The organism is Micromonospora sp. NPDC002389, from assembly GCF_040296095.1.
In the GTDB taxonomy this organism is placed as follows: Bacteria; Actinomycetota; Actinomycetes; order Mycobacteriales; family Micromonosporaceae; genus Micromonospora.
This window is the reverse complement of the sequence record NZ_JBEOWP010000012.1, coordinates 114,689-170,913: the sequence shown is the minus strand read 5'-3', so window position 1 is coordinate 170,913 and position 56,225 is coordinate 114,689. Positions and strand designations below refer to the sequence as shown.

Genomic DNA, 56,225 nt, shown 5'->3' with positions numbered 1-56,225 from the left:
GGCCTACCTGGTCGGCGCGTCACCTCAGGGCAGCTACCCCATCACCTGCCAGTTCGAGGTCACCCGCATGATCTACCGCCAGCGCATCAACACCAACGGAACGTCCGAACGCCAGATCCTCATCTCGTTCAAGAACCTCGGCGGGACCACCTGCGGTGGGCTCGCCGAACTCCAGACCCTCGCGGCCTGATCCACCCGCACGTCGGCCGTCGGGCGACAACCACCGTTGTCGGCCGACGGCCCGGACGCGGTCACCGCACGGTGGGAACGGATCCGATCGTGACCACACGCGCCCACTCCGGCGGGGAGTCCGGCCGGTAGTCCGGGTCTTCTTCGTCCCACCCGATGGCACGGTCGAATCGCCCGACGACGGTGCGGCAGGGCGGCCGCGAGTCCGGCCAGGGCGTCTGCCCGTCGGTCAGCACCACGATGACGTCCGGGCGTGGACTCTGTCGGATCGCGCGGGCGAAACCCGTGCGCAGATCCGTACCCCCACCACCCACCAGCGGGATGTCCTCGGCCCGGCACAGCGAGCGGACGACCTGGGCAGTCGCGTCGCATGGCAGCACGGTGACCAGGTCGCGGCGCCCGCCCACGGCCCGGACGATGGCGGCGACCTCGAGCAGGGCACTGCCCAGTTCGGCATCGCTGACCGAGCCCGAGGTGTCGACGATGACGCAGACCCGTGGCGGCCGCCGCCGCAGCGCCGGCATGACCACACCCGGCACGCCCCCGGAGCGCCGCGACGGCCGACCGTAGGTGTAGTCCTCGCCCACACCCGCCGCGGAGACCGCCGAGCGGAGAGCGGCCCCCAACAGCTCCCGCCACGGCTGTGGTGGATGGAATGCCTGCTCCGCCCACCTTCGCCAGCCCCGGGGAACGTTTCCCGGTCGACCGGTGATGCCCTCGGCTACCCGGAATCGCACGGCGTCGCGCTCCTGCGGGCTGAGCGCGTGGGCGCCGTCCGGTCCGAGATCCCACTCCCGGTGCCGTCCGTCGGCACCGCTGCCGCAGTCCAGCCAGGCCCAGTCCTGGGTACGCGGCCCGAGCCGGAACTGTCGCAGGTAGTCCTCCATCAACTGCCCGTCGGGCAGCCGCAGAAGGCCCGGCTCGACGGCACCCTCGGGACGAGCCAGCCCGTCACCGAAGACGTCGTCGTTGATCTCGCAGTCCGCGGCGATGTTGATCCGCAGCCGTTCCCCCGGTCCGGTCAACTCGCGCGTGTGAGCCACCCGGTCGCCGCGTCCATGGTGGTCACGGAGCAGGTGCGACACCTCGTGCACCCAGACTCCGGCAAGTTCCTCCACGGGGGTCCGGTCCACGAACGCGGGCGAGACGTAACACCGCCAGTGCGGGTCCACCGCCATCGTCGGTACCCACCGCGATTCGACCACGTGCAGGGCGAACAGTGCCGTCGCCAGGTAGGGCCGGACCCGGACGGCGTGCAGCCGTGCGGTGAACAGCTTGTCCCGGTCCAGTGTGCCGGCGGTCACCGGCCGGCCCCTGCGGCGGCCGCGACTCGGGCCGCCGCCTGGTCGGCCCGCCGGGACAGGGACACCACCCCGACGAGCCGGTCCATCGAGGCGGGTACGTCCCAGTCATCCTGACGCAGCCGGGCGAGGGTGGACGCGGGTACGACCACCAGGTCCGGTGCGCCGGTCTCCATCGCCCGGGCCAGCAACTCCCAGGCCGCATCCCAACGGGTCTGCTCCGGACGCCGCCGCACCGCCTCCACCACGGCGTCCAGGACGGCCTGGCACAGGTCGCCTCGCTGCGGCAGGACGGCGGCGCTCGGATCGGCGAGCAGCGACTCGGGGTCCGGCAGGTCCATCCGGTCCAGGCTGGCCAGTAACTCCAGTCCCGGGCCGTCGCCCACGGCGCCTCGGACCAGCATCGACAGGACGTCCCGGGAGGCGTCGGCCGCCGTCGCGAAGGCGACCAGGCGCAGGGTCATCTCCCAGCTGCGGGGCGACGGCCACGGACCACCACGACCGGCCTCATTCGTGGGTAGCCGGTGCACGAGTGCCGGGCGGGTCGACAGGAGGCCGCACACCGCACGACGGGCGAAGGTGACGGCTTCCGAGAGCCGCTGCGGATCAAGTCGGGGCAGCGTCGCCCGGGGCCAGATCCCACCCAGGCCGCGGACGACGACCTGCTGGTCGTGACTCCATTGCAGGTGCACGAAACGGTTGGCCAGTGGTGCGCTCAGTTCCCAGCCGTCGGCGGCCGAGGACCGTGGATTGGCGGCGGCCACGATGCGGACCTCGGGCGGCAGGTGCAGGCTGCCGATCCGCCGTTCGAGCACGAGACGCAGCAGGGCGGCCTGCACGGCCGGCGGGGCGGTGGACAGTTCGTCCAGGAACAGCAGGCCGCGACCGCTGCGTACCAGACGCACGGCCCAGTCCGGCGGGGCCATCGGGATGCCCTGGGTCGCCGGGTCGTCGCCGACGACCGGTAGGCCTGAGAAGTCGGACGGCTCGTGGACGCTGGCGATCACCGTGGTGAGCGGCAGGTCCAGAGCCGCAGCAAGCTGCGTCAGCGCGGCGGTCTTACCGATTCCCGGTTCGCCCCACAGCAGCACCGGCAGGTCGGCGGCCACGGCCAGGGTCAGCGCCTCCAACTGAGGGTCGCTGCCGGTCTCGGTGGTGGTGTCGCGCAGCAGCGCGATCAGATCGGCGGCAACATCGAGTTGGGCCGCAGGCATGGGTTCCACAGGGGTACGAACGGATGGCATGTGAGATCACCTTGAGGTCGTGAAGGGCCGGCCCGAGGCCGGATGGAGGAGGCGGTCCCGCTGGTCAGCGGGCGATAGCGTGACGTGGGTGGGAGCGCCGGGCACGCTTGGGCTGCCAGTCCCGGGCACAGGTGCCAGGTCCGCGTTCGGTCAGCCCGGCGCGGAACAGGCCGTACGTGATCCGGCGTAGTGCGGCGCTGTCCAGTTCCTGCCGTAGCTTCCCGTCGGGTAGGAGCGCGTCCGGCCCGAGCAGCGCCTCGACGGCAGCCAACGCACCGGCGGTGTCGCCGTGATCCAGACGTGCGCGGATGTCGGGAAGAGACTCCGGTCGACGATGCGCTTCGTCGATCACCTGCAGGCACGGCAGTGGGGTGCCGGTCAGGGCGACCAACAGTTCCTCCCGGCGGACTTCCGCTGGGTCATGGTCGAGCGGTGTGAGCACACCGTTCACCAGGCCGATGCGGTGCCAGGCTCCCCGGCATGCCACGAGACGCGTCGCTGCGGCCGGTTCCGGGGACGCCGCAGCGCCTGCCGAGGGATGATCCGGTGCGAGCGCGGCGGCCACCAGCGGGTGCAGCCGGTCGACCTCGATCAGCCCGAGTTGCAGCAACTCCAGGTCAGGCGTCATCCAGGTCGCCGCATGGGGCAACACCGGCAGCCCGGCGACACGACCGGCCCGCGGCGCTCCGACGATGCGTACCGTGGGTGGTCGCAGGTCCGTCCCTGATGGGGCGACGTCCACCAGCAGGCGGCGTCGCGGGCCGAGGCGCAGCGTCACGGCACCGCTGGTGCCGCCCTCGGACCGCAGCAGCAGGGCCGCTTCGGCAGCCCACCGGTGCACCGCGTAGCCGCCCCGCCGTAGCGCGTCCCATGTCGGGTCGGGGCACGTCGGGCGGGCGATGTCGGAGGTTGTCTGTGGGGCACCCGACCGGATCCGTAGCTCGTCGGCCCTGCGTGCGTCCCACAGGTGACGGTGCAGGTCGAGGCGGAACCGACGGTCCGGGCGCGGATGCGGGTGAGAGCAGTCGCGCCCGGCACGGGACCCGACCCACAGCGCCAGACTGATCCGCTGGCCCGCGTCCGCCCAGGCCGGTGGCGTCCGGGCGACGAGGTGCACCGGCTCGGCATCGTCGTGGTGTGCCGGACCGTACCGTGCCAGCGAGACGGTCAGGCCCGGGCGCAGCAGCCCGTCCGGGGCGATCCTCGGCATGTGCCAGCGCAACAGATCAGGTGCGAGGTGCCGGAGATCGGCTCGTATCCGAGCGGCCAGGTCACGGCCGTGACGGCGCATCACGTCGCGCAGGTCCAGGTCGACGTCGACGCGGGCGGCGGCGCATGCACCGGCCCAGTCGCCGACGTGACGACGAGCGGTGGCGGCTTCGATCATGGAGGGCGGTACGGCGTACTCGCGTACGTGCCGCCAGAGGGAGAGGCGGGATTCCGCATTCGCGGCCGGGGAGTGCATCAGCACTCACCTTGCACGAACGGGACCCCCAATCTGCGAGGAGGATTCATCGCAGCGGAGCATAGCGGCCCACCGTAAGCTTCGCCAAGGCCCTGGGTCGACGCGTCCCGTGCATTGCCCGGTCTGGTCAACGTCCAGCCCCGACGCAAGTGGAGCGCCTAATGGTGAGCCCCGCAATCGTGTTCGGCACGGTGCCGCAGGACTACTACGTCCACAACGTGCAGCGCGGAGAGACCCTGCACCGCTCGGCTCCCGAGTCCGTGCAGCGTGAGGTGATCGCTCTCGACGTCGCTGAAGGTGCGCGCGTACTGGAGATCGGCACCGGCACCGGATACTCCGGGGCGCTGCTGGCCGCACTGGCCGGCGCCTCCGGCAGGGTGACCAGCATCGACGTCAGCGATCACCTGGTCGACTGGGCCGATCGGCTGCACCGCCGACAGGGCCTGACCACCATCACCTGCCATGTTTCGGACGGCATGGCCGGCTACCCGCCGCGCGCCCCCTACCAGCGGATCGTAGCCTGGTGCACGCCGCCACGTCTGCCTCGCGCCTGGGTGGACCAGCTAGCTCCCGACGGCCGGATCGTGACCTGCCTACCGACCGCCGCGCAACCATCCACGACACTGATCACGACCATCACGCTCATCGCGGGACAACCGCGCGTCGACACGGCGATCTTCGGCGGCTACGCCCAGAGCACCACGACGGCAGTGGAAGACGCGCTGACCATTCCCGGACGCTGGGTGGACCACATCCACCGCCGGTCCCCGCCCGCATGGATTTCCATCGGCTGGCGCGGGCGCGACGACCAGCAGCACACCGGCGCCCGCAACGCGCTACAGCTACTCCTGCACCCCGGGTACACCGAGACGTACGCCGGACGGCCGCTGGACTGGCCGTCCTGGACGACCTACACGGTCACTGTCGGCGGCGATCACCGCACCGTCGCGGCCCTGCACGACGGCATCCGCGGCATCGGCCACACCAGCGCCTCCTCGGCCGCCATGATCCGCACCGATTCCACCATCATCGCCGACAGCCCGCACTCCCCTTCCCTGACCGCGGTACGCAGCTGGCTCGACCAGTGGGAACACGCCGGCCGTCCCGCCGCGACCTGGTACGAGCCCACCCTCACACCGAGCACCGACGACGACCTTCCCGGCTGGGATCTCATCGTCCGTCCTCGAAGCTTCACCGCCGGCTGACCGAGCCGACGCCTTGCTTCGTCCGACCGACAGCAGTCGTGCGGATCTCGTGGTCGACCCCACACCAGCCAGGGCTTCCTAGGAAGTCATCCTGATCGCAGTGGACGCTGAGCACATGTCACTGCTGCCCCTCGCCGACGTCTGATGTGGCGCACCAGCGTGACCCGGCCACGAACCGGCGCCTCAGCTTCGAGCGTCCCCGTGTGTCGTCGCGTGGCAGGGTCCGGTCAGCAGCCCAACGGCCGGTCGTCGTGCGGACGCCGAGGTCGCTCCAGTTCGTGGAGCGGATGCGCGCGGCGGCGGCGAATGCGATGAGACCGGCGACACCCGAGAGTGCGGCCAGAATGAGGCCGGACGTGACCGGGCTGAGCCCGTCGGCGGCTCCGGTCCGGTCGAGGGTGATGGGGAGGCCGTAGCCGACCAGCGCCATCACGGCCAGCCCGACGAGGATCTCCGGCCATCCCGGCCGCTTCGTCTCCACCAGCGTGTCCACGGCCAAGGCCGAAACCTCCATTGTGATCCTCACCCTGAGCCGAGGCACATAGTTGCCGCTGTTGTCAGGGCCCAAACCAAACAATTGATGAACTTCTCTTCACCTCCGCCTGCGATTCACCAGTCGGCGACGACAGGTCGGCGCGGCCTCGTTTGATGTGCCAGGATCCTGCTGTGGTGGGGATTGAGATCGTGACGGGTGACATCACCAGAGAGCAGGTGGACGCCATCGTCACGGCCGCGAACGAGTCACTGCTCGGCGGCGGTGGTGTCGACGGCGCGATCCACCGCGCTGCCGGGCCTCGCCTGGCGCAGGCCGGGGGTGCGATCGGCCCCTGCGAGCCGGGAGACGCGATGCCGACTCCGGCGTTCGACCTCGACCCACCGGTACGGCACATCATCCACACCGTCGGGCCGATCTGGGAGGGCGGCGATCACGGTGAAGCAGACGTTCTGGCCTCCTGCTACCGCCGAAGTCTGCAGGTCGCCGACGAGCTCGATGCCCGGACCGTCGCCTTCCCGGCCATCGCCACCGGCGTGTACGGCTTTCCTCCCGACCAGGCTGCCCGGATCGCGGTAGCAACGATCAGGTCCGCTTCGACAGACGTGCAACGGGTACGACTCGTCGCGTTCGACGACGACTCCCGCAAGCATCTGGAAGCCGCAGTGGCTGCCACTGCCTGACCCGTCCGGCAGCCACGGTGCCCCGCCAGACCGGTGCCCCGCGCTGTCCGGGTGCTACCGTGCCCACGGCCCGGCCGTGGTCCACCGGTGGCCCGGCGGGCTCATCCGCCGGACCACGGGGCGGGTCACGGGGTCCAGACCACGTGCGGGTTGACGCGTCCGGTCCAGTCGAAGACGGCCATGTTGTCCCAACCGTTGCCGGTGCCGTTGATGTCCGCCGGGTCCCAGCCGTTGCCCCGGATCGCGTACCAGGTCGGCTCCCAGTAGAAGACGCCCACGCCGCCAGCGTTGCGCACGGTGTTCTGGACCCAGGTGAACTGTTGTGCCTGCCCGGCCCAGGTGGCCGGGATGTTGTCGCACAGCACGGTGCCGGGGATCGCGTTCCCCTGGTGGTCGGCGTCGGCCGTGGTGAACTGGTACGCGGTCTCGGCGAGCACCACCGGCTTGCCGTAGCGGGACTTCACGTCGACGATCACGTTGTACAGGTTCGCCAGGGAACCGTGCCACATGCAGTAGTAGGACAGGGCGGTGACGTCCCAGGTGACGCCCTGTGCCCGGATGCCGTCGTAGAACCAGCGGGCGTTGGCGAAGCTGTCGGCGTTGGCGGTGTGGATCCACACCTGGGTGCCGCTGTTGCACGCCTTGGTGGCGTGGTAACCCTGCTTGAGCAGGCTCGCCAGCGGGGCGAAGTTGTTGTTGACGACCCGCCCGGTCGGCCACAGCATGCCCACGTTGATCTCGTTGCCGATCTGCACCGCGTCCGGGGTGGTGCCCTGTGCCTTCAGGGCGCTGCACACGTCGTGGGTGTAGGTGTAGACGTCGGTCTGCAACTGGCTGAGCGAGTGGTTGGCCCAGGCCGCGGGCGGATACTGCTTGCCGGGGTCGGCCCAGGTGTCCGAGTAGTGGAAGTCGATCAGGAGCTTGAAGCCCTTCGCCTTGATCGTCCTGGCCTGCTGGAGCACCTTCGCCTTGTTGTTGTAGCCGCTGGCCGGGTTGTTCCAGACGCGCAGCCGCAGGTAGTTGACGCCCTTGGCGGCGAGGATGTCGTAGGGGTCGGCCTGGGTGCCGGAGGCGTTGTAGTAGCGCGCGCCGAGGTCCAGGCTGCGTTGCAGCGACGAGACGTCGGCGCCGCGCATGGTGAGGGTGGTGGCCGCCTGCGCGGGGGCGGTCAGGGCCAGCGGGGCGGCGAGGACGACGACCGCCAGGACGGCCCGGAGGGACGGTTTCATGGCGCTCCTTCACATGGAGGATGCGATGCCCGCCCGGGAGCGGGCACGTCCGGCGGAACTACCGGACGGCTCGGGGACCAGGTGAGGTGGTGGTGGGCGCGCCGGCGGACCGTGGTGAGAGGTGGGTCCAGTGTGGCAGCCAACCGGCCATGTGTCGACGCACATCGATACGCTGGCTGGCGGTACGGGTCAGTGCTCGTGCTCCGCGGCGAGATCCGCGTTCGCGGCGGCACCTCGTAGTGTGACGAGGGCCCAGATCGCGGCGAGAACCATGATGGCTGCGCCGATCGCGCCGGTGACGGTGATCGCGTCGGTGAACGCGGTCGTCGCGACGTCGAGGATGGCGGCTCCGGTGCGGCCGTCGACCTCGCCGGCGACCAGCAGCGCCTCGGCCATCGTCGAGGACGCCCGTTCGGCCAGGGACGCCGGCAGGTGCAGCGCCTCGGTGCCGGCGGTGAACGCCCTGGTGTACCAGGCGACGAGCATCCCACCCAGCACGGCCGTGCCCAGCGTCGTGCCGACCTCGTACGCGGTCTCCGAGGTCGCGGCGGCCTGTCCGGCTCGTTCGGGCTTGATGGAACTCATGATGATGTCGTTGCTGAGCGTCAGTCCGACACCCGCGCCGAGTGAGACCAGTGCGAGGGAGGTGGCGACCAGGGCGGGGCTCGATGTCGGTGCCAGGAAGGTGGTCAGCCCGAAACCGGTGGCGGCGATCAGGAGTCCGGCCGCGATGACGTACGCGGGAAGGATGCGCTTGACCAGAGTCGCCGCGACGAATCCGGCGGTGCCGGCGAGGAGCGCCTGGGGTATGAGCCAGACGGACGCCTGGAGTGGATTGAGGCCGAGCACGAGTTGGAGGTGCTGGACGAGCGCGACCAGCGCGCCGACCATCGCGAAGATCGACAGCAGATCTCCGATGACGGCGCCCCGGAAGTGCCGCACCCCGAACAGCCGGACCTCCATGAGCGGCGTCGGCAGGGTGAGCTGCCTGCGCACGAACTGGACGACCGCGATCAGGCCGACGACGAGGGCCGCCACCGCCAGACCGGTGTCCTTGCCGCCGGCCAGGGTCTTGACGGCGTAAACCACGCCGACCATGCCCACCAGGGAGAGTCCGACGCTGGGCAGGTCGATCCTGTGCAGCGCGGGGTTGCGACTCTCGGGCAGCAGGAGCGGACCGACGATCACGAGGAGCAGCATCACGGGGATGTTCATCAGGAACGCGGCCTGCCAACTGAATGCCTCGATGACCCAGCCACCGAGGATCGGCCCGACCGCCGCACCGACTGACGCCATCGCGCCCCACACGGCCATCGCGTAACGACGCTGCTGCCGGTCGAGGAACATGTTGCGTACCAACGACAGCGTCGAGGGCATCATGATCGCACCGCCCACGCCCAGGAGAGCGCGGGCGCCGATCAGCATCCATGGCGCTGTGGCCAGCGCGCCGGCAACGGAGGCGATCGCGAAGACGACCGCGCCGATGAGCAGGTTGCGTCGTCGGCCGAAACGATCACCCACGGTGCTCATCGCCACGAGCAGACCGGCGAGGACGAGTGAGTAGATGTCGATCATCCAGAGCTGCTCGATGCCGGTGGGGCTCAGGTCGGCGGAGATCGCGGGCAGCCCCAGGATCAGGACGGTGCCGTCGATCGTGATCAGAAGCAGGGGCAGGACGAGAACGGCGAGGCCGAGCCAGGTCCTGGTGGTGGCCTTGGGAGGGGCGTCAATCATCACGATTCCTCGTCAGCAGTCGGCGGGGCGGTGATCTCCGCTCAAGTTACCGTCCAGATGGTCGGTTAGACAACACGGATGGCCTGTTGAGCCGGGTGATCGTGCGGTCAGGTTCGACACGTCACCTGTCCGCCAGCCCTCTCGCCACGCAAAGAGGTCCGCTGCGCCAGCCGGCGCAGCGGACCCGAAGGAGTAGACAGAAAGTCAGATGGGTGCGGGGAAGGTGCCGTCGGTGGCGAGGTCGAGCAGGAGCCGGCGCGCAGTCGCGATGCTCGCTTCATCCTCTTCCCCGTGCAGGACCGCGAGCGCGACACCCTCAGCGGCTCGACGCACGAGCTGGATCCGCTCGGCACTCAGCCCGTCGGCGGCGAACTGCTCGCTCCACCACACACCACGCTCGCGCACCACTGCGGCAACCCCGGGGATCGCGTACAGGCCGTTCCAGATCGGCGCCGACGTGACGTCGCGCGCCGCCACCGCGTCGGCGCTCCCGGCGCAGAGTGCGCGGACGTAGGCACGGAGCATCTTGCCGGGGTAGTTCTCCGACAGGTCGAGGTGGCCGAGGACCGCCTCCCCGAAGCGTTCGTACATGTCCTCCACCACGGCGATCACCAACTGCTCCCGACTGCCGAAGTGGTGGATCAGGCCGCTCTTCGACACGCCGGCGGCCGAGGCGACCTGCGCCAGGGTGATGGCGTCGCCTCTCTCCAGGAGCATCGGAGTGGCCGCGTCGAGCACCGCCCGCCGGGTGCGCTCGGCGTTCCGCGTCTGCCGCCCCTCAGTCACCGGCACACCCACCCTCGACCCCGCTACCGACCATTTGGGCGACAGTACAGCACAAGCGGACAGTCAAGCGGTTCGCTGAGGCGCCAGAACGCGATCTTCACACGACGGACTGGCGGCACTGGTGGTGATCGCCGGATCCGACCACCACCCCACCCTCGATCGCCGCCTGCATCAAACCGCTGAGCTGGCGCAACGCCACCTGACTTACCCGGCGAACGCTTGTGTCAGGGCGCTAGCGGTGACGTTGGCGCGGTGGTAGGAATCGGCTCAGTGTGGTGGCTGTCCCAAACCCACTCCTCCGTCCCATAGGCCACCAGGGTGCTGCATCGGTGGCGCAGAAAGTCGACGTCCCTGTTGAAGGGCGGGCCGCCGGGATGCGGAGTACGCGCCTCCAAGGCGGCGTCCACGTTGTAGACGAATGAGTCGGCCAGCCGGTAGTCACGGCGAAACTCCGTGCTCCACTGCGAATTGCTGCCCCACCCCTGGGACAAGTCGACCACCGGCCTATGCCGCCGCCACCACGCCCAGTACAACGGCGAGGTCGTGGCAAGCACGGGGTCAATCCGGTGGGCCCCGGCACGGACGCGCACGCCAGCACGGACGAACAGCATCGATCCGATGAGGCAACCGGGCCACCACTGCGCGACGAGCTCGGGTCCCGCCTGTGGATCGTCGGCCGACTCGACCTCGACGATCTCGTGCAGGAAGGGATGAAACTCCTCCTGCTTTGGAAATGTCCCGCCGATCGCTGCGACGAACTCGCGGTACGCCGAGGCCGGCAGTCGGTCTCCAGGATTGTCAGCGCCGACGGCGGGCGGCTGGCTGGACAGAAGAAGCACTTCGGCAACCCGGCTCAGCGCGTACAACGCGCACAGGTCATTGGAATCCAACGTGACGGCAGCCATTCGCGCCTCGCCGACCTGCCGGAGAGCATCCAGGATCGCGGAGTTGTCAGCCGCCCAGGGATCGAGGACGTCCCACCGCCATGCGCTGCCCTCGTACCACACGGTCGGCTCGAAGAGACCGAACCTGATTACCCTTAGCGCATCCTCCGGGAACACCCTCTCGACTGTCACCTGCAGCAGTCTGCCGACCGGCCAGAAGCGTGTCGAGCGAGATTCATCCGCTGTGCTCATTCGACCTGAAAGCGTCAATCTGAACCTGGCGCAGGAATAGCGAGGTCGGTCTGGTGTGGGGGCGCCGCCCCCACGGGGCGGCCGAGACCACCTCGGTGCTGGCCGGGTTCCCGCGCGTGCTCATGCGGCTCGACCTGCGCTGACATCGACAGCCCCGGACGACTCCACCACGGGTACCGGCTCTGGCCGACCGGGCGCGCGGCCTCCATCAGCGGGTGGTGATGCGGGCCATGGTGCCGTTCTCGAGGGCGCTCCACAGCGCGCCGTCGGGTCCGAGAGTGCTGCCGTGTGGCTCGGAGCGCGGGGAACGGCGCACCCTGGCGAGTTCGGGCGGGTGTCTTGCCGGGGTGCGCCGCCCGGACTTGTCGCGCCACACCTGTGGTGTTAGCTTTACACCCGTAAGGCATCTCTTACATATGGAGGCGGATGATGACAGTGGCCCAGCCGACCGGCGACGAGCTGGTCGAGATGCTGGCCGCACTCGCCAATCCGCTCCGACTGCGGATCATGGCGAAACTCGCCGGTGGTCGTGACTACGTGAGCCACCTGGCGCGCGAGATCGGCGTGAGCCGACCCCTGTTGCACATGCACCTGCAACGGCTGGAAGCCGCCGGCCTGATCACCGGCAGCCTGGAACTGTCCGACGACGGCAAGGCCATGAAGTACTACGAGGTCACCGAGTTCGACCTGCACCTGACCGCGTCGGCGCTCGTCGCCGCCGCACAGACCCTCACCAGCTCCGAACCCACGACGGGTCCGGCACCGAAGGAGCGCTCCCGATGACACAGACCTGGCCCGAGACGGTCCTCGTACTCGGTCTGCTGCTGTTCGCCTTCCTGATCCTCGGCGGCACCGCCGCCACCGTCCTCGAATTCCGCAAGAACCGGATCGACGCCCAGCGCGACGAGGAGCTGCGGCAGCTCGTGGGCCGGTACGAGAAGCTGGCCGAGAACACGTTGGACGCCCAGCAGCGGGTGGCCGCCGACGTCTCCGAGCTGCGGACCCGCACCGCCTCCATCGAGCAGATCCTGCGGACCGTGGAATGAGCGCGGCGGCCACCATGAAGGCCATCACCCAGGAGCGTTACGGCACCCCGGACACTCTGGCCCTGCGCGACGTCGCGCGGCCCGAACCCGGCAAGGACCACGTCCTGGTACGGGTCCGGGCCGCCGGCATCCACCGGGGCGACCGGATCCTGCTCGCCGGACGGCCGTACGCGGTCCGCGTCGTCGGACCCCGCGCGCCGAGACACCGGGTCGCGGGCACCGAGGGCGCCGGTGAGGTGCATGCCGTCGGCAGCGCCGTCACCGAGTTCGCACCGGGTGACGAGGTGCTCGGCTGGGGCACCGGCCTGTACGCCGAGTTCGCCTCGATCCCGGCGAAGAACCTCGTACCGAAGCCGGCAACGCTCACGTTCGCGCAGGCCGCCGCCGTACCGGTCTCCGGCATGACCGCCCTGCAGGCCCTCAACGGCCGGACCCGACCCCGACCCGGGCAGCGGGTCCTCGTCATCGGCGCCGCCGGCGGAGTCGGCACCTTCGCCGTCCAGATCGCCAGGGCGTACGGAGCCGAGGTGACCGGCGTGGGCAGCTCCACCAAGGTCGATCTGATCCGGTCGCTCGGCGCCGACCACGTCATCGACTACACCCGCGAGGACGTCACCCAGAGTCGACAGCGCTTCGACGTCATCGTCGACCTGATCGGTGACCACCCGGTGAACCGGCTCCGCCGACTCCTCACCCCGACCGGAACGCTCGTCCTGGTCGGGGTGGAGAACGGTGGTCCACTGCTGGGCGGGTTCGAACGCAACCTCACCACGATGCTGACCGCGCCCTTCCTGCGGCGGCGTCCGGTACGACCACTCTCGTCGATCGGCCGGAAGGCCGACCTGCTGGCGCTGACGCACCTCGTCGACGCGGGCAGTCTCGCGCCGGTCGTCGACCGTACGTATCCGCTCGGGCAGACCGCCGAGGCATTCCAGTACCTCGCCGACGCGCACGCACGCGGCAAGGTGGTCATCACCCTGTGAGGCGTCGGCCAGTCCGTCCAGAGGCGCAGTCGGCCCCTCGATCCTGACAGCGCCTTCGGACGACTACGACCCGGCCATCGCGTTCTTCACCGACGTGCTGGGCTTCGACCTGGTGGAGGACTCACCGTCGCTGACCAACGACGGACGACCCAAGCGGTGGGTCGTGGTAAGGCCACCCGGCGCGCAGACCGCGATCCTGCTCGCCCGCGCCGACGGGGAGCACCAGCGCGCTGCCGTGGGTGACCAGGCCGCCGGGCCGGTCGGCTTCTTCCTCCGAGTCGACGACTTCGACGCCTCGTACGCCCGGATGGTCGATGCCGGGGTCACCTTCGTCCGCGAGCCGCGGACCGAGCCCTACGGACGCGTCGCGGTCTTCCTGGACATCGCCGGCAACCGCTGGGACTTGCTCGGTTGACGGCCTCCGCCCACGTGGCAGCGACGAGCTACCGGCTCATGGCGCGGGCCGGAGTCGCCCTGCGCTTGAGTCCGAACAGCGGGCGGATCCAGCAGACCCGTCGGATCAGCAGTTCGTGCAGCACCGCGCACCCGAGCAGGGTGCCGAGAAGGATCACCGACGCCTCGATCCACAGAGACACGGTGCTGCCGAGGAACGCGTACCCCAGGACGACGGTGATGCTCTGATGCAGGATGTACCACGGCAACACCGCCTCGGTGGCGTACGTCAGCGCCCGTGACGGCCGTGCCAGGAACCGCTGCGCCAGACCCAGCACCGAGGCGATGACCGCCCAGGCATAGACCTCCTGCGTCACCGTGAACAGTGTCCCCGACCTGCCGGTGTCGACGCCGCTGGACAGCGACAGCGCTGCGCCCAGACCGACTGCGATCAGCAGCGCCGGCACCAGACAGGCCCGGATCGCCGACCAGAACGTCGCACTCTTGGCCGCGAACCACCCGAGCAGCACCATGGTGAGGCTGTGCGCGTGGGTGGCCCAGTCGTTGATCATCATGTGCGTCGGCGGGAAGGCAGGATCGAGAACGATCGCGTAGGTCATGGCGGGTAGCGCCGGCACCACCAGTACCAGCCACGGATTGCGTCTGAGCACCGTTGCCGCCGCCGGGCCCATCCTGGCGCGTACCCGGCTCATCCGCGTGTGGCAGGCCGCCAGCAGCAGGCTGTAGACCAGCACGTAGGCGAGGAACCAGAGATGGTTCCAGGTCGGGGTGACCACGGAGAAGGACTCGAAAGGCGAAAGGTATCGGGGAAAGAACCCGAGCAGTCCGGGCTCGATCTCGCCCTTGGCGCGCAGTTCCACGTAGGCCTGCGGCATGACCACCACGAGCATGCCGAATCCCAGGGGAAGCAGCAGCCGGTCGATCCGGTCCGAGGCCACCGCGCGCGGCCCTCGGGAGTCGAGCAGGAATCGCAGCGCCACCCCGGAGATGAAGAACAGCAACGCCAGCCGCCATGGATTGACCAGGGACATCAGCGGTTCGAGATACGGCGACATGTGGTCGCTCTTCACGTGCCAATCCCACGTGACATAGAACATTCCCACGTGATAGAGGATGAGGGTGGCGAAGGCCAGGACGCGCAACCAGTCCAGGTCATGACGACGGGGGGATCTGGTGGGGGTCATCGCATCGCAACTTTCCAACGGGGGTCGCATTACCTCGGGTCGCACCTCGCACGCTAGGCACACCGACCGAGGGGTCGAAAGCCGGCGGGGACGGGCGGCGGACGGCCGGGACCGGTGGCGGACTCGCACCGCCGGTCAGGGACGAGTGGTGCAGCACGACGATCTTCCCGATGCCGCGCAGTGGCGGCCCCTTCGGTGAGCACGGACCACGAGCTGGAGCGTCGGACCTGGGTACGCGTCGCGCTGATCTGTGTCGTGACGTTCCCGTTGGTGGCGGCGGTCAACGCGATGACACTCGTCACCGATGCTCGGCGTTCCACCGGTGATGTCCAGTGGGCTGAACCGTGGTTGCTGGAAATGACCAGCGTGGTCGGGGCCTTGCTGCTCGTTCCCGCCGTCGCCGCCCTGGAACGCCGCGTCCCCTTGGTGTCGGGAATGACGCTGCGGCACGGCGCAGTGCTGCTCGCGGCGAGCGTGCCGTTCTCATTGGCCCATGTCGGAATCATGGTTGGTTTACGCACGGTCCTGATTCCCCTGGCAACCGGTAAGGCGTACGCATTCTTCGTCGACCCGCTGACCGATCTGCTCTACGAGTACCGCAAGGACCTGTTTCTCTTCGTCGTCATCACCGGGCTCCTGACGCTCTCCCGTCAGATCGAACTCGGGCGCCAGGAGACGGCGGCGGCACGGGCCGACGCACGCGAGAGCGGCCGACTCACCCTGAAATCCCAGGGCCACACGATCCACCTGCGTGCCCGGGACTTCTCCTGGGCACAGGCCAGCGGCAACTACGTCGACGTCATGGCCGCCGGGAAGTCCTACCTGCCGCGGACAACGCTCAACGATCTCGAACAGCAACTGCACAGCGCCAAGGTCGACGTGGTCCGCGTCCACCGCTCACGGCTGGTCAACCGGGAACAGATCACCGAGGTGCGTCCGACACGCAGCGGCGACGTGGAGATCCACCTTGCCGACGGTACGACTGTCAAGGGTTCCCGGCGTTACCGCGACCGGCTGTCCCTGCCCGACAACGCACCCCCGCAGTAGCGTGGCTACGCGTCCGGGAAGTCGGCCAGCTCTTTCACCGCTGTCTCCAACGCCACGTCGATGCCGTGTTCGATCATCTGCTGGTAGGCCGGGTCGCCGGTTGTTGCGGTGTGTCGGACGCCCTGGGCGGAGGCGCTGACGCGGTCGCGGACGACGTCGATGAACTGGCCGACCGAGCCGTCCCATCCGTAGGTGTCCAGGAACAGCCGTACCCGTCGTGGCCGGTCCGCGAAGGCTCGGCCCACCCTGCGGCCAATCGCGGAGTGTCGAGACTGACGGCGTACGTGGCATGGATGGCAGTCGTCTCGTAGGCACGAGGCGGGGCCAGCATGCTCCGGCGCAGGTTCACACCTCGGCCGCAAGATCATGCTCGATCCGGGATCGAGTGGTATCCAAGCGCCGCGATAGCCACTCGATCCCGGATCGAGCGATGCTGTACTCGCAAGAGCGCGCCCGCTTCTCGGAGGCTGGGCCTGCTCGCCACCCTGCCACCGCTGGCCGGCGTCGCCTCGGGTCTGAGCGCGGAGACCGCGACCCGGGTAACGGTGCACCTCCACGGCCATCCTCTGACTTGGGCCGTCCTCGGATGCCTGGTCATGGCGACGGCCGCGAGCGCCGTCGGGACCTGGAGCGTGATGCGTCCGCGCACCGGTTGATCGGTGCTGCTGCCGGAGCCCGGGGCCGGTGCGGGTTCCGCATCCGGCAGACCACCGGCACATGCCCGGCAGGTTGACTCCTGCCGGGCGTCCTGCCTGTCTCGGACCATCGGACGCCGCTTGACTCACTGTCATGACACGCATTCGGAAAGCGATCACCTGTGCGGTGGTCGTCGGGGCACTGGTCGGTGCGACGGCGATCAACGGTCCCGCCTCCGCGTACTCGCAGACCGGCGAGCCGGAGGCCGCCGCCTCCATCCTCGACCTGATCCCGGCCCCGACCCTGGACCGGATGGTCGCCCAGGCGCCGCTGGTCGACGCGGCCAACGTCATCCGCACCGCGGTGGACCGCGCGCCGGCACGCGGCTACGCCGGTATCGGGCTCGTCGACGACCACGTCACCCTGTGGTGGAAGGGTGCGGTGCCCACCGACATCGTCGCCGCCGTCACGTCCGCCCGCCGGATCGCGCCGGTCGAGGTGACCCGCGCCGCCTATTCCCGCGCCGAGCTGCGGACGGCGGCGGCCAGGATCACCCGGGCGGTGGAGGCCGATCCGGCGGACGCGGTCCACGCGGTGCGGGTGCGTACGGACGGCGCCGGCATCGAGGTCGCGGTGGACGGCGCTTCCGGCGTCACGCGGCCGACGTTGCCGGCCACCGGTGTGCGGACCAGCTTCGTGGAGCGTGACCGCATGGTCGAGCGGTCACGGGCCAACGACGCGGCGCCGTTCGACGGCGGCTCGGGCATCGGGTTCACCACCCCCGGGTGCACCGCCGGTTTCGGCGTGCGCAACGCGGACACCAACGCCGGGTACGTCCTCACCGCCGAGCACTGCGGCGCCATCGGTTCGCCGTGGCACGTCGGGTGGAACACGAGCACCAACACCGGGACGCTGGTGGGCTACGCGGTCGACAGCAACGACGACCACGACACGATGATCATCTCGACGTCGTCGCCGGGCGACCACCTCTATGTCGGCGGCCAGCACGACGAGGTACGCGCCCAGGTGGTCGGCTGGACCGAGGTGTACCCCGGCCAGCTGCTGTGCCAGTCCGGGTACACCTCGGCGGGTGAGCTCGGCGGTCCGGTCTGCAACCTGCGGGTCGATTTCCACTACGACGACATCGAGGATCTCGTCGAGGCCACCCAGCTCGACGGCGACGAGGCCGCCCGGGGCGGTGACAGCGGTGGTCCGGTCTATGCCGTGAACGCCAACGGCACCGTGCTCGCTGCCGGCACCACCACCCGGTCGGCCGGCCCGGGCTTCGGGTTCCAGGACTTCGCCACCGCCCGCGACGACTACGGCAACATCGTGCCGGCGACGGCGATCGTCAGCACCTGCCGGGTCTCGTTCGTCGTCACCGATTCGTGGTCCACCGGCTACACCGCCAGCGTCACCGTCTACAACGACGGCCCGGCCGTCAACGGCTGGTCGCTGGGCTGGTCCTTCCCCGGCGGGCAACTCGTCCAGGGACACTGGAACGGCGTCTTCCAGCAGACCGGTGCGGCGGTGACCGTCACCAACGAGAACCACAACGCCGCCATCCCGACCGGCGGCGCCGTCAACATCGGCTTCACCGCGAACGGCACGCCCGCCACCCCGGCGCCGTTCACCCTCAACGGCACCACCTGCAACTGACCCTGTTCACCGGTACCGGGCCCCGCCGTATCGTCGGCGGGGCCCGGTGTATGTCCGGTCAGGCCCGCGCCAGTTCCCGTCGCAGGGTGGCGCGAAGGGTCCGTACCTCGGGGGCGTCCAGTTCGCCGCAGCGGTCCAGGGCCCGCTGGCGCAGCAGGTCGGCCTCGACAGCCCGGGCCGGGGCCGCGTCGGCCAACGCCGCGAGCGCGTACAGGGTCTGCGCCTCCCACCACGGGCAGCACAGCGCGGCGTACAGCGCCAGCGCCGCCTGCAACGCCTCGCCTGCCGCGTCGGCCTCACCCAACGCCTGAAGGGCGAGCCCGTACTGGCGGATGGCGTTGGCCTCGCTGAACGTCGCGCCACACCTGTGGAACACCCGCCGCGCGTCGGCGTACGCGTCAGCGGCTTCCCGCCACCGGCCCATCCCGGCCAGGTCCGCTCCGAGACTCATCATCGCCCCGGCGCCGGCCACCGCCGCGCCGGTACGACTGAGGCCGTTGCCCCGGCCGTAGAACGCCAAGACCTCGCGGTGCAACTCGGCCGCCTCGGCGAACCGGCCGAGCGCGGCCAGCGCCCCGCCCTGCACGCTCGCCGCGCTGTGCTCGCCGAGGGCGTACCCGACCTCGCGGAACAGGCCCACGGCCCGGCGGCAGTGGTCGACAGCCCATCCGGCCCGACCGGTCCGGATGAAGATCACGGCGGTGTAGGTCAGCGCCCACCCCTCCTCTCGGCGGTCCCCGATCCGCCGGGCGAGCTCCAGCGCCCGTCCCAGGGCGGTCAGCCCGTCGGTGTTGCGGTCCCGGCAGAAGTACCGGGCCCAGCCCAGGAAGTTCAGCAGGACCGCCTCGTCGCGAGGGCTGCCGGTGGCCTGGGCGGCGGCCACGCCCAGGGAGAAGATCTCGTCCCAGGGGTGCCGGTGGCTGTTGGCGTCGGAGTACCAGTGCAGTGCCCTGGCGACCGCGACCACGTCGGCGTGCCGACCGCATCGGGCCGCGTCCCGCAGGGCCGCCAGCCAGTTGCCGGACTCCTGGTCCAACCAGGACGCCGCCGCCCGGTCACCGGCGAACGGGGAGTCGGTCCGACAGGCAACCGGTTCGAACATCGCGCCGGCCTGCCGGGTGCGCCGCAGCAGCCAGCGGGTCATCCGATCGTGCGCTGCCGTCCGGCAGGACTGGTCCTCCTCGGCGTCGAGGCGTTCCTGGGCGTAGAGCCGGACCAGGTCGTGGAACTGGTACCGGTCCCCCGTCGCCACGAGGACACCGGCCTCGACCAACTCCTCCAGGGCCGCCGCCGCGGCCTCCTCGTCGACGCCGGCCACGGCGGCGACCAGCCCGGGTGCGAAGTCAGCGCCGGGGATCAGCGAGGCCCGCCGGAACACCTGCGCGGTCCTCGGGTCCATCTGTCGGTAGGACACCTCGAACGCGGAGCGCACGCCCAGGTCGCCGGCGGTCAGCACGGTCAGCCGCCGGCGCTGGTCGCGGAGCAGGTCCACCAACCAACCGACTGACCACTGGGGTCGGCTGGCCAGGCGGTTGCCGGCGATCCGCAGGGCCAGCGGCAGCCGGCCGCAGAGGTGGACGAGCTGGTCGGCGGCGGGCGGTTCGGCGGCGATCCGGTCGGCCCCGACGATCGCCGCGAGCAGGTGTCGACCGGCTGCCGGGTCGAGCAGGTCGAGCGGCTGGCGGAGCGCACCGGCGAGTCCGGTCAACGGACGCCGGCAGGTGACCAGCGCGAGACATCCCGGTCCGGCCGGTAACAGGGGGCGCACCTGGGCCTCGTTCGCGGCGTTGTCCAGGACCACCAGCAGCGGTCGGTCCCGAGTGAGGGTGCGGAACAGGCCGCCCCGTTCGGCCGGTGACACCGGCACCCGAGTGTCCGGCACGCCGAGCGACCGCAGCAGTCCGGCCAGGGCTTCGGCCGGGTCGACCGGCCCGTCCGGCGAGACGCCCTGCAGGTCGACGAAGAGTTGCCCGCCGGCGAAGGCCGGGCTGAGTCGATGTCCGGCTGCGACGGCGAGGCTGGTCTTGCCGATCCCGGGAGGCCCGTACAGCACCACCACCGAGGCGGTGTCCGGCCGTCCGGCGGCCACGTCGTGGGCGACCGTCGAGAGGCGTTCCAGGATCTCCGCCCGGCCGGCCAGGTCCGGAACGGAGGCGGGCAGTTCTCCGGGTACGACCACTGCCGGCTGTCCGGACGGCACCATCGTGCTGTGCTGCGGCGCCGGGCGGTCGGGTGGCCCGGTGGCCGGGTCTGACGGTTGCCGGGCGGCCCGGGCCGAGGCGACGAAGCGGTCCCGGTCCGCCCCGGCCAGTCGCAGGGCATCGGCGAGCAGCTCCACCGTGCGGCGCTGCGGACTGCGTACCCGGCCGCGCTCCATCTCCCGGATGCCGCGGACACTGGACCGGGCCGCCTCGGCGAGCTCTTCCTGGGTCATCCCCCGCTCCAGACGGAGGGCCCTGAGCAGGTCTCCGAACTGGTCACGCTGTACCTGACCTGTGGGCATGTTCCCCCAACCACCCGACGCCCGCACTCACGTACCGGTGTCGATGCTCGCACGTCAGTGACGATCAGCGGATCCCTCGTATACGGGGTGTGAGCATTGCCATGAAGAATCCGGGACGAGCCATCGAAATCAGCTCATCCCGTCCGTGGCGCCTCCGGCTTGTCCGGTGTGGATGGCGGGGTCTACCGTGTTGCATCGTCGGGCAGGGCGGCTCCCCCCGTGGCCGCCCTGCCCGACGCTTCGCCGACCGCATCAGTGTCGGCCTGCCTTCGCCGCCGTGCCCACACGCTGCCGCCGCACCTTTGCGCTTCAGGCTCGGGTGCCGGCGTGAATGCCCGCTGCCGGCGGGCGGCGAGCCCTTGCGAAACGGCTCGATCGCGGGCTTCGGCACCGGCGCGGGTCCACCTGCCGGGGGACGCGGGAGGCCGGCATCACCCGCCTGGTGTACGCGGCAGGTCAGATCGTGGGCCGACGACCAGAGCCCGTTCTCGGCGCAGCATGAACGCATCGATCATCGACGGACGCCCTCGGCCGGACATCCGGCCCCGGGCGCGTGGGAGGAGAACCCGATGCGCAAAAGATCATTGCGGCAGCGACTGGCGACGGCGACCCTGGCGGTCACCCTGGTGGCCACCGGCCTGGGTACGACGGCCGGGGCCGCCCAGGCCGCCCCCGTTTCCGCCGTCAACACGGCGGTGAGCGCCGCGCCGGTCACGCAGGCCGCGGCGGGTGCCTGGCTGCTCCAGGGCGTCTTCCCCGACCCGATCACCTGCCACATCGCCGGAGTCGCCTCCGGCCGGGAGTACGTCTGCGTCTGGTACGTCCTCGCCTGGGCCCTGAACGTCTGGCAGGACTGAGCCCCGCGTCGTCGCTCCCCTCGCTGAACCGTCGAGGAACCAGCACGCATGACAGTGTCGCCCGGTCCGCGATGACGGACCGGGCGACACCTGTCGGTGCTGGTCAGGCGGTGAACTCGCCGACGACGGTGTAGCGGCCGGGAGTGTTGATCGGCTCCGCCCGCGACCGCCGTCATGCCGGCTCGGGTACGCCTCCCGGATCACCGTCGTCGGGCGACGGCTCGACCGGCGCCTCCGGTAGTTCGCCGGGCGTGTCGGGAAGAAGCTCGCCGACGTCGTCCGGCACGGGTTCACGAGGGTCGAGGGGCGGATAGACGTCCGGATCGAGGTCAGGATTTGTCATCGGGCAATTATCCGCCACGACGGGCGTCGCCGCCTCTCGCACCGCAGGCCAGGGGGCGGTCGGTCCGGGTCGGCCGCCCCGCACGGTCAGGCTGCGCTCACCCGGTCCAGGCCCAGTCGCCGGACGTACCTGCCGTAGGCCACGGGTCCCAGGCGGGAGAGCACGAACCAGACCGGGCCCGGGACCACCGCCTTGAGGCTCTCGGTGTGTTCGGGCCGGGCGTCGTGCAGCAGCATCCCGAAGATCATCGGCAGTTGGCTCTTCTGCGCCGAGGCCATCCCGTGCTTACCCGCCTCGGCCCACTCCTCGTCGGTCAGGTATTTGTCGATCAACGGCAGCACGTGGGCCTCCTCGGCGTCCAGGTGTGCCGACATCGGCGCGATCATCGCCTCGACGGCTGCGGCCAGCGCCTCCCGGTCGGCCACGCTGGCGGTGCGGCGCCACACGGTCGCCCGGTCCTCCACGTCGGCCAACGCCGCGTGCAGGCTCTCGTGCTGACTCTCCATGGTCTCGACCAGCGGCGCGATCTCGTCCGGACCGCGTTGCCGCAACTTCGGCCAGACATGCGTGTCCTCACCGACGTGATGCGTGTGCAACGCGCCGGTGAGCAGCAGCACGTGGTCGGCGACGCGGGCGGCAGCCGGGGCGTCATCCGCAGGTACTGTCCGGACCAGGGCCGCAGCGGCCGGAAACTCGCGCCTGAAGAGGCTGTGCACGACGTACATGTCACGGCTGTCGGCCATGGTCCTTCTTTCCGCTCGATCCGAGGGAGGGCAGGTCTCACCGATGTGGACCGACTCCCACTGAAACCCGTACGTGGCCGGACATATCGTCCGGCCGCGTACGGGCACGGGTGTACCCACCGGCGGCGCTCGCCACGCCGACCGACCTCGATTCCGGCGTTACTCCGATCATGGCTTTCGACCATCCTCATGCTGAGGGGCCGGTCGGCCGGGTGTCGGGTGGCGCTGCGTGCGCCGGACACGTCCTAGCGGGTGACCGGCAGCCCGACCAGTTCGGCGCTGTCCCGCCACAGGCGATCCCGCACGTCGTCGCGGCGGGCCAGCTCGGACGGGGACGGCCAGGTGAGCTGCCCTCGCACGAGCCGTGCGTAGTAGGCGCCGGCGGGCGGCACCGTACGGCCCGAGGCGATGTCGGCCAGCGCGCCCCCGGCAGCAGGGACGCTGTTGAATCGGGGCATCAGTGCCCGCAGCGGGGTGCCGAACATTCGCCAGATGAGTCGGACCGGGAGCGGAGTGTTGCGCAGGAGGCTCGTACCCGGTGTCGGACCCGGGTCGAACGCGACGATCCGCAGCCGTGATGCCTCCGGCTGGGCGGCGAGGCCCCGGATGGTGAGGATGTTGCAGAGCTTGGACGAGGCGTAGGCCCGTCCGCCCGCCGCCCGGGGCTGCTCGTCGCGTTGCGGATCCCGTTCCGGGTTGGCCAGCAGCCGCGCGTCGGCGTGGCGTGGCGGGGTGCTGCTCAGCATGGTCCTGATAGCCGGGTCGTGCGTGCCGCTGGTGGTCAACGTGACAACGGCACGCGGTGCGAGCTGGGGCAGCAGTAGCCGTAGCAGGAGGTAGTGCGCGAGGTGGTTGACGGCGAAGGTTGTTTCGAAGCCGTCCGCCGTGCGCTGGTCGCCGGAGGTCAGGCTGACACCCGCGTTGAGCACGAGCGCGTCGACCTCCGTCGACCCGAGCCGGTCCCGCACCGTGGCCGCGAAGGAGCGGACGCTGTCGAGCCGGGCCAGGTCAAGCGGGTACGTCTCGACGCCCGCCGGCCCGGCGCCCCGCACGCCGAGCAACATCCTTATGCCGGGGGACTTCGTCAACTGCCCCAGGGCGTACGCGCCGAGACCGGCCGTGCCTCCGGTCATCAGAACGGTCTTCATGGTGCTGCTCCAGTCGGGTGGTCGGACGGGCAGGGAACGTGCGGCGACGAGGCAAATAAAGTGAGTCTCTACTCCGGTTCGGATATTATGAGTGGGAGCTCATCTTGTCAACGGAGTCGTCCGTCGCGGCAGTATCCTGTGGTTTACACAGCAAGCCGGATGGTGGAAGGAGCGACCGCAGTGAGCCCAGGCGCCCCTGCGGCCAGCGGCAGAGACGCGCAGGGCGGCCGGCCGTTACGCGCCGACGCGCGGCGCAATCGGACCCGCATCCTCGACGCCGCCGACGCGGTCTTCGCCGTGAAGGGTCCGACCGCGTCGACCGAGGAGATCGCCCAGCGGGCCGAGGTCGCGATCGGTACGGTCTTCCGACACTTCCCGACCAAGGAGGCTCTGGTCGAGGCGGTGTTCATCGGCCGCTTGGATGCCCTCGCCGGGCAGGCCCGGTCGCTGGCCGGGGCGGCCGACCCCGGTGCGGCGTTCTTCGCGTTCCTGACCGAGGCGGTACGCCAGTCGACCATCAAACACACATTCGCGGACGCCCTGGCCGACGCGGGCGTGGACCTACGCGCCTACGAGGGCGCCGTGGCCGAGGCCATCCGCGACCTCCAACAATCGATCGGTGAGCTGCTCGGTCGCGCCCAGCAGGCTGCCAGAGTCCGCGTCGACATCGACGTGCGAACGCTCATCGCGCTGATAGCCGGTGCCGCCCACGCGATCGGGTTCGCGAGCCAGGATCCCGCGATAGAAAGCGGCGTACTGTCGGTGACTTTCGACGGCCTCCGTCCACCGGTGTCGCCCTGAGTGACGGCGGCCGGGTCGCTGGTTTTTGCCCGAGTCTTCCGATGGTGTACCGCTTCGTGCTCGGCAGCACACCCAGCAACGCCGATGTCAGCCTCCCGGTCCGAATGAGTGGACTTCGGGGTAACGCGGCCAGCCGGGGTCGCCGGTGGTCGCGAAGCGGGTCCATGCCGAGTGCATGCGGGTGGCGAGTTCGCCGGGGGGCGCGGTGTCGCCCAGCAGGGCCTGGGGGCCGTGCAGCGCCGCTGCGGAGCCGACGGTTCAACCGGCCCGCCGGGCCCTGCCGATCGGACCGAGGTGGGTGTGTTCGAATCCCTCGGTGTTCTTGAGCCCGTAACCGAGGGCACGGTCGACGGCGATGTGGAACACCCACGCCACGGCCAGGATGCCGAGCCAGTCGATCCGATCGCCGTACCCGGCCGCCACCACGGCCACCGCCCCCAGCGCCGCCGGTACAGCGTAGGAGTGGGCCAGGTTGTAGCAGGTGGCACCGAGACGCGGCCCGCGCAGGTAGCCGAGCATGGACAGGTCGAAGACGAGGAAGAGCGCGAGCAGCGACCACCACGGGTACCCCACGGCGACGGTCACCACGACCGCGAGGGCCGCGACGACAACGGCCTCGATGCGCTGCATCGCGACCGGGCTCAGGTACGGCATCTCCCACCTCGATGTCGGTCGAAGGAATCGGTGGACCTCAGCTTCGCCGAATCGAGCCGAGCGTGGGTAGCCCTCGCCGATATCGACGGCCCGGACCTGACCGCCCTGGCACTGTGCTGGCCGGTGCCCGCGGCCCGTCAACGACCGGCCATAAGCCATGGCGCTGCCGTCGCCTACTCAGCACCTGAGCCTCGCTGCCGCGTCGGGACTGTCGGCGCTCACTTTCCTGGCCATCGCCGCAGCCTCGATCATGTGGGTGCTGGTGGCCGTCAGCGGCATAGACGGCTGAACACGCTCTACAGGTATTTCGCGAACCAGTCGAGCATGGGTTCGGGGCGGCGCTGGAACTCCAGGTAGCCGTCCCAGCGTGCGGTAGTCCCGTCGATCCAGTGCAGCTTCTTGTCGGTGACGGGGATGTTGTCGTACATGGTCTGGACGTCGTCGGGGTCGGTGAGGATGTCGTCGCGTACCTGGTAGAGGAAGGTGGGGACGCGCACGTGGCGGGCCCATTCCTGGGGGCTGCGACGGGCGAAGTCGATGCCGGTGTGCCGGATGATGAGCTGTTCCAGGTCGTCGAGGCGTTCCGCCGCGTCGAGCAGCGCCAGTCGGCGTTCCATGATGACGCGGGCGGTCACCGGCTGGGGCGCGACGAGGCAGCGTACGCCCTCGAACGCCTGGGGGAACTGGGTCATGGCGGCGAAGGTGGAGCTGGCGCCGAGGCATCGGCTGAACAGGCCGATGGCCGCGTCGCGGGTGTCCGGGCGGTGGCGGGCGTAGGTGAGCGCGCCGACGACGTCGCGGGCCTCGAAGAGGCCGCTTGAGCTGATGCCGCCGTTGGCGGCGCCGCTGAGGCCGTGGTTACGCAGGTCGTAGGCGAGGACGTGGTAGCCGGCATCGTGCAGGATGCGGTAGTCGGGGATGAAGTCGACCTCGAAACCGTTGCCGCTGGCTGCCCAGGCCGAGTGCCAGGGCTCCAGGTGGGTGGGCAGGCCGGCGCGGGTGAAGCCCATCGGGTGGTTCGCGATGACCAGCTTGGTCGAGCCGGGCGCGGGCAGGAACCAGCCTTCCAGCGGCACCCCGTCGTGGGACGGGAAGGTGACGTCCTCGAAGTCGAGCCCGACCTCGCGCGGTGAGTGCAGCACCGGTGAGCGGGGCGGGTGGCTGAATCCGGCCGCGACCCGGTCCAGCAGGTGTGACATCTGGTCGCTCATGGTGTCAGTTCCTCTCCGTCTGGTCGTCCTCGTCGAGCCGGTCACGTGCGGCGGCGAGGGCTCTGGCCATGGCGCCGGGTGGACGCGCGAAGGTGGTGGTGGGTGTCGGGGTGGGGCCGGTGTGGACGGTGATGGCGTGTGGGTAGACGAATTCGAGGAGTCCTTCGTCGCCGTGCTTGCGGCCGTGGCCGCTGTGTCCGCGCCCGCCGAACGGCAGTCCGGCGTTCTGGGAGAAGGCGAGCGCGTCGTTGACGCTGGTCATGCCGACGCGCAGGCGACGGGCGATGTCCTCGCCCCGGTCGCGGCTGAACACGGCGCTGCCCAGGCCGTACGGGCTGGCGTTGATCCGGGTGATCGCCTCCTCGGTGTCGCGGACCCGGACGATCGCCAGCACCGGCCCGAAGGTCTCCTCGGTGGCGGCCAGGGCGTCCGGCGGGACGTCGACGAGGATCGTGGGTTGGACGTACCGGTCGTCGGTGCTTGCCTCGGCCGGTGGTGGGCCGACCACGGCGGTGGCGCCCCGTCGGAGGGCGTCGGCGACGTGGTGGCGGATGACCGGGATCTGCGCCGGTAGTGGGACCGGACCGATCAGGTCGTCGTCGCCGCTGCCGGCGTGCACCCGTCTGGCGTGTGCGGCGATCTTCTCCACCAGGGTGTCGTGCACGGCGTCCACGACGTAGGCCACCTCGAGGCTGATGCAGCCCAGGCCGGCGTTCTGCAGCGCGCCCCAGGTGATGTGGGCGGCGGCGGAGTCCAGGTCGGCGTCCTGCGCCACCACGACGGCGTCGTTGCCGCCGAGTTCCAGCAGTACCGGGGTCAGGCGCGCGGCGCAGTCCGCGGCCACGGCCCGGCCCGAGCGGACGCTGCCGGTGAACGCGACCTTGTCCACGCCGCTGGTGAGGTGGCGGCCGGTGGCGGCGAAGCCGACCACGGTCTGGAAGACGCCGGGCAGGTCGGGTACGGCCCGCCGCCAGGACCGGGCCAGCCAGACGCCTACTCCGGGGGTGACCGGGCTGGGCTTGAGGATGACGGCGTTGCCGGCGGCCAGGGCGTGGATGACGATCGCTCCCGGGGTGCCGAGCGGGAAGTTCCACGGCCCGATCACGCCGACCACGCCGTACGGGAGGTGTTCCACCCACGCCCGCTGGTGCGGCATCGCGGCCGGCGCGGGGATCTCGCGGCGGCCGAGGACCCGTTCGACGTTGTCGAGTGCGAAGGTCAGGTGCCCGAGGACGGAGAGCACCTCTGCGCGGCCGTCTTCCAGGGACTTGCCGTTCTCCGCGTGGATCAGCGCCGCCAGGTCCTCCCCTCCCCGGGCGATCTCCCGGCGCCAGGCACGTAGTCGTACCGCCCGCCCGTCGAAGCCGAGGTCCCACCACGGTCCGGCGGCCGTCCGTGCGACCTGGACGGCCGCGCCGACCTGCTCGGGACCGGCCGCCCGGTAGCGGGCCAGTTCGTCGCCGGTGCGCTGGTCGAGGGTGACCACCTCGTCGCCGGTGGTGTCCGGGTCGCCGTCCCGGGTCGCGGTGCTCTGCGCAGTCTGCGTGGTCATCGTCGTTCCCCGATCGTCGAGTGTCGGTCCGGCGTCGTGCCGTCGAGGGCGGTACGCCGGATCAGCGTCAGTACGTGTGCGCGCAGCTCCGCGAATCGGGGCAGGCGCTTGGTGGAGACCTGGTCACGTGGGCGGGGAAGGTCGACCTGCACCGTGTCGAGTACGACGCTCGGGCGTGCGGACATCACCACCACCCGATCGGCCAGGTAGACCGCCTCGTCGATGTCGTGCGTGACGAGCAGCATGGTGACGCCGGTGTCGTCGCGTACCCGCAGGATCAGGTCTTCGAGGTCCGCGCGGGTCTGGGCGTCCACCGAGGCGAACGGCTCGTCCAACAGCAGGATCTCCGGTGCGTACGCGAGGCCCCGGGCGATCGCCACACGCTGCTGCATGCCGCCGGAGAGCTGCCACGGGTAGCGGTCGCCGAACCCGTTCAAGCCCACCGCGTCCAGCGCCGTGGCGACCCGTTCGGCGCGGTCGGCCGTCGATCGATACCGGTTGCGCAGGGGCAGGCCGACGTTGCGTCGCACGGTGAACCAGGGCATCAGCGACCGGCTGTAGTCCTGGAAGACGGAGGCGATCTCCTTCGGTGGACCGGTGACCGGGACGCCGTCGAGGGTGATCGTGCCCGACGACGGCTTCAGGAGGCCGCAGAGGCACTTCAGCATGGTCGTCTTGCCGGCGCCGGACGGCCCGACGATGCAGACGAACTCTCCCTTGTCGACCGTCAGGGTCAGGTCGCGGATCGCCTCGACGGCCTGTGCACCGGAGCCGTAGGTCTTGCCTAGGTTCGTGACCGAGAGCATGTCAGTTCCTTTCCGTCATGCCGATGTGCCAGCGCAGGACGCGTCGTTGCAGGACGAGGAAGAGGGCGCTCAGTACCACCCCGAGCAGGCCGAGCAGCACGGTGCCGGCCCACATCTGCGGTACGTCGAAGGAGTTGCGGGCGCTGAGGGTGACGAAGCCGACGCCGTTGGTCGCGGCGTACAGCTCGGTGACCACCATCATGATGAAGGCGATCCCCAGCGCCGTGCGGATGCCGGCGAAGATCTGTGGTGCCGCCGCCGGCAGCAGGACGAAGGCCAGTCGCTGCACGGGGGTGAGCCGGTACGAGCGGGCCACGTCCTGCAGGTGCGGTTCTGTTCCGCGGACCGCGTCGGCCGTGTTCAACAGCACCGGGAACAGGCAGACGAACGCGATGACCAGGATCTTCGAGGCGTCGCCGATGCCGAAGAGCACGACGCTGATCGGGATCAGTGCGGTGCCGGGTAGCGAACGACAGAACTGCACCGCCGGGTTCAGGGCGTTCCGGAGCAGTCGGTGGCGGCCGAGTGCGGTGCCGACGGCGATGCCGACGACGGTCGCGATCAGCAGGCCGGCGAGGAGCCGGGTGACGCTGGGGACCAGGTCCGAGCCGAGTCGCGTGAACAGCCACGAATCGGCGAAGGCGGCCAGCACGTCGGGCAGCGGCGGGTAGAAGGGCGAGGTGCTCGCCGTCGATGTCGTCCACCAGAGCAGGACGAGCAGCACGGGTACGAGCAGCCGGAGGCCGGTTCTCTTCACGTTCGGCCTCCTCATGCCTGCTGCGTCCGGTAGGCGGAGTGCCAGCGCAGTGCCCGCCGTTCCAGCAGCTCGAAGACGGCGTTGAGGCCGACGCCGAGCAGGCCGGCGATGACGATGACGCCGTACGTCGCGTCGTAGCGGCCGTTGCCCGCGTAGGTGGCCAGGGTGTTGCCGAGGCCGGGTACGGCGCCGATGAGTTCCATCGCGATCGCCACCAGCAGCGTGATCGTCGAGGCGATCCGCAGGCCGGTGAAGAGGTACGGCAGCATGCTCGGGGTCGTCACCCAGAGCAGTCGCTGCGGTGTGGTCAGTCCGAACACCCGTGCCGTGTCGGTGGTGACCGGGTCGACGTCCCGCACGCCGTAGAGCGTCTGGAGCAGCATCGGCCACAGGGCCGCCACCGCCGCGAGCACGACCACCACCACCGGCCTGGCGCCGAGCAGCAGCAACATGATGGGCAGATAGACCACGACCGGGATCGGGCGGAAGAACTCGACCACGCCGAGCAGGAGCTCGTTGACCACGGGGACGCTCGCCATGGCGGCCCCGACGAACGCGCCGAGCGTGACGCCGATGACCAGAGCGGCGGCCCAGTGCGCCAGGGTCTGCGACACGGCCGTCCAGAGGACGGCGGTGCCGATGTTGGCCCAGAGCCAGGTGGCGATGGCGGAGGCCGGCGGAACCTCGGCCGGAAGTATGCCGGTGCCGGCCGCCGCCTGCCAGGTGCCGAGCAGCGCCGCCGTGGTGAGTACGGGTAGCAGCGGGGTGGGTCTCATCGGCTACTCCGAGACCCGGAGCCCGCGCGGGGGCGTGTCGAGGTCGTGCGCGTCCGGCGATTCCGACCAGGTGAACTCGTCCAGCGCCGGTGCGGTGTCGATCCGGTCGTAGTCGACCATCAGCCGGGCGACGAGTTCCGCCGAGCGTCGGTCGATCCCGCTGACGTACCAGGGCAGCGGTAGCCGCGCCACTGCCTCGGCGGGCGCGCCGGTGGTCCGTACGATCGTCGCCCGGACCGCGTCCGGGTTGTCGTTGGCGTACACGGTCGCCTCGTTCCACGCCTGGAGGAAGCGTCGCATGACCTCCGGGTTCCGGTCCACGAACCGTTGGGAGCCCATCAGGATGCTCGGCACGCTGCGCGGGCCGAGCGCGCTGGTGGCGGGGTTGCCGAGGGAGCGGAACCCGCCACCGGTCAGCAGTTGACCGGCGAACGGTTCCAGGGTGCTGATCGCGTCGACGCGGCCCTGCCGCAGCGCCGCGACCTGGTCCTCGAACGGCACGGCGAGGATCCGGACCGCGTCGGGGTCGCCGCCTGCCTGGCGTACCGCTTCGAGGAGGGTCAGGTCGAAGAAGCTCTCCAGACCGTTGACGGCGACGGTCCGGCCGGCCAGGTCCGCGAACGACCGGATGCCGCTGTGTTCCGGCACGATCAGGGAGAAGGCGTCACCCTCCGGCGACTCGTAGTCGGTGACCAGCGAGGTGACGATCTCCACCGAAAAGCCAGCGGCGACGGCGGCCGGCACCGCAGTGATCTCGCTGACGGCCAGGTGGATCTGTCCGTTCAGGAGCAGCGCGACGCTGTTGGCGCTGGCTCCGGAGCCTGGGACCTGGTCGATCTCGAAGCCGTGTCGTTCGAAGATCCCCTGGTCGACGCCGAGCGAGAGCTGGGCGTTGTTGGCGGTCGGGCTGAAGTCGATGACGAGTCGGGTCAGGCCCGATCCGGTGGTCTCAGCCGGTTCGCCGTCGGTGCCGCAGGCGCCTGCGGCGGCGAGTAGGCCGAGGGCCAGGCTCGTGGCCGTCAACGTCCGGCCGGCTCTGCGGTGTGATGGGTGCCGTCCCTGTGTCCCGTGCATGGCCTTGATCCCCTTCCGTGCTCAGTTCGCTTGAGTGGATGGATCGTCGGCGGGTTCGACGACATCGACCCGCATGACGACAGTATCAAGACCTTGATATGACGCAAGTGCTGAATTCAGATCAAGATGCGGTAAGCTCCGTGACCGTGACCGACGAAACGGCAGCGACCTTCGATCGCGAGGAGATGCTCGGCCGCGTCGCGTCGACACTGCGCCGGGCCGACCTCGCCGTGCTCACCGCCAAGGAGCCGCCGCTGCGCAAGGTCGGTGTGTCAGGCTCGCTCTACGCCGTCCTGGCCAACCTGGGAGTGACACCCGGTCTGACCGGCGCGGAACTGGCCCGCCTGGTCGGGGTGACACCGCAGGCGATCACCCCGCTGGTCGTGAAACTGGTCGAACGCGGCCTGATCGAACGTCGTCCGCATCCGCGCCACGCCAACATCCAGGAGTTGCACCTCACCGACAGCGGGCGCCGCGAGACGGCCAGAGCCGACCGGATCATGCTGCACCTGGACGACCACATCCGCGATTCGCTCGGCGACGAGGACTACCAGCGGCTCCGCGTCCTGCTCGACGTCGTCATCCGGAGCATGCCCTCCTGGACTCCCCCGCCGGACGAGTCGTCCTGACGTACGTCTGCGCGCTGGGAACATCGACGGCGTAGCGCTCACAAGCGGGTGTCACCGTCGAACGTGGAACCCCGGCGGCATTCGGCCCTCGGTGACTACCGGAGCCAAATCAGGACCATCACCCGACACGTGACGAACCGGTCGGGTGGTTGTCGTCACCCGAGCGCTCCTCTCGGTGGCCGCCCGGAGGTTGTCAGTTCCCGTCGGAGGGAAGCAGGCTGGCACCGGCAGGGATTCCGCCAAGCGATCAGGAAGCAGGTGCCACAGTGCTACGAGCCGCCGATGGCCTCGCATTGCTACGGGGCGCCGCCCGCGACCACGACGATCCACTGGTCGTCGAGGCAGCAGATCGCCTGACGGACGTACGCCTGCTGGACATCCTCGCCTGGACGCCGGACCGAGAGGTTGCACCGACCTCGTGACGTTCGATCCGATCGACGCGATCGGTGACCTGACCTCTGTGGACGCCATCGACGACCACCCACGCCTGTCCGTCGATGACGGAAGATGCCCATCACACTGGCCCGGCTAGCGCTGGTCGGCCGGGAACCAGCCGGCCCGACCGAGGGCGCCGGGTAGCCGGTCCTTGCCGAGCTGCTCGCCGATCCACGCCGCCGTCTCGATCACCTTCGACGGGTCGAGGCCGGTGGGATGGCCGGAGCGGTGCAACGCGTAGGTGAGGTCCTCGGTGGCCACATTGCCGGTGGCCGCCGGGGCGAAGGGGCATCCGCCGATGCCACCGACGCTGGCGTCGAGCACGGTCACGCCGGCTTCGACCGCCGCCAACGCGTTGGCGATGGCGGTGTTGCGGGTGTCGTGGAAGTGGGCGCGCAGCGGCACGCCCGGTGCCGCCGCCGTGACGGCGGAGACCAGGGCCCGCACCTGAGCGGGTACGCCCACCCCGATGGTGTCCGCGAGGGCGATCTCGTCGGGTTGGCCCTCGACCAGCCGTCGCGCCAGGTCACCGACGGTCTCGGCGGAGACGTCGCCTTCGAAGGGGCAACCGAACGCGGCGGCCACGGTCACGCTGGCCCGGACGCCGGCTGCGTGGGCGGCCTTGGCGATGTCGGTCCAGGCGCCGAGCATGGCCTCGACGGAGGCGCCCTGGTTGCGCTGGCTGAAGGTCTCGGTGGCGACGACGACGCAGTTCACCTCGTCGACTCCGGCCGCCAGCGCCCGGTCCAGCCCGCGTCGGTTGAGCACCAAGCCGATGTACGATACGTCGCTGCGTCGTGGCACTGCGGCCATCACCGCTTCGGCGTCGGCCATCTGCGGCACCCGGTCGGCGCGGACAAAGGAGACCGCTTCGACCCGTCGGGCTCCGGCCTCGACACAGCGCCGGATCAACTCGATCTTGCTTGCTGTCGACAGGATCTCGGGCTCGTTCTGCAGACCGTCCCGTGGAGACACCTCCACCACCTGAACCACCATATGTATACAATCTCAGACTGTCAGACCGGCGGCAAGGGTGCCGACGACATGCGGCTCACACGACGGAGGCACGGGTGACGAATGCCGCGGAGGACGCGTACGAGGCGCTGCGGAGCGCGATCCTGAACGGCTCGATCGGCCCGCGTGCCCGCCTGGGCGAGATGGAGTTGTCCCGGCAGTTCGGCGTCAGCCGAACGCCGATCCGGGAGGCGCTGCGCAGGCTCACCGCGGAGGGCCTCGTCGTCTTCCAGCCCAACCGTGGGGCACGGGTCGCCGAATGGTCGCTCAGCGATCTGCAGGACATCTACGAGATCCGCGCCCGGCTGGAGAGCTACGGCGCGGCCCTGGCCGCCAAGCGCATCGAACCCGAGGTCCTGGACCGGCTGGACGGGCTCTGCGATCAGATGGAGGAGCTGGCCCGGCGGATGGGTCCGCAGGATCTGGACCGGATCGCCACCCTCAACGCCGAGTTGCACAACGCGGTCCTCAAGGCCGCCGCCAGCCCTCGGCTCACCTCGCTGCTGTCCGCGGTGGTGGAGGTGCCGCTGGTCGTACGGGCGTTCCGCCTCTACACGCCGGATGCCCTGGCCCGCAGCATGGCGCACCACCGGGACCTGGTGGCGGCGCTGCGGGCCAGGGACGCCGAGTGGGCGTCGAGCACGATGCGCGCCCACGTGCTGGCCGCCCGGACGGTGCTGCTCGACGGCATGGTGGACCGCCCCGAGCTGTGAGCGGTCGCTACTCCCCCACCGCCGTGCGGGTCAGCTTCCGGGCGCTCCGGGCTTGATGCAGGCCACCTCCCGGTCGGCGCCGATCGGCGTCAGTCGCACCTCGGTCTGTACACATCTGTCCTCACCGACCGGGCAGCGTCCGTGCAGGACACATCCCGGTACGAGCTGGGTCGGGCTCAGCGGATCACCGACCAGCCGGGCCGGGGCCAGCTCCTGGTCGGGATCGACGGGCAGGGCCGCCGCCAGCAGGGCGCGGGTGTACGGATGCTGTGGATCGGCGAACACCAGCTCGGACGGGCCGGTCTCGACGACCCGCCCCCGGTACATGACGGCGATGCGGTCGCTGACGTACCGGACCGTGTGGATGTCGTGCGAGATGAACAGGTAGCCCATGCCGAGTTCGGCCTGCAGGTCGGCGAGCAGGCGCAGGATCTGGGCGCGGACCGACAGGTCGAGTGAGGACGTGGGTTCGTCCAGCACGACCAGGGACGGCTCGGTCACCACGGCCCGGGCGATGCCGACCCGCTGCTGCTGCCCGCCGCTGAGTTCACCGGGATACCGCCGCGCCATGTCCGGGGCGAGTCCGACCTGTTCGATCATCTGCGCGACCCGGGCACGGCGCTGTGCGGTGGACATCGCCGGCCGGTGGATGGCCAGTGGTTCGCCGATGATGTCGGCCACCCGCATCCGGGGGTTCAGCGACTCGAACGGCTCCTGGAAGATGATCTGTAGCTTCGCGCGCAGCTTGCGCATCTCGGCGGCGGGAAGCGCGAGCACGTCGGTGCCGTCGAAGCGCACCGAGCCCCGGGTCGGTTCGATCAGGCGCAGTGCCAACCGGCCCAGCGTCGACTTGCCGGATCCGCTCTCGCCGATGACCGCCACGGTCTCTCCGGCGTCCACCGACAGCGACACGTCGTCCAGCGCGTAGACGCGGGTGGCGCCACCGACGTGGAACTCCTTGCTGACGTTGGTCAGCTCCAGCAGACTCACCGCGCTGCCTCCTTCTCCTGGGGCAGGTGACACCAGTACGTCCGACCGGACGCCTGCGTCACCGCGGCCGGTACCTCCTGGGCGCACGGCTCGAAGGCGTGCGGGCAGCGGGCCCGGAAGGGGCATCCGGACGGGTAGTCGATCAGGTCGGGCAGTCGACCGGTGAGGTGCACCAGCGGCTGGCCGGGCCGGGGAATGGCCCGGATGAGCGCCTGTGTGTAGGGGTGGCGGGGGTCCTTGAGGACCTCCCGGACCGTGCCGTGCTCGATGACCTTGCCGGCGTACATGACGACGACCCGGTCGCAGTACTGCGCGACGACGCCGAGGTCGTGGGTGACCAGCAGCATCGAGCGGTCGTGTTCGCGGACCAGACGGCGGATGAGGTCCAGGATCTGCCGCTGCACGGTCAGGTCCAGGCCGGTGGTCGGTTCGTCGGCGATCACGAAGGTCGGGTTGAGCAGCATGGCCATGGCGATCACCACGCGTTGGGCCATGCCGCCGCTCAACTGGTGGGCGTAACCGTCGAGGACCCGGTCCGGTCCGGCGATGCCGACGTCGGTGAGCGCGGTGCGGGCCCGGTCCCGGACCTCGCCGTCGGCCTTGACCCCGTGCGCGGCCATGATGGTGGCGAACTGCCGGTGGATGCGCATCACCGGGTTCAGGGCGCTGAACGGGTTCTGGGCGATGAAGCCTATGTCCTTGCCGCGTAGTCGGCGCAGCTCGCTGCGGCGCAGGCCGAGCAGGTCGACACCGTCGAAGCGGGCGGTGCCCTCGACCACCCGGCCGGGCGGTCGGACCAGGCCCAGGATGGACCGGATGGTCACCGACTTGCCGCATCCGCTCTCGCCGACGACGCCGACGATCTCGGCCCGGTCGACGTGGAAGTCGACTCCGTTGACCGCGTGGACCAGGCCGTCGGGCGTGTCGAAGCGGGTGGTCAGGCCGCTGACCTTCAGCAGGCGTCCGGAGGATCCGCCGGACGGCGGCGGGGTGGGACGGCTGTCGGGTCGACGTCGGGCGTTGAGCAGGCTCATCGTTGCCTCGCTCGGCCGAAGGTGTCCTGCAGTTCGTCGCTGATGGCGTTGAAGCAGAGGACCGTGAGGAAGATGGCGAGGCCGGGGAAGACCGAGACCCACCACTGGCCGGTCGTCATGTTCTGCGCTCCTGTCTGGATCATCGCGCCCCAGCTCGCGTCGGCGGCGTTGATGCCGATGCCGAGGAAGGAGAGCGAGGCGATCACGACGATCGAGTGCGCGACCGCCAGTGACGCCTGGGCCAGGATGATGCCGGTCATGTTCGGCAGGACGTGCCGGAACATCACGCGTGGCCCGGTCGCGCCGATGGCGTGGGCCGCCTCGATGTAGCGGCTCTCCCGGATGGTCAGTCCCTCGCTGCGGACCAGTCGGACGAAGCGGGGGACGTTGATGATGGCGATGGCGACCACGACGTTCTCGATGTTGTTGCCCATCAGCGCCACCAGGGCGATGGCCAGGATCAGCAGCGGGAACGCCTGGAAGACGTCGAGGGCCCGGACGACCCGTTCACCCCACGGTCCGCGGTGCAGAGCCGCGAGCCCGAGCAGCACGCCGATCACCAGCGAGATCAGCATGCCGGCGAGGGCCAGCGGGATGTCCACCCCGGCAGAGGCGATCAGGCGGCTGAACACGTCGAGGCCGAACTTGTCGGTGCCCATCCAGTGTTCGCCGTCGGGAGCGGTGAGGGTGTTGGTGGACGGTTCCGTCGGGTCGTGCGGCAGCGGTGCGAGGTAGGCCGCGGCGAGCATGCTCGTCAGGACGGTGCCGGGCACCCAGAGTCGCCACCGCCGGCGGCCCCGGGGGCGTTTCCTGGTCGTCGGGGAGCTGACCGTGGTGGGGTCGGCGGCCAGGGTCTCAGTCATAGCGCACCCTCGGGTCGAGCGCCGCGACCAGGATGTCCAGCGCGGTGAAGGCCAACAGGGTCCCGAGTCCGGCGGCCAGGATGAAGCCCTGCACGGCCGGGATGTCGAGCTGGAGGATCGAGTCGATCGCCCACTCGCCGAAGCCACCCCACGAGAAGATGGTCTCGATGATGGCCGCGCCGCCGAGCAGCGCGGCGAGCAGGATGCCGCCGTAGGTCAGGATCGGGGTCCGGGCCTGGCGGAAGGCGTACGCGAGGACGGTGCGCTCGCGCAGGCCGCTGGCGCGGGCGAACTCGACCTGTTTGGACTCCAGGGCCGGCACCAGGGAGGCGTAGGTGCTGCGGGCGAAGTACGCGGAGTAGTAGATGCCCAGCGTCAGGACGGGCAGCACGGAGTGCGCCACCGCCGAACGGAAGGTGCCCATGTCACCGGAGATCAGGGAGTCCAGCAGCAGCGCCCCGGTCACGGTCGGCGGTGGTTCGTCCATCAGACCGAGTCGGCCGACCGGTGCCGGTGCCCACCCGGCGAGATAGAAGAGCAGGTAGATGAGCAGCAGCGCGAGGAAGAAGTCCGGGATGGACTGGAAGGTGGTGACGACGAAGCGCGAGGTGCGGTCGGCCACCGTGCCCTTGCGGTAGGCGCCCAGGGTGCCGAGGCCGATGCCGAGGAGCGCGGCGAGGGTGAGGGAGAGGAAGACCAGTTCCAGGGTTGCCGGGGCGAACCGCAGGATCTCGTCGAGGATCGGCCGGTCGGTGTAGTAGGACGCGCCGAGGTCGCCACGGACCAGGTTGCCGAGGTAGGTGACGAAGCGTTCCCACAGGGGCAGGTCCAGGCCGAGGCGGCGTTCGATCTCGGCCAGTTCCGTCGGGGAGGCGGCCGGTCCGGCGATGACTCCGGCCGGGTTGCCGGGTAGCGCGTTGACCAGCAGGAAGGCCAGCACGATGACGGAGAGCAGGCCGACCGGGAGGAAGAGGATCCGGCGGCGGGCGTATCTGAGGACCCGCATCACGCACCTCCCGGTTCGAGCAGGGTGGTCGCCTCGTCCAGGGTCAGGACCTGCGCGTACTTGGCGTCGAGGTCGAACAGGGCGGCCTGGTGCGGGCGGGGGTCCCGGTCCAGGCAGGCGTCGGCGACGACGAGTGGGACGAAGCCGTGTTGCAGGGCGTCCACCGCGCTCGCCCGGACGCAGCCGCTGGTCGAGGCGCCCGCGATGAGCAGGGCGTCCACGCCCAGGACGCGCAGGGTGCTGGCGAGGCTGGTGCCGAAGAAGGCGCTGGCGTACTGCTTGGTGACGACCGCTTCATCGGCGGCGGGTGCCAGGATCGGTGGTGCGGCGGCGAGGTGGCTGCCGCGTTCGAAGACCCGCAGGGCGGGCACCTTGCGGGTGAACAGGCCGCCGTCGATCCCGCCGGGGGCGAGTTCGACCCGGGTGTGGATCACCGGGATGCCGTGGCGTCGGGCGGCGTCGAGCAGGTCGGCGCAGGCCCGCAGGGCGGGCGGGTTCTCATCGCCGACATAGAGCGGTGAGGCCGGGTCGAGGTAGGCGCGCACCAGGTCGACGACCAGGAGCGCGCGGCGGGTGCCGTGTCCCAGGTCGCCGCCGAAGCCGGCGTTGCGGTAGTCCGCGTGGAGGTCATTCACCGTGTCCGCCTCTAGATGACGCCGCTGGCACGCAGTTCGTTGATCTCGGACTTGGCCAGGCCGACGATGTCGGTCAGTACCTGGTCGGTGTGTTCGCCGAGGCGGGGGCCGGTCCATTTGACCCGGCCGGGGGTGCGCGACAGTCTCGGCACGACGTTCTGCATGGGGAACTCGCCGAACTCGGGGTGTTCGACGCGGACGATGGCCTCGCGGGCCGCGAAGTGCTCGTCGTCGAGCATCTCCGGGGCGCGGTAGACGCGGCCGACCGGGACGTCGTGTTTGATCATGACGGCCATCAGGTGTTCGGTGTCGTGCCGGCCCGACCATTCGGCGATGATGGCGTCGAGTTCGCCCTGGTGGTGGCCTCGGGCGGCGTGGGTGGCGAAGCGGGGGTCGGTGCTCAGCTCGGTCATGTCCATGGCAGAGGCGAGGCGCCGGAAGACGGTGTCCTGGTTGGCGGCGATGAGCAGCAGGCCGCCGTCGCGGGTGGGGTAGACGTTGGAGGGTGCGATGTTGGGCAGGATGGCGCCGGTACGTTCGCGGACGTGGCCGCCCAGCGTGTACTCGGGCAGCAGCGACTCCATCATCGCCAGGACCGCCTCGTAGATCGCCGAGTCGACGACCTGGCCGCGGCCGCTCTGGTCGCGTACCCGCAGGGCCATCACCGCGCCCAGGGCGGCGAAGGTGCCGGCGAGGGAGTCGCCGAGGCTGACGCCCACCCGGCTGGGTGGGGTCTGCGGGTCGCCGACGACGTAGCGCAGGCCGCCCATCGCCTCGCCGACCGAGCCGTAGCCGGGTCGGCTGGAGTACGGCCCGGTCTGGCCGAAGCCGGAGACGCGCACCATGACCAGGCCGGGGTTGTCGGCGGAGAGGTCCTCGTAGCCGAGGCCCCAGCGTTCCATCGTCCCGGGTCGGAAGTTCTCGACGACCACGTCGCTCTGCGCGATCAGCTGCCGGGCGACGGTCTGACCTTCGGGTGTGCGCAGGTCGACGGTGATCGACTTCTTGTTGCGGGCGACGATCGGCCACCACAGCGACTTGCCGTGCGGCTTCTCCTGGCCCCATTCGCGCATCGGGTCGCCCTGGCGTGGCGGCTCGCACTTGATGACGTCGGCGCCGAAGTCGGCCAGCAGTTGGCTGCAGAAGGGGCCCGCGAGCAGGGACCCGAACTCGATCACGCGCACGCCGTGGAGCGGTCCTTCGTGGTGCGTTTCGCTAGACATGGACACCTCTCATAGCAGCCCACCCGAGTGGGTGTTTGTATACAACAGTTCTGCGTCGTCCGCTGTCAACAGCGGCTTTTGTCAGCCGGAGCCAGAGCTGGATCCCGTGGTGGACCTCCGTGCATACAGTGGTGAGTGGTGTGCCATGCCGATCACCCGCCGAGCCGACGGCCGAGCAGCCGCCCGAACGCCAGCGCCGGGGTCACCGCCATTCCCCCGCAGAACGCGGCGCCACTGGTGGCGCCCATGCCGATGGCCTCACCGACGGCGTACAGGCCGGCGATGACCCCGCCGTCGTCGCGGCGTACCCGGAAGGCGGGATCGACGTCCAGGCCGCCGAAGCTGCAGAGCAGCGCGGCGGCCGACCGCACCGCGTAGAAGGGCGGCCGGGCCACGCGGTGACCCAGCTCCCGTCGGCCGAGCGGATCGACGCCCCGGTCGACCGCCAGGTGGTACGCCCGCACGGTGCGCCGCAGGCCGTCCGGATCGATTCCCGCCCGCCGGGCCAGGTCGGTGAGATCGTCGGCGACCCAGGCGACGTCCCCCTGCCGCGCCTGGGCGCGGAGCCCGTCCGGCCCCCACGCGGGCACCAGGGGTGACCCGGCGTCGACGGCTGCGTCGTCGCACACGATCCAGAACGCGGCGTCCGGCTGGCTCTGCACGGCCCGCTCGTGGCGGGTGACGTCGCCGAGATCCTCGGCGACGAACCGGTCGCCGTCGGCGTTGACCCAGATCTCCCGGGGTGCGCGTTCGGCGGGCGCGAGATGCGCCACCTCGGACCAGAAGTCCACCCGGCCCGGCGTCGAGCGACGTTCGAGCAGGCCGAGGCGGGGGGTGTGCAGGTCGGTGAAGCGGACGGCGGCACCCAACGGCGTGGCCATCTGCATCGCGTCGCCGGTGGACGTGGGCTCGGCGTTGGTCACCAGGCGGGGTGCGCCCGGGGTCACCGCGGAGAAGATCTGCGGGTTGGCCCCGTACCCGCCGGAGGCCAGCACCGTGACACCGGCGCGCAGCTCGCGGTCACCGTCGGGGGTACGCACGACGGCGCCGGTGACGGCACCGCCCTCGGTGCTCAGGTGCAGGGCGCGTGAGCGCAGCCGCAGGGTTACCCGGCCGGCGTCCACCTGCGCGGCGAGCAGTGGTCGTAGCGTCTCGCGGATCGAGCGTCCCCGGTCGACGCCCCAGTAGGTGCGGGGTCGGGAGTACGGCGAGTGTCCGTGGTAGACGACCGGCATGCCGGGTGCGAACGGGAAGCCGTTCTCGTCGAGCCAGTCGACCACCCCGGGTGCTTCGTCGACGGCCAGCCGGATCAGGGCGGGGTCGCCGTGGCCGTGCCCGATGCGCCGCACGTCGGCGAAGTGCCGGTCCGGGTCGTCGTCGATGCCGGCCGCGCGTTGCCGACGGGTGCCGGCGGCGCTCATGTGCCCGGCGGAGACCCGCAGGGTGCCGCCGATGTCGGTGCCGACGTCGACCAGGTCGACGCGGAGCCCGGCCCGGGCCGCCTCGATCGCGCAGGGCAGACCTGCGGTGCCGGCACCGATCACCAGGACGTCGGCGTGGCCGGTCACGGTGCCCGTCCGGATCCGGTGACGAAGGAGACCACGGCGGTGGCGAACTCCTCCGGCACCCGCCACGGCAGTTGCCCGGTGGTGTCGGTCAACTGGACCGACGTCGCGTCCGGGCGGATCTGCCGGGCGATGTCGTCGCAGTGGGCCAGCATGTCGCGGGCCGCGGTGAGCAGCAGCACCGGGCAGGGTGCGGTGCGCAGCGGCTCGGTCGGGTCGTAGCCGAAGGCGGCGCGGTAGGCCCAGTTGTACCGCTCGAACACCGAGGCGATGTTGGCCACCGCGAGGTTGACCAACTCCGGTGGCTGCTCCCAGATGTCCAGGTACCGCGCCCAGAGGTCGCGAAGATGCTGGCCGGACGGGTCGATCGGCTTGTCCGGCGCCCAGGTGGCCCCCAGCCGTTCCCGTTCGGCGCGGTCGAGCACGAGGCCGGACAGGATCGCGTGGGTGACCCGGCCGGGTGTGGCGAGGTCGGTGACCGCCAGCGCCAGGGAGGCGCCGGTGTGCTGTCCGGCGACGGCGAACTCGTCGATGCCCAGCGCGTCGACGGCGTCGAGCAGCAGGCGCGCGTAGCCGGGGATGTCCGGGGGCTCGGGCGGCGGGTCGGACTGCCCGTAGCCGGGGGTGTCGAAGGCGTACGCGCGCAGCGATCGGCCGAGCGCGGGCATGGCCGGCGCGAAGACGTTGGAGGCCTGCGGCGACTCGTGCAACAGCACGAGGGCCGGTCCCCGGGTACCGCTGCTCCGGTAGTGGATCTGGGCCCCCTGCGGGCCCACGTATCCGCGCATGTCACTCCCCTCGCTCGATCGGTGGGGTGGGCGGCGGGGGCCGCCGCTTCGGGGCGCTCGACCGCGCCGACCGTCGTTTCGGGCTGCCGCCGGGTGCGGGCGTCGCGGGGCGGCCGGCCTCGCCGGTGGTCTCCCCGACCGGGTCCGGCCGGTCGTCGCCACCGGTGACGTCGGGTTCCGGCCCGGCGTCGTCGGGGCGTTCGGCCTCGCGGGGATGCCGGTCGGTCGGCGGGGCGTCCCGGACGAGGTGGGCCGGCACGGCGGGACGGCCGACGACGGTCGCGACGATCGTGCCGCCGGTCGCCGCGACGGCTTGCCGTGCGCTGTCCACCGCCGCCGTCACCGAGGCCATGTCGCCGATGAAGGAGACCGTGACGAGGCCGTCGCCGATGCGGCTGACGCCGATCACCGTCACCTCGGCCGCCTTGGCCATCACGTCGACGGCGACGATCGAGGCAGCCAGTCCGCGCGTCTCGACCATGCCGAGCGCACCCGCATTCCACAGGTCCACGTCAGTCCTTCACATAGTTGACCCACGCCTCGGTCTCCAACCGGTCGACGATCGCGACGATGGTGGAGTCCACGGGCGCCTGGCTGGATTGCCGTTCCGCCAGCCGTGCGGCACTGCCGCACGCGACCAGGACGACCTCGCCCCGGCCCGCGCCGACGGTGTCGACGGCGACGTACGGCTCCACGGCGTGCCCCTCACCCAGGGGCGTGACGACGAGCAGTTTGGCGCCGGTCAGCGTGTCGGCCTTGATGGTGCTGACCACCGACCCGATCACCCGGGCGATACGCATGCCGGATCACCTCGTTCCTCTAGCGCCGGGACCAGGGCGTCTTCTCGAAGGCGAGCCGGACGGCCTGCCGGGCCGACTCGATCTCGGCGTGCAGTCCGGAGACCCACAACCGGCCGAACTGGCCGACGCCCCGCACGTCCACGATCTTGACGTCCGCGGACTTCTCCACCTCGTTGCCGACGGCGGAGATGTAGGCGGCCGGCTGGCACTCCACCACCAGCATCGACTCGCCGGCCACCAGCAGGGAGCCCTTCTTCGACCGGTTGACCAGTTGCGCCTGGTAGGCGTCGATGTTGGAGACGACCTTCGCCGAGACCAGTTCCGCGGGCTGTGCGTCGGCCTCGGTCATGCCGAGCAGGTCGAGGATGGTGCGACCGGCCTGGCGAACGGCGTCCTGCGACATCGAGTGCAGTTCCGTCATGCCGTACTGGCGCTCGACGACCTGCGAACCGGGCCGGACCCCGGCGCCCTTGACGGCGGCGTCGACCAGGGCGTACACGTCGCTGCCGGGGGATATCTCCAGGAAGAGCTGGGACATCCCCTCGACGACCGGGTCACCCGACATCACGCTGCCGAGCAGGGCGGCCATCTGTGGCTGGAGTCGGTCGACGAACGCGTACGTGCGCAGCTCGACCTCGCTGCCGGCCACGTCAGCGCCGACCCACGAGCAGCGAGAGGGTGCCGCTGCGCCGACGTTCGCCGCTCTGCAGGACGCGACCGGTCGGCGTGCTGACCTCCTCGACGCACTCCCGTTTACAGGACAGCTCCGAGCAGTCGCCGGTGAATCCGGCGTCCCGGGCGGCCTGGAGGAGGTCCATGTCCCGCATCGGGCCCCAGAACGGCTCATTGTTGTTCCAGGTGTCCCAGTCGATGAGGAACTGCACCAGCGGGTCGAGGCCGGCGTAGCCGGGGAAGTCCGCGTGGATCATCATGCCGCCGGGGGCGAGCAGCCGGTGGCACTCGCGCAGGATGGCGCGTACCGCGTCCGGCGGCACCTCGTGCAGCACGATGTGCGAGACGATCAGGTCGAAGTGCCCGTCCGGGAACGAGGTCGCCTCGGCGTTCTGCTGGGAGAAGTGCACCTTGCGGCCGAGTGACTCGGCGCGGGCGTGGCCGTAGCGCAGCAGGGCCGCGCCGACGTCGATGCCGTGCACCTCGGCGTTCGGGTAGGCGTCGACGTAGGGCAGCGTCGAGTTGCCCACCCCGCAGCCGATCTCCAGGATCCGCTTCGGACGGAAGTCCCGGTGGGACTGCTTGAGGTAGTTGTTGACCACGGACTGGCCGTAGTCGTCGTTGAGGGCACCCATCTGGCCCATGGCGTAGACGTAGACGCCCCGGTCGTAGAGGGCGCCGGCGGTCAGGTCGTCCGCCACGTACTCGCCCCGGTAGCCGCCGGGCATCGCGTGGATGTCGATGCCCCAGAAGTACCAGGGCAGTTCGAAGGCGGGATCCAGTTCGAGGGAGCCGAGCCCCCGTTCGGCCCGCTGCGCGCGGGCGGCCAGGTCGTCCCACTGCCGGGCGATGCTGTCGGCCACCACGTTCCAGAGCAGGTCCTGGCTCGCCCGGCGCACGGAACTCCAGAGCTGGTAGTACGGCTCCGGTTCCATGGCCCGACGGACCGCTTCCCGGTCCCGGGGTGCGACGCCCATCTCCTGCTGGTAGCGGGGGGCGACGCGGTGTGCGTACAGCTCCCGGACCCCGGGGGTCACCTCGGTGGAGATGTGCGACTTCAGTGCCCGGACGAAGTTCTCGCGCGCGAGTTCGTCGTGGTTCTCGCGGGGCAGGACACCGTGCTCCTGCTGCGTCATTTCCCCTCCCCCACCTGTGCGAAGGCCTGCCGGATGACCTCCCGGTAGGACTCCGGGGTCTCCTCCCGCACGATCTCCTCGCGCCACTCGTAGAAGACCCGCAGCACCCGGGCGACGAACGCCGCCGCCTCGGTGTCGCGGGCCTGTGCGTCGTCGCCGGAGACCGTGTACGCGTCCACGGCGCCGCGCTCGACCACCCGCCGGTCGGCGAGAAGCTGTTCCAGCGTCGTCAACCGTTCCCGCAGCACCCACACCTCGGAGGAGAGGGTGACCACGGTCGAGACGAGGGCCTCCATGCCCGGCTCGGCGAAGAACTGCGGGCGGGCGCCCTTCGCCTTCTTGGGCAGCGGCTGCCCGGGCAGTGGTTGCGCCTGGTCGGGACGGCCCACACCGGGTCCGCCGAACGCCCCCAGCGCCTTGAGCGTCTCGTTGGCGACCGTCGAGGCGTCCGCGTCCGGGTTCGCCGACAGCACGGCGGCGGCGACGGTACGGAGAGTCCGTTCCGCCTGTTCCTCGGCGTCGCTACAGCCGCACGAGCAGTCGTCGGCGTCGCCGCATCCGGCGCCCGTGCCGCCGGTCGGTGCCGGTGGCGCGGGCGTCGGCGGTGGCGCGTCCTGTCCTGCTCGGCGGAGTGCGATGCCCAGGTTGCGGGCCAGGTCCTCCGCGTGCGGCGAGATCAGGTCACGCGCGCCCAGAAGGATTTCGCGCGGCCCGGTCGACCGGGCGACGTCTTCGATATCGACCGCAGTCCATACCCGACTCATGTATCAACTCCTTCGACGAGCACGCGGCGCCCTGTTCAGGCCTTGGTTCCGCCCCGGGTCGCCCCGGTCGGCAGGATCGCCTCGACCTCGCCGTGCGGGCGCGGGATGACGTGCACGGAGACGACCTCACCGAGCCGGGAGGCGCTTGCCGCTCCGGCGTCGGTGGCGGCCTTGACCGCGCCGACGTCGCCGCGCACGACCACGGTGACCAGGCCACCGCCGACGTACTCGGTGCCCACCAGCACGACGGTGGCGGCCTTGACCATCGCGTCGGCGGCTTCGATCGCCGCGACCAGGCCACGGGTCTCGATCATTCCGAGCGCGGACATCTGCAGGTCAGCCATGACAGTTCTCCTCCGGTAGTTCGTCGACGGACGGGTGTCCGCCGGTGTTGTGGGCCTTGCTGGTCCGGCTCATCGCCCGGTCACCTGCCGGGCGATGCGGTGCACGAGCACCTCCAGTGGGGTGCGGGGGGTCGTCTGCGGGCGGGCTTCGGTCGCCCGTTGACCGCCGGACGCCGCCGACGATGTGCTGCCGGGTCCGGTGCCGCCGGTGGCCTGCGCCGGGGCGCGGGTGGGTGCCGGGTCGCGGGGCGGTTCCAGGCCGGTCTCGGTGCGGCACCGGGCCCGCAGTTCGTCGACCGTGCCGCCACGGTGGAACCGGGGCAGCTCCGACCGGTTCGCGGCGATCTCGGCGCGGAGTCGGCGGGTCTGGTCGTCGTCGACGCGGTCGCCGACCAGGACCACCCCGTAGCGGCGGGCGCCCTCGACGGTGACCAGTCCCCGTTCGACGTCGTGGCGCACCTGGTCCGGGTCGCGCTCCAGTGGGTCGCCCCACCCGCCGCCACCCCAGGTGACGAAGTGCAGCAGGTCGCCGGGGTGCACGCCGACGTGGTCGCACTTGGCCGGCACGGTCTGCTGCGATCCGTCGGCCCGTTCCAGGATCTTCGTGCCGCGCTGTCCCGGCTCGCCGCCCAGCACGCCCCAGGGTTTGGTGAACCAGCGGTCGTCGTGGATGGAGACCTGGCCGGGTTCGAGGAACCGGTAGCCCACCCGGATGCCGTTGCCGCCCCGGTGCTTGCCGGCGCCACCGGAGTCCGGGATCGACTCGTAGGACTCGATGCGCAGCGGGTAGTACGCCTCCAGGTACTCATTCGGCACGTTGGTGAACGAGGGCCACATCGAGTGGCCGTCGAAGCCGTCGCCGATCGGTCGGGCGGGTACCCCGCCAAAGCCGATCTGGTAGAGCTGGAACCAGGTGCCCGAGCGGTCCAGGCCGGAGTACATCAGGTGTGGGCTGGACGAGAAGCCGGCCGCGCAGAGGAAGTCCGGCTGGCACTGGCCGAGCAGCCCGGCCAGGACGTCGAAGAGCCGGCCCAGGGCGTGCGTCCGGCAGGACAGTGCCGCCGGCCGTCGGGGCTTGAGCAGGCTGCCCTCGGGGATGCGGACGTCGACCAACGGATAGAACCCGTCATTGAACATGATCAACGGGTCGACGGCCATGATGGTGTACACGCCGAAGAACATCCGCAGCACGTTCTCGTTCAACAGGAAGTTGATCGAGCCCTCGGCCTGGTCGCTGGTGCCGGTGAAGTCGAGCACCACCCGGTCGCCGTCGCGCCAGAGCGTGCACCGGATGCGGAACGGCCCGGTGCCGCGCCCGTCGTCGTCGATGTAGTCCTCGAAGGTGACCGGCTGCTCGGGCACGACCTGCCGGAACAGCTTCGCCATGGCCTGCCGGTTGCGTTCCAGCAGCAGGTCCAGCGTCGAGAGATAGGTGTCCAGGCCGAAGCGCTCGCACAGTTCCCGGACCCGGGTCTCGGCGGTCCGGCAGGAGGCCAGGACCGCGTTGAGGTCGGCCCGGTTCCAGTTGGGCAGGCGCACCTGGTTGAGGACGGTGTCCAGGAGCTGCTGGTCGAGCGTGCCGCCGCGGAACAGTTTCACCGGCGGGACGATGACGCCCTCTTCGTAGATCGACACTGCGTCGGTCGGGAGGCTTCCCGGGACCTTGCCGCCGACGTCGCTCATGTGGCCGAACATCGCCGCCCAGCCGACCAGCGTGCCGTCGGCGTAGATCGGCAGCAGCACCAGCCAGTCGTTGGCGTGGCTGATCGCGCCGTCGCAGGCGTACGGGTCGGAGGTGAAGAAGACGTCGCCCTCCTCCACCGTGCCGTCGTAGCCGGAGAGGAAGCCGTCGATGAAGGAGCCGAACTGTCCGGCCACCATCCGGCCCTTGCGGTCGGCGATCAGCGGGAAGGCGTCGTTCTGTTCCCGGATGCCCGGGGACATCGCGGTACGCAGGACGACCGCGTCCATCTCGAACCGGGCGTTGCGCAGGGCGTTCTCGACGATGTCGAGCACGGCGGTCTCGACCTCGACCGGACGCGGCGACCGGGTCGTCTCGACGATGACGGCACTCATCGGGGCCCCTTCTCCTCGGCGGGCAGGATGAGCAGGTTGCCCAGCCTGTCGACGCGCGCGACGCAGCCCGGCAGGACCAGGCTGGTGGAATCCATCTCGACCACGATCGCGGGACCGCGCAGTTCGTCGCCGGCGCGCAGGGCGGTGCGGTCGTAGAGGGCCGCTTCCTGCCAGCCGCCGTCGACGTACACGCGCTGGCCGCCGATGACCGCGCGGGAGGCGTCGTGGTCGCCCGACTCGATCTCGACGGGTCGGATCCGTTCGGCGTCGGAGACCCCCACCGCGCGGATGTTGACGATCTCGTGCTGCTCGTCGAGGGCGAAGCCGAACAGGCGTCGGTGTGCCTCGTCGAAGCCGTCGCGCAGCGTGGGGATCAGCGGCCCCTGGCCGGATGCCGGGACGCTGACGGGGACCTCGAAGCCCTGTCCGTGGTAGCGCACGTCGGCCTCGAAGCGGACCGTACGGGCCTCGGCGGGCACCTCGGCCCGGTCGAACTCGGTGTCGATCTGGGTGGCCAGGTCGGTGAACTCGCGCCGCAGTTGCGTCTCGTCGAGGTCGTCGAGCGGGCGGACCAGTGACTTGTTCGCCTCGGCGCGGACACCGGTGGAGGCGTCTCCGTAGGCGCAGAGCACCCCCGGGGACTGCGGGATCACCACCGGCCACGAGCCGAGGAGTTTCGCCAGGGCGTTGGCGTGCAGAGGGCCCGCGCCGCCGAACCCGAAGAGGGCGAAGCGTCTCGGGTCGTAACCACGCTGCACCGAGACCAGCCGCAGGGCGCCGAGCATGTTCTCGTTGACGATGTCGATGATCGCGGCGGCGGCGGCTTCGACCGTCACGCCGAGTTTGGTCGCCACGGTGCCGACCGCGGTGCGGGCCTTGTCCACGTCGAGGGGCATGGCGCCGCCGAGCAGCGCGTGCGGCAGGTAGCCCAGCACGACGTTGGCGTCGGTCACCGTCGGCAGTTCGCCGCCGCGACCGTAGGTGGCCGGGCCGGGCAGGGCGCCGGCGCTGGCCGGGCCGACCCGGAGTGCGCCGGTCAGGTCGGGGACGTGGGCGATGGAGCCGCCGCCGGCACCGACGGTCTGTACGTCGATCGAGGGCGAGCGGACGGCGAGGTCGGCCACGGTCGTCTCGCGTCGGATGACCGGGGTGCCGTCCTCGATCAGGGCGACGTCGGTGGAGGTACCGCCCATGTCCAGGGTGAGCAGGTCACGGAAGCCGGCGGCCGGTCCCAGGGCCACGGCTGCGGCGACGCCGCCGGCCGGTCCGCTCATCAGCAGGCTGACCGGGATGTCCTCGGCCCGTTCGAAGGTCATCAGTCCGCCGTCGGAGCGCAGCACCCGGCGGTCGCCGACCAGGCCCTCGGCGACCAGTTTGCTGCTCAGGTTGCGCAGGTAGGCGCCGACGCCGGGGCGGACGTAGGCGTTGGCGACGGTGGTGAGGGTGCGTTCGTACTCGCCCAGTTCTGGTAGGACACCGGCGGAGGTGGAGACCGGTACGCCGGGTGCCTCGGAGGCGGCGATCTCGGCGGCCCGCTGTTCGTGGGCGGGGTTGGCGTAGGAGTTGACGAAGCCGATGGCCAGCGCGTCCACGCCCCGGTTGACCAGGTCGCGGACGGCGGCCCGCACGGCCGTCTCGTCCAGGGGGTCGATCTCGGTGCCCCGGGCGTCCAGTCGGCCCCGGACCTCGCGGACGTCTTCGAGTGCGACCAGTTCGGCGGGTCGGTCCCAGACGATCCAGCCGCCGAGTCCGCCGGGCACGAACGACCTCGCGATGTGCAGGACCTGCCGGTAGCCGATGGTCACGATCAGACCCACCCGGGCGCCCCGGCGTTCGAGGACGGCGTTGGTGGCCACGGTCGTGCCGTGCAGAAACTGGCGGATGTCGGCGGCGCGGGCGGTGGCGTCGGCGAGGACCCGGGTCACGCCCTCGACGACGCCGACGGACTGGTCCTGCGGCGTGGAGGGCACCTTCGTGCGGCGGGTCCGGCCGGTCGCCTCCTCGATCAGAAGGACGTCCGTGAACGTGCCACCGACGTCGACTCCAAGTCGGTACATCAACGACCTGCTTTCTCGGGTACGTCAGCTGTCGCGAAAAGTCGTCGCCGGCGGGTCCGACCGTGGGCCCCGCCGGTCGGCGTCCCCGGCGTGTGCACCGGGGACGCCGGCCGGGTCAGGAGACGGAGATGTCGTAGTAGTTGACGTGGCCCTGGGAGTAGCTGACGAAGCCGGTCACGCCGTCGCGGAAGGCGTAGAACTTCTGGGAGTCGACCAGCGGGATGGCCGGCATGTCCCCCACCATGAAGTCGTTGACCTGCTTGACCAGCGCCTCCCGTTCGGGGCCCGGCTGGGTTTCGAGGATCTGCCGGGACAGCCCGTCGACGGTCGGGGAGCTGTAGTTCTGCAGGTTGGTGAGTCCACCGGTGGAGTAGAAGACCTGCAGGTAGTAGGCGGGGTCGGGCACCAGCGGGGTGCTGGTGGCCAGCCAGCTCTGCAGCTTGCCCTCGCGCTTGGCGGCGTCGAAGTCCGCGCCGGAGGCGACGTTGTTCAGTTTGACCTCGATGCCGACCTTGGCCAGTTGCGACCGCAGCAGGACGGCCACCTGTTCGCTGTGCGCGCCGACGTTGGCCGCGTTGTAGGCCAGTTCCATCGGGAAGCCGTTGGGCAGGCCGGCCTCGGCCAGCAGTTGCTTGGCCCGGTCGATGTTGTGGGTGAGGGGCTGTGCCGCCGCCGGAGCACCGAAGTCGTCGTGGATGAAGTCGCTCGACGCGGTGGAGTAGCCCTGGTAGGCGGATTCGACGATCGCGGCGCGGTCGACGGCGTAGGAGATGGCCTCGCGGACCCGCTTGTCGTCGAAGGGCTCGGCCTTCAGGTTGGGCACCAGGACGTCGATGTTGGGATAGAGCACCCGTTCGAGTCGGACGCCGTCGCTGTTCTCCAGCGAGGAGAGCTGGTCGAAGGTGAGCGCGCTGGCGACGTCGACCTGGCCGCTCTGGGCCAGTTGGAGCCGGTTGGAGGTGTCGGCGACGGCACGGACCACCACGTCGGTCACCGTGGGCGTACCCCGGAAGTAGTTCTTGTTGGCGGTGAGCCGGACTTCCTTGCCCGGGTCGAACGAGCGCACCTCGTACGGGCCGAAGGTGGCGGTGTTCTCGCCCAGCCACTTGTAGGCGTACGGGTCGTCGGTGGTGGCGTGCTTCTTGGCCTCGACGGAGTCGTAGATCGTCATGAAGAAGGTGCTCAGGATCGAGACGCTGACCGCGTTCGGCTGGGCGACGTTGATCGTGACGGTCCGGTCGTCGGTGACGGTGACCGGGTTCTCGATGTCCCATCCGCCGATGCCCATGAGGATCTTGGCGATCGGTACGCCTTCGCTGTTGACCATGCGGTCCACGGACCACTTCACGTCCTCGGCGGTGAGGGCGTTGCCGAACTGGCTCTTGGCCTCGCGGAGGGTGAAGGTCATCTGCTTGCGGTCGTCGCTGAGCTCCCAGGACTCGGCGAGCTCGGGCTCGATCTGGTCCGGGGTCTGCAGGGTCGTCGCGCCGGCCTCGGGCTTGGTGAAGCGCACGAGGGTGCCGGAGATGTTGGGTAGCAGGTCGATCGAGATGAAGCCCTGGTAGCGCTCGGAGTCGAGGCTGGAGACCACTCCGGGCGCGGCGACGGTCAACGCCTGGCTGGCGCCGGCGTCGGTGTCGTCGCCGTCGTTTCCACTACAGCCCGCGACAGCCAGGCTCGTCACGGCGAGCGCCGCCACGGCCCGCATCCGAACGGAAGTCGTTCCCATGCCGACACCTCCACATTGTGTGCAAGGTTGCTATATCAGGCGTGCTTGACTTGGTGAAGCGGATCACAGGATGCGATGTTTGTATACAGGTTGCCGGCTGTCAAGGCTTCGTTCCGCCAGATCGGGGCCACCCCGACCGGCCAGGCGCGAGCAGCCGACGGTCAGCACGGCAGGCACCCGCTCGCGTCGGAGCGCGTGCACCCCTGCCAGGCTTTGCATACATGGACTTTGCGACACCCTAGCGCCGCGTCAAGCCCAGAGCCACTAGCTGCGAAGCCAGTCTGAGCGCCACTCACGGACCTAGACGCCCTCCGGCGGATTACATACAATCCTGCGTCAACTGAAGGAGGTCACCGTGACTCATGCCGGCAAGCGACGGGTCATCATCGATCAGGTGCCGCAGCGCGTGTGGCGGGCAGCGGGCCTGCCCTTCGGACTTCTCACCCGCCAGATCAACGCCGACCCGGAGACCGGAGCGCAGACGCTGGTCGTCGACGTCCCACCCGGCTGGCACATGCCGGCGCACTGGAACGGCGCCGACCTCGAACTGCTGGTCCGCGACGGCGACCTGACCATCGCCGGGCGCCAGTGCCGCCCCGGGCACTACCTCTTCCTGCCCTCCGGCACCGAGCTCGGCCCGGTCTCCTCGGAGCAGGGCGCCACGTTGATCTTCTGGACCGACTCCCCCTTCGAGGTCCGCACGGATGCGCCACCGGCACCGTCGACCCCGCTCGGCGAGACCGTCGACATCTTCGACCAGGCGAACTGGCGACCGGTGCGGGAGGCGTTCGCGGGGGTCACCGACACCAGCAGCCACGGCGACCTCGAGGTCCCCACCCAGTGCATCCGGCTGCGCAAGGTCGAGGAGAGCGGTAAGGACACCATCCTGTTCGTCCTGCCCCGGAGGTTCGCCAAGACCGCCCTGGAGTTCCACCACAGCACCGAGGAGATCTTCTTCCTCGGCGGCTGGTGCGCCACCGACCCGGAGCACGTGTACCACGCCGGTGAGTACCTGTGCTGGGAGCCCGGCGTCATCCACGGCGTGGTCACCGGCTGGGAGGCCATCTGCCTCTCCAAGCACCACGGGCCCCTGACCAGCCCGCAGATCCCCCTCGGCGCCACCAGCGTGGACGCCGAACGGTGACCCGGTTACCCCGCGACGGTCACCGCCGCAGCACACCGGGGTCGCCGCGCCCGCCGTTCGTCGTGCGTCGCGACGAGCTGGAGTACGAACTGATCTCCGCCCTCAACCACAACCCGGACGACGAGGGACTGGTGCACCGTCTCGTCGACCGGGACACCACCGGCGATCCGGAGTGCGAGTTCCTGACCGGCGTCTACCGCATGGAACCCGGGATGAGCCACCCGCTGCACCTGCACGCCGACTCGGCCGAGTTCTACTACGTGCTGGCCGGTACGGCCCGGTTCACGCTGGCCGACGAGGAGTTCAAGGCGGGCCCGGGCACCGCGATGTACATCCCCGCCGGCGTCGCCCACGCCATCGAGACCGGCAGCACCGACGGCATGGAGCTCGTGTACTCCTTCAGCACCCCTGACCTGCGGGGAATCGGCACCAGGTGGCTCTAGGCCGACATCGGGCCCGGACCCACCGCACATCGAGGCAATCGTGGATCGACGAAGGAGACGAGGGTGCGCAGCATCGAACATTGGATCGCCGGGGCGTCCGTCGCCGGCAGCGGGTACGCGACCGTGTACCAGCCCGCGACCGGCCGGCCCCAGGCACAGGTCGCGATCGGCGCCCAGCCCGAGGTCGACCAGGCCGTCGCGGCGGCGGCCCGGGCCTTCGAGTCGTGGGGCGACGTGTCCCTGTCCCAGCGCGCCAAGGTCCTCTTCCGCTTCCGTGACCTGGTGGAACGGCACGAGGACGAGTTGGCGAAGCTGGTCACCGCGGAACACGGCAAGACCGTCGAGGACGCGCGCGGTGAGGTGATCCGGGGCCGGGAGGTCGTGGAGTTCGCCTGCGGCATCCCGCAGCTGCTCAAGGGCGCCTACTCCGACCAGGTCTCCACCGGTGTCGACTCGTACTCGCTGCGCGCGCCGCTCGGGGTCTGCGCCGGCATCACCCCGTTCAACTTCCCGGTGATGGTGCCGATGTGGATGCACCCCATCGCCATCGCCTGCGGCAACACCTTCGTGCTCAAGCCCAGCGAACGCGACCCGTCCGCGTCGAACCTCGTCGCGCAGCTCTACGCCGACGCGGGCCTGCCCGACGGCGTGCTCAACGTGGTGCACGGCGGCAAGGAGGCGGTCGACGCGTTGCTCGACCACCCGGACGTCGCGGCGGTGTCGTTCGTCGGCTCCACTCCGGTCGCCCGGCACGTGCACCAGCGCGCCGCCGCCTCCGGCAAACGGGTGCAGGCGTTGGGCGGGGCGAAGAACCACGCCGTGGTGCTGCCCGACGCCGACCTGGCCGAGGCGGCACGGCAGATCACCTCTGCGGCGTACGGGTCGGCCGGACAGCGCTGCATGGCGATCTCCGCCGTGGTCGCGGTCGGCGCCGCCGGGGACGAACTGGTCGACCTGCTCAGGCGGGAGGCCACGGCCGTCGTGGTGGGCCCCGGCGACCAGGAGTCGTCCCAGATGGGGCCGGTGGTCACCGACGAGGCACGCGACCGTGTCATCACCTCCGTGGACGGTGCGCAGAAGGCCGGCGCCACAGTGGTCGTCGACGGTCGGGACCTGCGGGTGGACGGACACGACAACGGATACTTCGTCGGCCCGTGCCTACTGGACCGGGTCACCCCCGACATGGCCGCCTACCAGCAGGAGATCTTCGGACCGGTCCTGGTGGTGCTGCGGGCCGAGAGCCTGGACGAGGCGATCAGGATCATCAACGCCAACCCGTACGGCAACGGCACCGCCCTGTTCACCTCCGCCGGAGCGGCGGCCCGCCGCTTCGTGCGTACCGTCACGGTCGGCATGGTCGGGGTGAACGTCCCACTGCCGGTGCCGATGGCCTACCACTCCTTCGGCGGCTGGAAGGCGTCGCTCTTCGGCGACACCCACATCCACGGCCAGGAGGGCGTGGCGTTCTACACCCGCGGCAAGGTCGTCACCTCCAGGTGGCCGGGCACCACCCCGACGGCCCGCCCGGACTTCCACTTCCCCACCGCCACCTGACCGGCGAGCGCCGACCGGCGCGGGCTTCCCGACGCCGGTCGGCGCATCTCGCGTCGGCTGGTCTGCATGCATCAAGGCATGCCGGCAGCGGTTATGGCGCGGACGTCCCGGGCGGTGCAGTGGCGCGGTTGATGGCGGCCTCGACCGCCGTGCCGATGCGGCTCAGGGCCGCAATGTCGCCAGGTTCGAGCTGGTCGATCAGATACTCGCGGACCGCCGCGACGTGTCCCGGCGCCGCGGCCACGACAACCTGGTAGCCGGCCTCGGTCAGGGTCGCGGTGGTGGCTCTGCCTGCGCCGGGGAGCCGGGAGCGCGCGAGCAGTCCGCGTTTCTCCAGTCGACCGACGACGTGCGACAGGCGGGACAGTGATGCCGCTGCCCGCGCTGCCAGACGACTCATCCGCATCGTGCGCTCCGGCTCCTCGGACAGCACGGAGAGCACCATGTACTCGAAGAAGGTCAGCTGGGACTCGCGTTGCATCCGCGCGTCCAGGGCAGCCGGCAGGCTGATCATGATCGCGGAGTTGGCTAGCCATGCCGCCAGCTCGTCGTCACTGAGCCACCGGGTTCCGGTAGACCTCGCCGCTGCCCCTTTCCTGGTCATGAGGGCACCTTACCCGGCGACTTGTTGACGCTTCAAGTTCGGGCGGGTAGAACTTGAAGCGTCAAGTTCGCCGGATGGTCCTGGCGAATCGACGGGGAGAGGACCACGGAATGCACACCACCTCACTGGGCGGACTCGACGTCCCGCGCATCGGCCTCGGGGCTATGGGAATGTCGGCCTACTACACCGGTGCCGGCCGCGACGAAGCCGAGTCGATCCGTACGATCCGGCGTGCTCTGGACCTCGGCGCCACCCACCTGGACACCGCCGAGGTGTACGGGCCGTACGTCAACGAGGAACTGGTGGGTCGCGCGATCAGGGGCCGCCGCGACGAGGTCGTCCTGGCCA

The 56,225-nt window shown here is 70.4% G+C and carries 58 protein-coding genes (2 of these 58 running past the window's edge); 18 read left to right on the top strand and 40 right to left on the bottom strand.

Translation table 11 applies throughout. The features are described from left to right. Nucleotides 1-190, top strand: the final stretch of a protein-coding gene (locus ABT008_RS22855; RefSeq protein WP_350698254.1) for a hypothetical protein. The gene continues 767 nt to the left of window position 1, outside the view; only the last 190 of its 957 coding nucleotides appear in the window; the start codon falls outside the window, past its left edge; it ends in the stop codon at nt 188-190. A gap of 61 nt (nt 191-251) precedes the next feature. On the opposite strand, the gene ABT008_RS22850 is transcribed toward ABT008_RS22855, so the two are convergent. From ABT008_RS22850 to ABT008_RS22840, 3 genes are all read right to left on the bottom strand, one after another. Continuing rightward, nucleotides 252-1,493, bottom strand: a complete 1,242-nt coding sequence (locus ABT008_RS22850; RefSeq protein WP_350698253.1) for a vWA domain-containing protein — start codon at nt 1,491-1,493, stop codon at nt 252-254. After that, nucleotides 1,490-2,734 carry an AAA family ATPase gene (locus ABT008_RS22845; RefSeq protein ID WP_350698252.1) on the bottom strand — a complete coding sequence of 415 codons (1,245 nt, stop codon included), beginning with the start codon at nt 2,732-2,734 and terminating at the stop codon, nt 1,490-1,492. The genes ABT008_RS22850 and ABT008_RS22845 overlap by 4 nt, the downstream gene beginning before the upstream one ends. 64 nt (nt 2,735-2,798) lie before the next feature. Further along, nucleotides 2,799-4,199, bottom strand: coding sequence for a hypothetical protein (locus tag ABT008_RS22840; protein WP_350698251.1), 1,401 nt, complete (start codon nt 4,197-4,199; stop codon nt 2,799-2,801). 161 nt (nt 4,200-4,360) lie between these two features. Between ABT008_RS22840 and ABT008_RS22835 the strand changes: the two genes are divergently transcribed. After that, on the top strand, nt 4,361-5,404 hold the full coding sequence (locus ABT008_RS22835) for a protein-L-isoaspartate O-methyltransferase family protein (RefSeq protein ID WP_350698250.1): 1,044 nt from the start codon (nt 4,361-4,363) through the stop codon (nt 5,402-5,404). Between the two features lie 118 nt (nt 5,405-5,522). On the opposite strand, the gene ABT008_RS22830 is transcribed toward ABT008_RS22835, so the two are convergent. Then, nucleotides 5,523-5,918 (bottom strand): hypothetical protein, encoded by a 396-nt coding sequence (locus ABT008_RS22830; RefSeq protein ID WP_350698249.1) that lies wholly within the window; start codon nt 5,916-5,918, stop codon nt 5,523-5,525. A gap of 152 nt (nt 5,919-6,070) precedes the next feature. Between ABT008_RS22830 and ABT008_RS22825 the strand changes: the two genes are divergently transcribed. Next, on the top strand, nt 6,071-6,580 hold the full coding sequence (locus ABT008_RS22825; RefSeq protein ID WP_350698280.1) for an O-acetyl-ADP-ribose deacetylase: 510 nt from the start codon (nt 6,071-6,073) through the stop codon (nt 6,578-6,580). 125 nt (nt 6,581-6,705) lie between these two features. Here ABT008_RS22825 and ABT008_RS22820 read toward each other — a convergent pair whose 3' ends face one another. From ABT008_RS22820 to ABT008_RS22805, 4 genes are all read right to left on the bottom strand, one after another. After that, the gene (locus tag ABT008_RS22820; protein ID WP_350698248.1) at nt 6,706-7,809 is read right to left on the bottom strand and encodes a glycoside hydrolase family 53 protein; all 1,104 of its coding nucleotides are present in this window, start codon (nt 7,807-7,809) and stop codon (nt 6,706-6,708) included. Between the two features lie 189 nt (nt 7,810-7,998). Then, nucleotides 7,999-9,543, bottom strand: coding sequence for an MFS transporter (locus ABT008_RS22815; protein ID WP_350698247.1), 1,545 nt, complete (start codon nt 9,541-9,543; stop codon nt 7,999-8,001). A 204-nt stretch (nt 9,544-9,747) separates the two neighbouring features. Continuing rightward, complete coding sequence (locus tag ABT008_RS22810) at nt 9,748-10,329, bottom strand: TetR/AcrR family transcriptional regulator (protein WP_350698246.1); 582 nt, start codon at nt 10,327-10,329, stop codon at nt 9,748-9,750. A 224-nt stretch (nt 10,330-10,553) separates the two neighbouring features. Then, nucleotides 10,554-11,405, bottom strand: a complete 852-nt coding sequence (locus ABT008_RS22805) for a hypothetical protein (protein WP_350698245.1) — start codon at nt 11,403-11,405, stop codon at nt 10,554-10,556. Nucleotides 11,406-11,894: 489 nt separating this feature from the next. On the opposite strand from ABT008_RS22805, the gene ABT008_RS22800 reads away from it, so the two are divergent. Genes ABT008_RS22800 through ABT008_RS22785 form a run of 4 tightly spaced genes read left to right on the top strand, consistent with a single transcriptional unit; the run spans nt 11,895 to nt 13,909 of the window. Continuing rightward, entirely contained in the window at nt 11,895-12,248 is a 354-nt protein-coding gene (locus ABT008_RS22800; RefSeq protein WP_350698244.1) for an ArsR/SmtB family transcription factor, read from the top strand. Beyond that, on the top strand, nt 12,245-12,511 hold the full coding sequence (locus ABT008_RS22795; protein WP_350698243.1) for a hypothetical protein: 267 nt from the start codon (nt 12,245-12,247) through the stop codon (nt 12,509-12,511). The genes ABT008_RS22800 and ABT008_RS22795 overlap by 4 nt, the downstream gene beginning before the upstream one ends. Then, nucleotides 12,508-13,494, top strand: a complete 987-nt coding sequence (locus tag ABT008_RS22790) for an NAD(P)-dependent alcohol dehydrogenase (RefSeq protein ID WP_350698242.1) — start codon at nt 12,508-12,510, stop codon at nt 13,492-13,494. Before ABT008_RS22795 ends, ABT008_RS22790 begins: the two co-directional genes overlap by 4 nt. Before the next feature lie 40 nt (nt 13,495-13,534). Continuing rightward, nucleotides 13,535-13,909 (top strand): VOC family protein, encoded by a 375-nt coding sequence (locus tag ABT008_RS22785; RefSeq protein ID WP_350698279.1) that lies wholly within the window; start codon nt 13,535-13,537, stop codon nt 13,907-13,909. A gap of 28 nt (nt 13,910-13,937) precedes the next feature. On the opposite strand, the gene ABT008_RS22780 is transcribed toward ABT008_RS22785, so the two are convergent. Beyond that, on the bottom strand, nt 13,938-15,092 hold the full coding sequence (locus ABT008_RS22780; RefSeq protein ID WP_350698241.1) for an acyltransferase family protein: 1,155 nt from the start codon (nt 15,090-15,092) through the stop codon (nt 13,938-13,940). A 195-nt stretch (nt 15,093-15,287) separates the two neighbouring features. Here ABT008_RS22780 and ABT008_RS22775 point away from each other — a divergent pair, with 195 nt between their 5' ends. Beyond that, nucleotides 15,288-16,139, top strand: a complete 852-nt coding sequence (locus ABT008_RS22775) for a LytTR family DNA-binding domain-containing protein (RefSeq protein WP_350698240.1) — start codon at nt 15,288-15,290, stop codon at nt 16,137-16,139. Nucleotides 16,140-16,144: 5 nt separating this feature from the next. Here ABT008_RS22775 and ABT008_RS22770 read toward each other — a convergent pair whose 3' ends face one another. Then, on the bottom strand, nt 16,145-16,384 hold the full coding sequence (locus ABT008_RS22770; protein ID WP_350698239.1) for a hypothetical protein: 240 nt from the start codon (nt 16,382-16,384) through the stop codon (nt 16,145-16,147). Between the two features lie 544 nt (nt 16,385-16,928). Here ABT008_RS22770 and ABT008_RS22765 point away from each other — a divergent pair. Beyond that, nucleotides 16,929-18,434 (top strand): cellulose binding domain-containing protein, encoded by a 1,506-nt coding sequence (locus ABT008_RS22765; RefSeq protein WP_350698238.1) that lies wholly within the window; start codon nt 16,929-16,931, stop codon nt 18,432-18,434. Nucleotides 18,435-18,492: 58 nt separating this feature from the next. Here ABT008_RS22765 and ABT008_RS22760 read toward each other — a convergent pair whose 3' ends face one another. Continuing rightward, on the bottom strand, nt 18,493-20,937 hold the full coding sequence (locus tag ABT008_RS22760; protein WP_350698237.1) for an ATP-binding protein: 2,445 nt from the start codon (nt 20,935-20,937) through the stop codon (nt 18,493-18,495). A 569-nt stretch (nt 20,938-21,506) separates the two neighbouring features. On the opposite strand from ABT008_RS22760, the gene ABT008_RS22755 reads away from it, so the two are divergent. Further along, complete coding sequence (locus ABT008_RS22755) at nt 21,507-21,794, top strand: hypothetical protein (protein ID WP_350698236.1); 288 nt, start codon at nt 21,507-21,509, stop codon at nt 21,792-21,794. 172 nt (nt 21,795-21,966) lie between these two features. Here ABT008_RS22755 and ABT008_RS22750 read toward each other — a convergent pair whose 3' ends face one another. The 3 genes from ABT008_RS22750 to ABT008_RS22740 all read right to left on the bottom strand — a co-directional run bounded on the left by ABT008_RS22750 (nt 21,967) and on the right by ABT008_RS22740 (nt 24,028). Next, a complete protein-coding gene (locus ABT008_RS22750; protein WP_350698235.1) occupies nt 21,967-22,137 on the bottom strand; it encodes a hypothetical protein in 171 nt (56 codons plus the stop codon). Between the two features lie 86 nt (nt 22,138-22,223). After that, entirely contained in the window at nt 22,224-22,880 is a 657-nt protein-coding gene (locus ABT008_RS22745) for a hemerythrin domain-containing protein (RefSeq protein WP_350698234.1), read from the bottom strand. 245 nt (nt 22,881-23,125) lie between these two features. Continuing rightward, nucleotides 23,126-24,028, bottom strand: coding sequence for an SDR family NAD(P)-dependent oxidoreductase (locus tag ABT008_RS22740; protein ID WP_350698233.1), 903 nt, complete (start codon nt 24,026-24,028; stop codon nt 23,126-23,128). 180 nt (nt 24,029-24,208) lie between these two features. Here ABT008_RS22740 and ABT008_RS22735 point away from each other — a divergent pair, with 180 nt between their 5' ends. Next, nucleotides 24,209-24,829, top strand: a complete 621-nt coding sequence (locus ABT008_RS22735) for a TetR/AcrR family transcriptional regulator (RefSeq protein WP_350698232.1) — start codon at nt 24,209-24,211, stop codon at nt 24,827-24,829. 258 nt (nt 24,830-25,087) lie between these two features. Here the strand turns inward: ABT008_RS22735 and ABT008_RS22730 are convergent, their stop codons facing one another. Beyond that, on the bottom strand, nt 25,088-25,483 hold the full coding sequence (locus ABT008_RS22730) for a DUF4260 family protein (RefSeq protein ID WP_350698231.1): 396 nt from the start codon (nt 25,481-25,483) through the stop codon (nt 25,088-25,090). Nucleotides 25,484-25,640: 157 nt separating this feature from the next. On the opposite strand from ABT008_RS22730, the gene ABT008_RS22725 reads away from it, so the two are divergent. Then, entirely contained in the window at nt 25,641-25,772 is a 132-nt protein-coding gene (locus ABT008_RS22725) for a hypothetical protein (protein WP_350698230.1), read from the top strand. 7 nt (nt 25,773-25,779) lie between these two features. Here ABT008_RS22725 and ABT008_RS22720 read toward each other — a convergent pair whose 3' ends face one another. Genes ABT008_RS22720 through ABT008_RS22695 form a run of 6 tightly spaced genes read right to left on the bottom strand, consistent with a single transcriptional unit; the run spans nt 25,780 to nt 31,608 of the window. After that, nucleotides 25,780-26,694, bottom strand: coding sequence for an alpha/beta hydrolase (locus tag ABT008_RS22720; protein WP_350698229.1), 915 nt, complete (start codon nt 26,692-26,694; stop codon nt 25,780-25,782). Nucleotides 26,695-26,698: 4 nt separating this feature from the next. After that, entirely contained in the window at nt 26,699-28,246 is a 1,548-nt protein-coding gene (locus tag ABT008_RS22715) for an aldehyde dehydrogenase family protein (RefSeq protein ID WP_350698228.1), read from the bottom strand. After that, a complete protein-coding gene (locus ABT008_RS22710) occupies nt 28,243-29,052 on the bottom strand; it encodes an ABC transporter ATP-binding protein (protein ID WP_350698227.1) in 810 nt (269 codons plus the stop codon). Before ABT008_RS22710 ends, ABT008_RS22715 begins: the two co-directional genes overlap by 4 nt. Nucleotide 29,053: 1 nt before the next feature. After that, a complete protein-coding gene (locus tag ABT008_RS22705; RefSeq protein WP_350698226.1) occupies nt 29,054-29,809 on the bottom strand; it encodes an ABC transporter permease in 756 nt (251 codons plus the stop codon). An 11-nt stretch (nt 29,810-29,820) separates the two neighbouring features. Beyond that, nucleotides 29,821-30,585: an ABC transporter permease gene (locus ABT008_RS22700; RefSeq protein WP_350698225.1), complete on the bottom strand. Its 765-nt coding sequence runs from the start codon at nt 30,583-30,585 to the stop codon at nt 29,821-29,823. 3 nt (nt 30,586-30,588) lie between these two features. After that, nucleotides 30,589-31,608, bottom strand: a complete 1,020-nt coding sequence (locus ABT008_RS22695) for an ABC transporter substrate-binding protein (protein ID WP_350698224.1) — start codon at nt 31,606-31,608, stop codon at nt 30,589-30,591. Between the two features lie 197 nt (nt 31,609-31,805). Here ABT008_RS22695 and ABT008_RS22690 point away from each other — a divergent pair, with 197 nt between their 5' ends. Next, nucleotides 31,806-32,288, top strand: coding sequence for a MarR family winged helix-turn-helix transcriptional regulator (locus ABT008_RS22690; protein ID WP_350698223.1), 483 nt, complete (start codon nt 31,806-31,808; stop codon nt 32,286-32,288). A gap of 528 nt (nt 32,289-32,816) precedes the next feature. Here the strand turns inward: ABT008_RS22690 and ABT008_RS22685 are convergent. Next, a complete protein-coding gene (locus ABT008_RS22685) occupies nt 32,817-33,707 on the bottom strand; it encodes a hydroxymethylglutaryl-CoA lyase (RefSeq protein WP_350698222.1) in 891 nt (296 codons plus the stop codon). Between the two features lie 86 nt (nt 33,708-33,793). Here ABT008_RS22685 and ABT008_RS22680 point away from each other — a divergent pair, with 86 nt between their 5' ends. Continuing rightward, nucleotides 33,794-34,450, top strand: a complete 657-nt coding sequence (locus ABT008_RS22680; RefSeq protein WP_350698221.1) for a GntR family transcriptional regulator — start codon at nt 33,794-33,796, stop codon at nt 34,448-34,450. Between the two features lie 30 nt (nt 34,451-34,480). Here ABT008_RS22680 and ABT008_RS22675 read toward each other — a convergent pair whose 3' ends face one another. From ABT008_RS22675 to ABT008_RS22595, 17 genes are all read right to left on the bottom strand, one after another. Then, entirely contained in the window at nt 34,481-35,440 is a 960-nt protein-coding gene (locus ABT008_RS22675) for an ABC transporter ATP-binding protein (RefSeq protein ID WP_350698220.1), read from the bottom strand. After that, nucleotides 35,437-36,474: an ABC transporter ATP-binding protein gene (locus tag ABT008_RS22670; protein WP_350698219.1), complete on the bottom strand. Its 1,038-nt coding sequence runs from the start codon at nt 36,472-36,474 to the stop codon at nt 35,437-35,439. The genes ABT008_RS22675 and ABT008_RS22670 overlap by 4 nt, the downstream gene beginning before the upstream one ends. After that, entirely contained in the window at nt 36,471-37,337 is an 867-nt protein-coding gene (locus tag ABT008_RS22665) for an ABC transporter permease (protein ID WP_350698218.1), read from the bottom strand. Before ABT008_RS22665 ends, ABT008_RS22670 begins: the two co-directional genes overlap by 4 nt. Further along, nucleotides 37,330-38,343, bottom strand: coding sequence for an ABC transporter permease (locus ABT008_RS22660; protein ID WP_350698217.1), 1,014 nt, complete (start codon nt 38,341-38,343; stop codon nt 37,330-37,332). The genes ABT008_RS22665 and ABT008_RS22660 overlap by 8 nt, the downstream gene beginning before the upstream one ends. Further along, a complete protein-coding gene (locus ABT008_RS22655; protein WP_350698216.1) occupies nt 38,343-38,978 on the bottom strand; it encodes an isochorismatase family protein in 636 nt (211 codons plus the stop codon). The genes ABT008_RS22660 and ABT008_RS22655 overlap by 1 nt, the downstream gene beginning before the upstream one ends. A gap of 11 nt (nt 38,979-38,989) precedes the next feature. Further along, nucleotides 38,990-40,162: a CaiB/BaiF CoA transferase family protein gene (locus ABT008_RS22650; protein WP_350698215.1), complete on the bottom strand. Its 1,173-nt coding sequence runs from the start codon at nt 40,160-40,162 to the stop codon at nt 38,990-38,992. Between the two features lie 191 nt (nt 40,163-40,353). Next, nucleotides 40,354-41,769: an FAD-dependent oxidoreductase gene (locus tag ABT008_RS22645; RefSeq protein ID WP_350698214.1), complete on the bottom strand. Its 1,416-nt coding sequence runs from the start codon at nt 41,767-41,769 to the stop codon at nt 40,354-40,356. After that, complete coding sequence (locus tag ABT008_RS22640; protein ID WP_350698213.1) at nt 41,766-42,554, bottom strand: alpha/beta fold hydrolase; 789 nt, start codon at nt 42,552-42,554, stop codon at nt 41,766-41,768. The genes ABT008_RS22645 and ABT008_RS22640 overlap by 4 nt, the downstream gene beginning before the upstream one ends. 1 nt (nt 42,555) lies before the next feature. Beyond that, a complete protein-coding gene (locus ABT008_RS22635) occupies nt 42,556-43,065 on the bottom strand; it encodes a BMC domain-containing protein (protein ID WP_350698212.1) in 510 nt (169 codons plus the stop codon). Between the two features lies 1 nt (nt 43,066). Further along, on the bottom strand, nt 43,067-43,354 hold the full coding sequence (locus ABT008_RS22630) for a EutN/CcmL family microcompartment protein (RefSeq protein ID WP_131052471.1): 288 nt from the start codon (nt 43,352-43,354) through the stop codon (nt 43,067-43,069). Between the two features lie 19 nt (nt 43,355-43,373). Continuing rightward, a complete protein-coding gene (locus ABT008_RS22625; RefSeq protein ID WP_350698211.1) occupies nt 43,374-44,003 on the bottom strand; it encodes a hypothetical protein in 630 nt (209 codons plus the stop codon). A gap of 1 nt (nt 44,004) precedes the next feature. Further along, a complete protein-coding gene (locus ABT008_RS22620) occupies nt 44,005-45,162 on the bottom strand; it encodes a class I SAM-dependent methyltransferase (RefSeq protein WP_350698210.1) in 1,158 nt (385 codons plus the stop codon). Further along, the gene (locus tag ABT008_RS22615; protein ID WP_350698209.1) at nt 45,159-45,926 is read right to left on the bottom strand and encodes a hypothetical protein; all 768 of its coding nucleotides are present in this window, start codon (nt 45,924-45,926) and stop codon (nt 45,159-45,161) included. Before ABT008_RS22615 ends, ABT008_RS22620 begins: the two co-directional genes overlap by 4 nt. Before the next feature lie 35 nt (nt 45,927-45,961). Then, on the bottom strand, nt 45,962-46,261 hold the full coding sequence (gene eutM / locus ABT008_RS22610) for an ethanolamine utilization microcompartment protein EutM (protein ID WP_117230296.1): 300 nt from the start codon (nt 46,259-46,261) through the stop codon (nt 45,962-45,964). Between the two features lie 78 nt (nt 46,262-46,339). Further along, nucleotides 46,340-48,346 carry a hydantoinase B/oxoprolinase family protein gene (locus ABT008_RS22605; RefSeq protein ID WP_350698208.1) on the bottom strand — a complete coding sequence of 669 codons (2,007 nt, stop codon included), beginning with the start codon at nt 48,344-48,346 and terminating at the stop codon, nt 46,340-46,342. Then, entirely contained in the window at nt 48,343-50,403 is a 2,061-nt protein-coding gene (locus ABT008_RS22600) for a hydantoinase/oxoprolinase family protein (RefSeq protein WP_350698207.1), read from the bottom strand. The genes ABT008_RS22605 and ABT008_RS22600 overlap by 4 nt, the downstream gene beginning before the upstream one ends. A gap of 115 nt (nt 50,404-50,518) precedes the next feature. Beyond that, nucleotides 50,519-52,132, bottom strand: a complete 1,614-nt coding sequence (locus ABT008_RS22595) for an ABC transporter substrate-binding protein (protein WP_350698206.1) — start codon at nt 52,130-52,132, stop codon at nt 50,519-50,521. Nucleotides 52,133-52,487: 355 nt separating this feature from the next. On the opposite strand from ABT008_RS22595, the gene ABT008_RS22590 reads away from it, so the two are divergent. The 3 genes from ABT008_RS22590 to ABT008_RS22580 all read left to right on the top strand — a co-directional run bounded on the left by ABT008_RS22590 (nt 52,488) and on the right by ABT008_RS22580 (nt 55,273). Continuing rightward, entirely contained in the window at nt 52,488-53,276 is a 789-nt protein-coding gene (locus tag ABT008_RS22590; RefSeq protein WP_350698205.1) for a cupin domain-containing protein, read from the top strand. Then, nucleotides 53,273-53,719: a dimethylsulfonioproprionate lyase family protein gene (locus tag ABT008_RS22585; protein ID WP_350698204.1), complete on the top strand. Its 447-nt coding sequence runs from the start codon at nt 53,273-53,275 to the stop codon at nt 53,717-53,719. Before ABT008_RS22590 ends, ABT008_RS22585 begins: the two co-directional genes overlap by 4 nt. A 63-nt stretch (nt 53,720-53,782) precedes the next feature. Further along, on the top strand, nt 53,783-55,273 hold the full coding sequence (locus ABT008_RS22580) for a CoA-acylating methylmalonate-semialdehyde dehydrogenase (RefSeq protein WP_350698203.1): 1,491 nt from the start codon (nt 53,783-53,785) through the stop codon (nt 55,271-55,273). A gap of 91 nt (nt 55,274-55,364) precedes the next feature. Here ABT008_RS22580 and ABT008_RS22575 read toward each other — a convergent pair whose 3' ends face one another. Continuing rightward, nucleotides 55,365-55,877 carry a MarR family winged helix-turn-helix transcriptional regulator gene (locus tag ABT008_RS22575; protein ID WP_350698202.1) on the bottom strand — a complete coding sequence of 171 codons (513 nt, stop codon included), beginning with the start codon at nt 55,875-55,877 and terminating at the stop codon, nt 55,365-55,367. A 110-nt stretch (nt 55,878-55,987) separates the two neighbouring features. Between ABT008_RS22575 and ABT008_RS22570 the strand changes: the two genes are divergently transcribed. Beyond that, nucleotides 55,988-56,225, top strand: partial view of an aldo/keto reductase gene (locus ABT008_RS22570; RefSeq protein WP_350698201.1) — the beginning only. 734 nt of this gene lie beyond the right edge of the window; only the first 238 of its 972 coding nucleotides appear in the window; the start codon lies at nt 55,988-55,990; its stop codon lies beyond the right edge, outside the window.

Coding starts and splice junctions, on each gene's coding strand:
- ABT008_RS22830 (WP_350698249.1), bottom strand. CDS start 5,918: ATGGAGGTTTCGGCCTTGGCCGTGGACACGCTGGTGGAGACGAAGCGG.
- ABT008_RS22740 (WP_350698233.1), bottom strand. CDS start 24,028: ATGAAGACCGTTCTGATGACCGGAGGCACGGCCGGTCTCGGCGCGTAC.
- ABT008_RS22795 (WP_350698243.1), top strand. CDS start 12,245: ATGACACAGACCTGGCCCGAGACGGTCCTCGTACTCGGTCTGCTGCTG.
- ABT008_RS22710 (WP_350698227.1), bottom strand. CDS start 29,052: ATGCTCTCGGTCACGAACCTAGGCAAGACCTACGGCTCCGGTGCACAG.
- ABT008_RS22800 (WP_350698244.1), top strand. CDS start 11,895: ATGACAGTGGCCCAGCCGACCGGCGACGAGCTGGTCGAGATGCTGGCC.
- ABT008_RS22815 (WP_350698247.1), bottom strand. CDS start 9,543: ATGATTGACGCCCCTCCCAAGGCCACCACCAGGACCTGGCTCGGCCTC.
- ABT008_RS22765 (WP_350698238.1), top strand. CDS start 16,929: ATGACACGCATTCGGAAAGCGATCACCTGTGCGGTGGTCGTCGGGGCA.
- ABT008_RS22640 (WP_350698213.1), bottom strand. CDS start 42,554: ATGCGCGGATACGTGGGCCCGCAGGGGGCCCAGATCCACTACCGGAGC.
- ABT008_RS22725 (WP_350698230.1), top strand. CDS start 25,641: ATGGCGCTGCCGTCGCCTACTCAGCACCTGAGCCTCGCTGCCGCGTCG.
- ABT008_RS22745 (WP_350698234.1), bottom strand. CDS start 22,880: ATGGCCGACAGCCGTGACATGTACGTCGTGCACAGCCTCTTCAGGCGC.
- ABT008_RS22720 (WP_350698229.1), bottom strand. CDS start 26,694: ATGAGCGACCAGATGTCACACCTGCTGGACCGGGTCGCGGCCGGATTC.
- ABT008_RS22575 (WP_350698202.1), bottom strand. CDS start 55,877: ATGACCAGGAAAGGGGCAGCGGCGAGGTCTACCGGAACCCGGTGGCTC.
- ABT008_RS22670 (WP_350698219.1), bottom strand. CDS start 36,474: ATGAGCCTGCTCAACGCCCGACGTCGACCCGACAGCCGTCCCACCCCG.
- ABT008_RS22780 (WP_350698241.1), bottom strand. CDS start 15,092: ATGACCCCCACCAGATCCCCCCGTCGTCATGACCTGGACTGGTTGCGC.
- ABT008_RS22600 (WP_350698207.1), bottom strand. CDS start 50,403: ATGTACCGACTTGGAGTCGACGTCGGTGGCACGTTCACGGACGTCCTT.
- ABT008_RS22730 (WP_350698231.1), bottom strand. CDS start 25,483: ATGCCGTACCTGAGCCCGGTCGCGATGCAGCGCATCGAGGCCGTTGTC.
- ABT008_RS22605 (WP_350698208.1), bottom strand. CDS start 48,346: ATGAGTGCCGTCATCGTCGAGACGACCCGGTCGCCGCGTCCGGTCGAG.
- ABT008_RS22715 (WP_350698228.1), bottom strand. CDS start 28,246: ATGACCACGCAGACTGCGCAGAGCACCGCGACCCGGGACGGCGACCCG.
- ABT008_RS22620 (WP_350698210.1), bottom strand. CDS start 45,162: ATGACGCAGCAGGAGCACGGTGTCCTGCCCCGCGAGAACCACGACGAA.
- ABT008_RS22630 (WP_131052471.1), bottom strand. CDS start 43,354: ATGCGTATCGCCCGGGTGATCGGGTCGGTGGTCAGCACCATCAAGGCC.
- ABT008_RS22700 (WP_350698225.1), bottom strand. CDS start 30,585: ATGAGACCCACCCCGCTGCTACCCGTACTCACCACGGCGGCGCTGCTC.
- ABT008_RS22840 (WP_350698251.1), bottom strand. CDS start 4,199: ATGCACTCCCCGGCCGCGAATGCGGAATCCCGCCTCTCCCTCTGGCGG.
- ABT008_RS22660 (WP_350698217.1), bottom strand. CDS start 38,343: ATGCGGGTCCTCAGATACGCCCGCCGCCGGATCCTCTTCCTCCCGGTC.
- ABT008_RS22595 (WP_350698206.1), bottom strand. CDS start 52,132: ATGGGAACGACTTCCGTTCGGATGCGGGCCGTGGCGGCGCTCGCCGTG.
- ABT008_RS22750 (WP_350698235.1), bottom strand. CDS start 22,137: ATGACAAATCCTGACCTCGATCCGGACGTCTATCCGCCCCTCGACCCT.
- ABT008_RS22790 (WP_350698242.1), top strand. CDS start 12,508: ATGAGCGCGGCGGCCACCATGAAGGCCATCACCCAGGAGCGTTACGGC.
- ABT008_RS22835 (WP_350698250.1), top strand. CDS start 4,361: ATGGTGAGCCCCGCAATCGTGTTCGGCACGGTGCCGCAGGACTACTAC.
- ABT008_RS22760 (WP_350698237.1), bottom strand. CDS start 20,937: ATGCCCACAGGTCAGGTACAGCGTGACCAGTTCGGAGACCTGCTCAGG.
- ABT008_RS22820 (WP_350698248.1), bottom strand. CDS start 7,809: ATGAAACCGTCCCTCCGGGCCGTCCTGGCGGTCGTCGTCCTCGCCGCC.
- ABT008_RS22665 (WP_350698218.1), bottom strand. CDS start 37,337: ATGACTGAGACCCTGGCCGCCGACCCCACCACGGTCAGCTCCCCGACG.
- ABT008_RS22615 (WP_350698209.1), bottom strand. CDS start 45,926: ATGAGTCGGGTATGGACTGCGGTCGATATCGAAGACGTCGCCCGGTCG.
- ABT008_RS22845 (WP_350698252.1), bottom strand. CDS start 2,734: ATGCCATCCGTTCGTACCCCTGTGGAACCCATGCCTGCGGCCCAACTC.
- ABT008_RS22755 (WP_350698236.1), top strand. CDS start 21,507: ATGCGCAAAAGATCATTGCGGCAGCGACTGGCGACGGCGACCCTGGCG.